The 57,419-nt window shown below is 57.9% G+C and carries 50 protein-coding genes, 1 tRNA gene, 1 other RNA gene and 1 CRISPR repeat array (1 of these 53 only partly in view); of the genes, 35 read left to right on the top strand and 17 right to left on the bottom strand.

The genetic code is table 11. From position 1 onward, the window contains the following. A complete protein-coding gene (istB, locus tag RWS31_RS05220) occupies nt 1-627 on the bottom strand; it encodes an IS21-like element helper ATPase IstB (protein WP_314596533.1) in 627 nt (208 codons plus the stop codon). A gap of 736 nt (nt 628-1,363) precedes the next feature. On the opposite strand from istB, the gene RWS31_RS05215 reads away from it, so the two are divergent. Next, nucleotides 1,364-1,753 carry a hypothetical protein gene (locus RWS31_RS05215; RefSeq protein ID WP_314596532.1) on the top strand — a complete coding sequence of 130 codons (390 nt, stop codon included), beginning with the start codon at nt 1,364-1,366 and terminating at the stop codon, nt 1,751-1,753. 45 nt (nt 1,754-1,798) lie between these two features. Here RWS31_RS05215 and RWS31_RS11040 read toward each other — a convergent pair whose 3' ends face one another. Continuing rightward, a complete protein-coding gene (locus RWS31_RS11040; protein ID WP_399553736.1) occupies nt 1,799-1,990 on the bottom strand; it encodes a transposase in 192 nt (63 codons plus the stop codon). Nucleotides 1,991-2,190: 200 nt separating this feature from the next. Between RWS31_RS11040 and RWS31_RS05210 the strand changes: the two genes are divergently transcribed. From RWS31_RS05210 to RWS31_RS05195, 4 genes are all read left to right on the top strand, one after another. Then, nucleotides 2,191-2,931, top strand: coding sequence for a transposase (locus RWS31_RS05210; RefSeq protein ID WP_314596531.1), 741 nt, complete (start codon nt 2,191-2,193; stop codon nt 2,929-2,931). Between the two features lie 140 nt (nt 2,932-3,071). Next, the gene (locus RWS31_RS05205) at nt 3,072-4,052 is read left to right on the top strand and encodes a hypothetical protein (protein ID WP_314596530.1); all 981 of its coding nucleotides are present in this window, start codon (nt 3,072-3,074) and stop codon (nt 4,050-4,052) included. Between the two features lie 13 nt (nt 4,053-4,065). Beyond that, nucleotides 4,066-4,722 carry a CRISPR-associated endonuclease Cas3'' gene (locus RWS31_RS05200; protein ID WP_314596529.1) on the top strand — a complete coding sequence of 219 codons (657 nt, stop codon included), beginning with the start codon at nt 4,066-4,068 and terminating at the stop codon, nt 4,720-4,722. Between the two features lie 74 nt (nt 4,723-4,796). Beyond that, a complete protein-coding gene (locus RWS31_RS05195; protein WP_314596528.1) occupies nt 4,797-5,198 on the top strand; it encodes a DEAD/DEAH box helicase family protein in 402 nt (133 codons plus the stop codon). A gap of 351 nt (nt 5,199-5,549) precedes the next feature. Here the strand turns inward: RWS31_RS05195 and RWS31_RS05190 are convergent, their stop codons facing one another. Next, nucleotides 5,550-5,810, bottom strand: coding sequence for a hypothetical protein (locus RWS31_RS05190; protein ID WP_314596527.1), 261 nt, complete (start codon nt 5,808-5,810; stop codon nt 5,550-5,552). A gap of 531 nt (nt 5,811-6,341) precedes the next feature. Here RWS31_RS05190 and RWS31_RS05185 point away from each other — a divergent pair. The 6 genes from RWS31_RS05185 (at nt 6,342) to RWS31_RS05160 (ending at nt 12,177) form a co-directional block, all read left to right on the top strand. After that, the gene (locus RWS31_RS05185) at nt 6,342-6,785 is read left to right on the top strand and encodes a hypothetical protein (RefSeq protein ID WP_314596526.1); all 444 of its coding nucleotides are present in this window, start codon (nt 6,342-6,344) and stop codon (nt 6,783-6,785) included. 33 nt (nt 6,786-6,818) lie between these two features. Further along, entirely contained in the window at nt 6,819-8,120 is a 1,302-nt protein-coding gene (locus tag RWS31_RS05180; RefSeq protein ID WP_314596525.1) for a metallophosphoesterase family protein, read from the top strand. Between the two features lie 249 nt (nt 8,121-8,369). Further along, the gene (locus RWS31_RS05175; RefSeq protein ID WP_314596524.1) at nt 8,370-10,199 is read left to right on the top strand and encodes a phosphoethanolamine transferase; all 1,830 of its coding nucleotides are present in this window, start codon (nt 8,370-8,372) and stop codon (nt 10,197-10,199) included. Then, nucleotides 10,196-10,954 carry a sulfite exporter TauE/SafE family protein gene (locus RWS31_RS05170; protein WP_314596523.1) on the top strand — a complete coding sequence of 253 codons (759 nt, stop codon included), beginning with the start codon at nt 10,196-10,198 and terminating at the stop codon, nt 10,952-10,954. The genes RWS31_RS05175 and RWS31_RS05170 overlap by 4 nt, the downstream gene beginning before the upstream one ends. 113 nt (nt 10,955-11,067) lie before the next feature. Further along, on the top strand, nt 11,068-11,484 hold the full coding sequence (locus tag RWS31_RS05165; protein ID WP_314596522.1) for a hypothetical protein: 417 nt from the start codon (nt 11,068-11,070) through the stop codon (nt 11,482-11,484). A gap of 267 nt (nt 11,485-11,751) precedes the next feature. After that, entirely contained in the window at nt 11,752-12,177 is a 426-nt protein-coding gene (locus tag RWS31_RS05160) for a Fur family transcriptional regulator (RefSeq protein ID WP_009645384.1), read from the top strand. A 117-nt stretch (nt 12,178-12,294) separates the two neighbouring features. Here RWS31_RS05160 and RWS31_RS05155 read toward each other — a convergent pair whose 3' ends face one another. Then, nucleotides 12,295-13,296 (bottom strand): isocitrate/isopropylmalate family dehydrogenase, encoded by a 1,002-nt coding sequence (locus RWS31_RS05155; RefSeq protein ID WP_314596521.1) that lies wholly within the window; start codon nt 13,294-13,296, stop codon nt 12,295-12,297. Continuing rightward, entirely contained in the window at nt 13,297-14,637 is a 1,341-nt protein-coding gene (locus RWS31_RS05150) for a citrate synthase (protein ID WP_314596520.1), read from the bottom strand. Nucleotides 14,638-14,932: 295 nt separating this feature from the next. Here RWS31_RS05150 and RWS31_RS05145 point away from each other — a divergent pair, with 295 nt between their 5' ends. Further along, nucleotides 14,933-16,861 carry an aconitate hydratase gene (locus RWS31_RS05145; RefSeq protein WP_314596519.1) on the top strand — a complete coding sequence of 643 codons (1,929 nt, stop codon included), beginning with the start codon at nt 14,933-14,935 and terminating at the stop codon, nt 16,859-16,861. 53 nt (nt 16,862-16,914) lie between these two features. Here the strand turns inward: RWS31_RS05145 and RWS31_RS05140 are convergent, their stop codons facing one another. Continuing rightward, complete coding sequence (locus RWS31_RS05140; RefSeq protein WP_314596518.1) at nt 16,915-17,844, bottom strand: Rpn family recombination-promoting nuclease/putative transposase; 930 nt, start codon at nt 17,842-17,844, stop codon at nt 16,915-16,917. Between the two features lie 218 nt (nt 17,845-18,062). Between RWS31_RS05140 and RWS31_RS05135 the strand changes: the two genes are divergently transcribed. After that, entirely contained in the window at nt 18,063-18,416 is a 354-nt protein-coding gene (locus RWS31_RS05135) for a PTS glucitol/sorbitol transporter subunit IIA (RefSeq protein WP_009645371.1), read from the top strand. 72 nt (nt 18,417-18,488) lie between these two features. Beyond that, nucleotides 18,489-18,667, top strand: a non-coding RNA gene (gene ssrS, locus RWS31_RS05130) — 6S RNA. 222 nt (nt 18,668-18,889) lie between these two features. Here the strand turns inward: ssrS and RWS31_RS05125 are convergent. Both RWS31_RS05125 and RWS31_RS05120 read right to left on the bottom strand, forming a co-directional pair. Then, nucleotides 18,890-20,050, bottom strand: coding sequence for a DNA polymerase IV (locus RWS31_RS05125; protein WP_314596517.1), 1,161 nt, complete (start codon nt 20,048-20,050; stop codon nt 18,890-18,892). 71 nt (nt 20,051-20,121) lie between these two features. Next, on the bottom strand, nt 20,122-23,397 hold the full coding sequence (locus RWS31_RS05120) for a DEAD/DEAH box helicase (RefSeq protein ID WP_314596516.1): 3,276 nt from the start codon (nt 23,395-23,397) through the stop codon (nt 20,122-20,124). A gap of 410 nt (nt 23,398-23,807) precedes the next feature. Here RWS31_RS05120 and RWS31_RS05115 point away from each other — a divergent pair, with 410 nt between their 5' ends. From RWS31_RS05115 to RWS31_RS05050, 14 genes are all read left to right on the top strand, one after another. Continuing rightward, complete coding sequence (locus tag RWS31_RS05115; protein WP_314596515.1) at nt 23,808-24,887, top strand: glycosyltransferase family 9 protein; 1,080 nt, start codon at nt 23,808-23,810, stop codon at nt 24,885-24,887. 96 nt (nt 24,888-24,983) lie between these two features. Beyond that, nucleotides 24,984-25,268: a hypothetical protein gene (locus tag RWS31_RS05110; protein ID WP_294175942.1), complete on the top strand. Its 285-nt coding sequence runs from the start codon at nt 24,984-24,986 to the stop codon at nt 25,266-25,268. Continuing rightward, nucleotides 25,249-25,521 carry a DUF4160 domain-containing protein gene (locus RWS31_RS05105; protein ID WP_314596514.1) on the top strand — a complete coding sequence of 91 codons (273 nt, stop codon included), beginning with the start codon at nt 25,249-25,251 and terminating at the stop codon, nt 25,519-25,521. Before RWS31_RS05110 ends, RWS31_RS05105 begins: the two co-directional genes overlap by 20 nt. 367 nt (nt 25,522-25,888) lie before the next feature. Beyond that, nucleotides 25,889-26,242, top strand: a complete 354-nt coding sequence (locus RWS31_RS05100) for an NADH-quinone oxidoreductase subunit A (protein ID WP_009645273.1) — start codon at nt 25,889-25,891, stop codon at nt 26,240-26,242. Further along, nucleotides 26,233-26,742: an NADH-quinone oxidoreductase subunit B gene (locus tag RWS31_RS05095; RefSeq protein ID WP_265070707.1), complete on the top strand. Its 510-nt coding sequence runs from the start codon at nt 26,233-26,235 to the stop codon at nt 26,740-26,742. Before RWS31_RS05100 ends, RWS31_RS05095 begins: the two co-directional genes overlap by 10 nt. Continuing rightward, nucleotides 26,739-27,236: an NADH-quinone oxidoreductase subunit C gene (locus RWS31_RS05090; RefSeq protein ID WP_314596513.1), complete on the top strand. Its 498-nt coding sequence runs from the start codon at nt 26,739-26,741 to the stop codon at nt 27,234-27,236. Before RWS31_RS05095 ends, RWS31_RS05090 begins: the two co-directional genes overlap by 4 nt. Next, the gene (locus RWS31_RS05085; RefSeq protein WP_314596512.1) at nt 27,209-28,306 is read left to right on the top strand and encodes an NADH-quinone oxidoreductase subunit D; all 1,098 of its coding nucleotides are present in this window, start codon (nt 27,209-27,211) and stop codon (nt 28,304-28,306) included. The genes RWS31_RS05090 and RWS31_RS05085 overlap by 28 nt, the downstream gene beginning before the upstream one ends. Before the next feature lie 11 nt (nt 28,307-28,317). Next, a complete protein-coding gene (gene nuoH / locus RWS31_RS05080; RefSeq protein ID WP_009645390.1) occupies nt 28,318-29,355 on the top strand; it encodes an NADH-quinone oxidoreductase subunit NuoH in 1,038 nt (345 codons plus the stop codon). Nucleotides 29,356-29,385: 30 nt separating this feature from the next. Then, nucleotides 29,386-29,805 (top strand): 4Fe-4S dicluster domain-containing protein, encoded by a 420-nt coding sequence (locus RWS31_RS05075; protein WP_314596511.1) that lies wholly within the window; start codon nt 29,386-29,388, stop codon nt 29,803-29,805. Further along, nucleotides 29,798-30,301: an NADH-quinone oxidoreductase subunit J gene (locus tag RWS31_RS05070; RefSeq protein WP_314596510.1), complete on the top strand. Its 504-nt coding sequence runs from the start codon at nt 29,798-29,800 to the stop codon at nt 30,299-30,301. Before RWS31_RS05075 ends, RWS31_RS05070 begins: the two co-directional genes overlap by 8 nt. Then, a complete protein-coding gene (nuoK, locus tag RWS31_RS05065; RefSeq protein WP_314596509.1) occupies nt 30,298-30,609 on the top strand; it encodes an NADH-quinone oxidoreductase subunit NuoK in 312 nt (103 codons plus the stop codon). Before RWS31_RS05070 ends, nuoK begins: the two co-directional genes overlap by 4 nt. A gap of 11 nt (nt 30,610-30,620) precedes the next feature. Beyond that, the gene (gene nuoL / locus RWS31_RS05060) at nt 30,621-32,522 is read left to right on the top strand and encodes an NADH-quinone oxidoreductase subunit L (RefSeq protein ID WP_314596595.1); all 1,902 of its coding nucleotides are present in this window, start codon (nt 30,621-30,623) and stop codon (nt 32,520-32,522) included. After that, complete coding sequence (locus RWS31_RS05055) at nt 32,522-34,048, top strand: NADH-quinone oxidoreductase subunit M (RefSeq protein ID WP_314596508.1); 1,527 nt, start codon at nt 32,522-32,524, stop codon at nt 34,046-34,048. The genes nuoL and RWS31_RS05055 overlap by 1 nt, the downstream gene beginning before the upstream one ends. Before the next feature lie 2 nt (nt 34,049-34,050). Continuing rightward, entirely contained in the window at nt 34,051-35,472 is a 1,422-nt protein-coding gene (locus RWS31_RS05050; RefSeq protein ID WP_314596507.1) for an NADH-quinone oxidoreductase subunit N, read from the top strand. An 890-nt stretch (nt 35,473-36,362) separates the two neighbouring features. Further along, nucleotides 36,363-36,696: direct repeats of the CRISPR family, unit length 37 nt; unit sequence GTTTCAATACCGCAAGCGGTATGAGGTCACATGTGAC. A gap of 1,014 nt (nt 36,697-37,710) precedes the next feature. Here RWS31_RS05050 and RWS31_RS05045 read toward each other — a convergent pair. The 5 genes from RWS31_RS05045 to RWS31_RS05025 are packed head-to-tail and all read right to left on the bottom strand — an operon-like array spanning nt 37,711 to nt 44,095. Beyond that, nucleotides 37,711-38,658 (bottom strand): WYL domain-containing protein, encoded by a 948-nt coding sequence (locus RWS31_RS05045; protein WP_314596506.1) that lies wholly within the window; start codon nt 38,656-38,658, stop codon nt 37,711-37,713. Then, a complete protein-coding gene (locus RWS31_RS05040) occupies nt 38,633-39,919 on the bottom strand; it encodes a WYL domain-containing protein (protein WP_314596505.1) in 1,287 nt (428 codons plus the stop codon). Before RWS31_RS05040 ends, RWS31_RS05045 begins: the two co-directional genes overlap by 26 nt. 12 nt (nt 39,920-39,931) lie before the next feature. After that, entirely contained in the window at nt 39,932-41,809 is a 1,878-nt protein-coding gene (locus RWS31_RS05035) for a TM1812 family CRISPR-associated protein (protein WP_314596504.1), read from the bottom strand. A gap of 52 nt (nt 41,810-41,861) precedes the next feature. Next, the gene (locus RWS31_RS05030) at nt 41,862-42,224 is read right to left on the bottom strand and encodes a CRISPR-associated protein (protein WP_314596503.1); all 363 of its coding nucleotides are present in this window, start codon (nt 42,222-42,224) and stop codon (nt 41,862-41,864) included. A gap of 11 nt (nt 42,225-42,235) precedes the next feature. Next, complete coding sequence (locus RWS31_RS05025; RefSeq protein ID WP_314596502.1) at nt 42,236-44,095, bottom strand: TM1812 family CRISPR-associated protein; 1,860 nt, start codon at nt 44,093-44,095, stop codon at nt 42,236-42,238. An 832-nt stretch (nt 44,096-44,927) separates the two neighbouring features. Here RWS31_RS05025 and RWS31_RS05020 point away from each other — a divergent pair. From RWS31_RS05020 to RWS31_RS04995, 6 genes are read left to right on the top strand one after another with little or no spacing between them, the layout of a single operon-like run. Then, a complete protein-coding gene (locus RWS31_RS05020; RefSeq protein WP_314596501.1) occupies nt 44,928-46,556 on the top strand; it encodes a Cas10/Cmr2 second palm domain-containing protein in 1,629 nt (542 codons plus the stop codon). Further along, nucleotides 46,556-47,209, top strand: coding sequence for an RAMP superfamily CRISPR-associated protein (locus RWS31_RS05015; RefSeq protein ID WP_314596500.1), 654 nt, complete (start codon nt 46,556-46,558; stop codon nt 47,207-47,209). The genes RWS31_RS05020 and RWS31_RS05015 overlap by 1 nt, the downstream gene beginning before the upstream one ends. Nucleotides 47,210-47,218: 9 nt before the next feature. Then, complete coding sequence (locus tag RWS31_RS05010; protein ID WP_314596594.1) at nt 47,219-48,796, top strand: hypothetical protein; 1,578 nt, start codon at nt 47,219-47,221, stop codon at nt 48,794-48,796. Further along, nucleotides 48,796-50,163, top strand: a complete 1,368-nt coding sequence (locus RWS31_RS05005; protein ID WP_314596499.1) for an RAMP superfamily CRISPR-associated protein — start codon at nt 48,796-48,798, stop codon at nt 50,161-50,163. Before RWS31_RS05010 ends, RWS31_RS05005 begins: the two co-directional genes overlap by 1 nt. Next, nucleotides 50,160-50,723 carry a CRISPR-associated protein Csx19 gene (csx19, locus tag RWS31_RS05000; RefSeq protein WP_314596498.1) on the top strand — a complete coding sequence of 188 codons (564 nt, stop codon included), beginning with the start codon at nt 50,160-50,162 and terminating at the stop codon, nt 50,721-50,723. The genes RWS31_RS05005 and csx19 overlap by 4 nt, the downstream gene beginning before the upstream one ends. A gap of 2 nt (nt 50,724-50,725) precedes the next feature. Continuing rightward, a complete protein-coding gene (locus tag RWS31_RS04995; protein WP_314596497.1) occupies nt 50,726-52,777 on the top strand; it encodes a TIGR03986 family CRISPR-associated RAMP protein in 2,052 nt (683 codons plus the stop codon). A 404-nt stretch (nt 52,778-53,181) separates the two neighbouring features. Here the strand turns inward: RWS31_RS04995 and RWS31_RS04990 are convergent, their stop codons facing one another. From RWS31_RS04990 to RWS31_RS04975, 4 genes are all read right to left on the bottom strand, one after another. Next, nucleotides 53,182-53,400, bottom strand: coding sequence for a hypothetical protein (locus RWS31_RS04990; protein WP_314596496.1), 219 nt, complete (start codon nt 53,398-53,400; stop codon nt 53,182-53,184). A gap of 90 nt (nt 53,401-53,490) precedes the next feature. Next, nucleotides 53,491-55,323 (bottom strand): M48 family metalloprotease, encoded by a 1,833-nt coding sequence (locus RWS31_RS04985; protein ID WP_314596495.1) that lies wholly within the window; start codon nt 55,321-55,323, stop codon nt 53,491-53,493. A 176-nt stretch (nt 55,324-55,499) separates the two neighbouring features. Then, nucleotides 55,500-55,576, bottom strand: a tRNA-Val gene (locus RWS31_RS04980). Between the two features lie 115 nt (nt 55,577-55,691). Beyond that, complete coding sequence (locus tag RWS31_RS04975; protein ID WP_314596494.1) at nt 55,692-56,207, bottom strand: isochorismatase family cysteine hydrolase; 516 nt, start codon at nt 56,205-56,207, stop codon at nt 55,692-55,694. A 222-nt stretch (nt 56,208-56,429) separates the two neighbouring features. Between RWS31_RS04975 and RWS31_RS04970 the strand changes: the two genes are divergently transcribed. Beyond that, nucleotides 56,430-57,419: the 5' portion of a D-alanyl-D-alanine carboxypeptidase family protein gene (locus tag RWS31_RS04970; RefSeq protein WP_314596493.1), read on the top strand. The gene runs 141 nt beyond the window's last position; 990 of the gene's 1,131 nt are visible here — the first part of the coding sequence; it begins with the start codon at nt 56,430-56,432; the stop codon falls past the right edge of the window.

The raw sequence follows: 57,419 nt of genomic DNA, 5'->3' as shown, positions 1-57,419 counted from the left end.
TCATTGAGCCATCAGAGAACTATTCTGATGGTTCTGCCCGCTCGACAAACGGTAAGATTCACCATTCGTGTTGAGTATATGTGAACGGTAGGTCAACCGATCTACCAATGCCGCCACAAGCGTATCGCTTGCAAACATCTCCGTCCATTTGGAAAACACAAGATTCGTCGTGATGATCGTGCTCGCTCTCTCCGAGCGTTCGGAGATCACCTTGAAGAGAAGCTCGGATTCTTCTTGGTTGAACCGCGCATAGCTGAGCTCGTCTATAAGCAGCAAATCGTTCGCCGCAATGCCTTTTTCCAAGCGGCGCAGCTGGTAGCCGTCACGAGCCTCTTTCAACTCGCTTGCCAACGTCGCTGCATTGGCGAACTGCACCTTGTAGCCGAGCAGGCAGGCCTTTATGCCGAGCGCTGTCATCAGGTGAGTCTTGCCGGTGCCGGGATTGCCCATCAGCACGAGGTTCTCGTGCCGGTCAATGTAGGTGCAGCTGGCCAGCTGCTTGACAAATTCCGGTTGGATGTGCTGCAGCCGCGCGAGATCGAATTCTTCCAGCGTCTTGTGCAAGGGAAAGTGTGCCCTCTTCAAACGGCGTTGCCGTGTCTTTTCTTGTCTTGTCTTGTCTGGCATCATATTCCCTCTTCATCAGCGCGAGGACGAAGGATTCGAGACTGTCGCCTGTGCGGAACTTTCCAGCGGTTTCCTCCAGGTGGGCAAAGGTTGGCAGCTTCAGTTGTTTCACATAGAAGCGGACGGCTTCCTTCACGCTTACTTCAGGCATGGTTCTTCACATCCATATTGTGCTTTGTTCAAAATCATGAAAATGTAAAAACATGACGTGCATAAAATTCTATGGTATGGTATGATATAGATAATAATAAGTAAAAGTTATAATCGAAAGTAGGCGAAGATGCATATGCGGCGTCCCGCCCAGACAAAGAAAAGAGGGCAGGAAGATCACAAAAAGAACTTTCTCGCTTTGTCACACATTGGTGGAAGATTTATCTATACCGTTGTTGCATGGTTTGTGCTTGCACTGGATGTTTCTCCCACATCCTTTTTTGTTTCACTGTTCTTGTTTATCCTTCCCATTCTAATGGATTGTATAAGTTTTGGATATAAAGGTTGGTCTAAAGAGAAGATTATACGAATAGAAACAGCAATCTGCATGTTTTGGGCCACTTTTGCTATCCTAGGTCTTTTTGGAATCTTTGTAGTCGTACCGAATCATGGAGCTCTTTGTATCGTAACGTCGAAGAGCTTTATCGGTTTTTCGACTCCGATGATTCCCGTTTCTTATATCTGGAACTGCTTGGGAAGTGTCGTTCTTATTACGGCCGTAGATCTTGTATGTAGAGATAGGTGAATGGAGCTGATTATAATGCCAGACTTGTTTTTTATAGCAGCGGTTGTCTACACAGGAGCATGTATTGGCATCTATATGAACCTAAGGGAATATAAAATTCCTACACCAAAACTCTTGCTTCTTGCAATTCTTTCTCCTGTTCCTATTGCCGTAGTTCTCATATCTGCGGCAATAATTACATCGCGAGATAAGCGTTTTGCAAAGAATACCAAAGATAAATTTTTCCTTTGCTTCCTTTGCCTTCTTATGTACGCTGACGCGGTAGGGGCGTTGGGAGAAGTGCTTGTCGAAAAAGATATTTACGAAAAAAAGAATCGACGATATGCACCTGTTCGTGCGTATCCAATTCAAGTCAGGCAAAAAATTTCTCGCGCCATGATAGCCATATAAGGGCTCCTCGCTGTTTGATATGGGTAGTCGAAAAACAAATGTTCTTTATACTCGTATGGTATAGGGATGCTCGAAGTAATGCAGGATTTCATCCCAATGATTTCGGATTGTGCCGCAAAGTCTCTTCATGGGTTCGAGCCTTGCGTGCATCATCCAGCTGCAGAGCTTTTTCAAACGCTCCTCCGCCTCGTCTCGATGGGTAGACTGTTCGTAGATTTCCTGTAATTCTATGCGCATAGCACAGGCTCACGCTGTCTTCAAGTGCTGCTTCTGGAGCGTTTCCTTTTTCTGTCGTTGTTTTTCCGAAATTGGGGTGTGTCAAGTAGTTTGTGTAAACCACCACGCCTAGGGGGCACCGCAATGAACGAAAACGTCCTTCGTGGTGAAATGAGCCATAAACAAGGAGCCCTCGTTGTACGAAAGGGAGGGGAATCTTCATGGAGATCATGTACGAGCGTTGCTGTGGGATTGATGTGCACAAACGAACTATTGTTGCTTGTCTCAAATGTGGCAATACGTATGAAGTTCGTTCGTGTGGCACGACGAGCGAGGAGATTCGTACGTTGGTGAGATGGCTCTTGGAGGCAGAATGCCAGATGGCTGCCGTGGAGGGTGCGAGTGCTTATTCGAACGCCATTTACAACGCTTGCGAGGTCTCGCATTTGCCGATCATACTCGTCGATTCTCGGCACATGAAGTATGTTCCCGGAAGAAATCCGGGCTTGAAGGATGCTGAGTGGATGGCGGATTTGCTGCAGTATGGCGTGTTGAAGGTGAAGTATGTTCAGAAGCGTGAGCAGCGCGACTTGGGAGGAGTTTTTCGATATCGGAGAATCTTGTTCGGCGAACGTGCGCGTGAGCTTAATTATCTGCAAGAGATGCTGGAAGGCGGCAATATTAAGCTGATCAGTGTCGTGTTCGGCAACGATGGAAAAAGTTCGTATGACCTCTTACTGAAGATGTTGGACAGGGATATGCCCGTACCGGTGGATGAAATGGAAAGTTATTTCCCGAAGGTGCTTCGCGACAGAGTAGAGGATGCCATGCCGGCGGCTGAGGGATTTCTCACGGTTTTACAAAAGCAGTTGATTTTGCAAGTCGCAGATCATATCGATGACATAACGAAGCGGATCGGTCAGATGGATGAGTTCCTCAAGCAGCACCGCGGAGATAGATAGTCATGCGTAAGAAATTTTGAATTTTCTATCAGTTATAAGGAAATCGCCTTGGTTATGTCGAAATAGTCGTAAAAGGTATCATTATGATGAAAACATAAAGTGGGGAGAAAATATAGTGAAGAGTAATAGCGAGAAATTCTATGAGGGATTCCAGCGTTTTTTTAGCGGAGCAGGGGCATGAGGAACCGAGTGAGGCGGAGATGGATGCTTTGCTGCAGCAGTATGTGACGATGCTCAATGCTGGAGATGTGAGTCTTGAGCCGATGCAGGATGAGGAGTCGGCGGATGCGTTTTTGGAGCGTGCGCAGGAGGCAGGAAGCCGGCGGGAGATGTTGAAGTGGATTCGGAAGGCGCGGGAGGTTGAGCCGGATCATGTGGATGCAGCGTTGATGGAAATTGAGGAGACATCGAAAAATCCCTATGAGCAGGAAATGCGTCTCTTCGAACTGCAGCAAAAGGCTGAGAAGCAGCTGCGGGAACAGGGGTATTTTCGCAAGGCATCGATCGGCGACTTTTGGGGGCTGATTGAAACGCGTCCGTACATGCGGGTCTGCCAGACTTATGTAGGGACGTTGCTGATGAATCGTAAGATGCGGCTGGCGGCGAAGGCATGTGAGTCGATGCTTCGCCTTTGTAAGAACGATCGGTATACGCTCATTCACCTTTATGGGTATCTCGAAGAAGAGCAAGCGGCGCACAAGCTTTTTGACGCCTACAACGGAGACTGGGGGACGCGCTTCCCGCTTGCTATGGCGGTGCTTTCGTATAAGCAGGGCAAGGAGGAGATGGCGAAAAAGTATTTGCAGGTGTTGTTGAATAATAACAAGGATACAAAGAAGTTTTTCTCTGCCTATGGTACGAAGAAGATGGGAGCGTATGCGTCGAAGATGCAGCTGTATGCTTATTTCCCGGACAGCATAGAGGAGCTTCTGCTGATTCTTGCTGAACATGACTATGTTTACGATTCTGCGCATGCTTTTTTTCTGTTGGGCAAAGGGTGCGCTTCGCGGCATGAAGAAGGAAAAGGTCACCGGCTGAGAAAGGTTGCATATGTTCCGGCGGCGGAAGTCTATGTCGCATTGGACGGGACTGGATTTCCATGCGCGGCAGCCTGTATGTGAAGGGTGGGGAGCGATGATGGGGGACTATCTTGCGCATATACGGCGAGACGATTCGGCGGAGCAGACGGTGTCGGAGCATCTTCGGCGCGTGGGCGATCTCATGGCGGAGTTTGCCGCAGGCATCGGGCTTTCGGCAACAGCGCGCCTGATTGGTCTGCTGCACGATCTCGGCAAGTGCACGCAGGAGTTTGCGGAGTATCTTGCTTATTGCCGCCAGAATCCGGACGACCATAGCCGTCGAGGCACAGTTGATCATGCTACGGCGGGCGGGCAGCTGCTGCTGCGGCGGTATGGTGCGCACTCGGAAGAGGGGCAGCTTGCGGCGGATATGGCAGCGCTTGTGATTTTTTCGCATCATTCGGGGCTGATGAATTATGTCGACAAGAAAGGCTACGCCGATTTCCTGCGGCGCGTGGAGAAAGATGATTTGCTGGAGCGTGTTGATCTCGCCTATTATTACCGCGAGGTCATCGGAGAAGAGGCGCTCGATCGCCTTTTTGCGGAAGCGGTCGGCGAGTTTTCCGCACTCGATGCGAGGATTCAGTCCTGCGCATCGGAGGAGACGGAGAATTATCACTTTGCCTGGGGCATGGTGCACAAGCTTCTGTTCAGATGTTGGTCGATGCCGATCGCCTGGACAGCGCCGAGTTCGAGCTGGATGTACGATTGACGCAAGAGTGGCATACGGAGATACTGTGGGATGAATTTTCTGTAAAATTAGAAAAGAGGCTCAAGAGTTTTCCTATGCCGCAGAAGGAAACGGCGAAGAAGATTGCCGGGCTTCGCCAGAAGATCAGCGACGATTGTCTGCGGGCAGCGCAAAACGCTCCGGGAATCTACAAGCTTTCCGTGCCGACGGGCGGTGGCAAGACGCTTGCCGGCATGCGGTTCGCGCTGCGCCATGTACAGTTGTATGGAAAGAAAAGAATCATTTTCGTGATTCCCTATACTTCGATCGTTGAGCAGAATGCCAAGGAGATTCGCGATATATTTGGGCGCGATGAAGCCATCTTGGAGAATCATTCCAATGCGCTGCCGGAAGGTATTGCAGGGGAAGACTATGTGCTCGATGACAGTGCCCTCTATGCAATCGCGGGGATTCATATTGAAAAGTATGTGGACGGCGCCTTGGTGGAAGAGGAATAGAATCTGTATCTTGCTGGCAGGATGGTTCAGCTGTGCTTCGCTTCTATCATCACGTCCGCCGCAGATATGAAGCAGTTCAAGACCGATTTTGCCAAATTGCTGACGGCTGTGCAGTAGAATAGAAAAGCACTGTGCGTGTTTTCACAGTGCTTTTTTGATGTCCTCTAGTATGCTTTATTTTTCCAGTGGTTCTGTGAATGTTTTTTCGAGAAGGGCGGATAGAACTAAACGATTTTGCGGCACCTCATTGAAAGCGAGATACGTCGTTTCAAAGGTACCGGCTTTTTCGTCGACGACGAACTGGATTCTGGCCTTGACAGGAACATCTTGGTACGTGCAGTCGCCAGTGAATTAGACGACGTTCTGCTGGTCATCGCTTTTAAAATATTTCCATTGTGGCTGGGCGAAGAAATTGGAAAAGGCTTGCTCGTAAGTCCGGTTGGGATATTCATTTGGATGGCCGTTTTTGACCATTTGAACATAGCGGTTTTTCGCATGCTGGGTATTGCTCAGAGTGTCCTCAACATCTTTTCCGATGCTGTCAGCAACGCTGCTGGAACAACCGGCACAAAAGAGCGCGGCAAGTGTGAAGAGCAGGCACAATAGCTTCATCAAAATCCCTCTTTCTAAAATGTAGGTGTGTGGAGGGATGATTGCCGTGAGGAAAATATGTCCGTAATGTCAGTAAATTGAGCATGCGGTTCTTATTCGACATAATAGGAAGAAAAACCTGCAAAGAGGGTTGTATTATTGCATTTTGTTTAAGAATCTTTGTAGAGCGAATCCCATACCGAGATTTATGAAACTCTGCTCACATCAGAAGCCAATCACGGGCATTGATGCGCCGTATTCCGTCATATTGCGCTTCTGGAACTTCAACCATGGTCAATCACCCTGGAGAATTCGTATTGTTATGACATAAAGTTTCAAAAACGGACAGTTTTAAGATTACGATACGAAAACTATCTGTTTTTCGTTGACTGGTAAATGTGTTTTCCAGTGGAGTGACGATGACGGAATGCTTCTATGGATATTGAATATAAATCCCTCTCGTTGTAGAATGAGAACTATGGCGAGAGGGATTTGCTACGTTCAGCAATGTACGAAGGCGGCGTATTGTTACGATGAAAGGATAGGGTTAGCGTGAAAAACTTTAAACTGTATATCCTAGGATTCTTTATGCTTTTCGTTGCATGCTTTGTAGCTGTTTTGGAAGCGGATGCTGCTCCGAAGTATTGGCATGACGATCCCGTGTATCCATTTGTGGGTTCTACTCAGTTTGCTCACGTGTATCTCAATGGAAGATCGATCAAGGTTCTTCGAGTGCCGGAAGAAGGTCATCAGCCTTTTGTCATGAAGGAACAGTTAATTAGCGTAGATAAGAATGACGCTAATGCTGTTTTTGAGAAACCGCAGGTCGAGTTGAGATTTTATCCCTATAATGAACATGCGCAAGATCGGTTCTATTACGATACCGATGGATCTGGCTATAAGGAAGTGTATTTCGAGAGAGCGGATGAGTTTGATATGCTCATGTGGAATGCGTTGATAACAGGATTGCAGTTTTTGAAAGATCATGAATGCTGAAAATAAAAACGGAGATATTATAAGGGGCAGGGCATGAAGAATCAATATAAGATAAATCGCCGCACATTCCTCAAGTTTGTGGGCGGGGCGGCGGTCATCGTGGGTGGTGGCTTTTTGGCGCAGAGATTCGATGTCCTCGGACGAGCGGCAAAGCGGCTCGTCAGGATTGCGAATCCTCGAAAGATCGAGGCGGAGTTCGTCCGTCAGATCATCACGCGCGATCCTTCCGTTTCGCGCACGATCATGTGGCAGTCGGAGGCGGCGGAGAGCGCGGCGGCTGTTGAGTGGCGCGAGGCGGGGGCGCAGGAGGTGCAACGCGCGGCGGCGACGAACGAGAATTTTACGGACGACGGGCGCGCGGCGGTGCTGCATGCGGCGGAGCTTGAGGGGATGATGCCGGGACGGCGTTACGAGTATCGGCTAGTGAACGGCGAGGAGGCGAGCGAGTGGCGGCCTTTGACGACGCCGGCGGAGCGCGGTGGCTTCAAGGCGCTGATCTTCCCCGACTCGCAGTCGAGCGATTATTCAGTCTGGCGAGACGTCGCGCAAGGAGCATGGAAACGCAACCCCGATGCAGGCTTCTTCGTCAACATGGGCGATCTCGTCGATAACGGCGAAGATCATACACAGTGGGATGCATGGCTCTCGGCAGTCGCGCCCATGATCGAGCAGATTCCTTTTGCGCCCGTCATGGGCAATCATGAGACGTACGACAGGAATTGGCAAGTACGTTTGCCAAAAGCATATTTGCGGGAGTTCGCCGTGCCGGACAACGGCAGCGAGGCGTTCTCACGCTATTACTATTCGTTTGACTATGGGATGTGCCATTTCGCTGTGCTCAATACGCAGATGGACGAGACGGCGGATTTCAAGCAGGGGCTTTTGGAGGAGCAGCTCGCGTGGCTGCCCGAGGATATGGAAAAGAGCCGCAAGCGGTGGAAGATCGCGCTCCTGCACAAGGATGTGCTGCAGTACCGCATTCATCAGCGCCCCGAACGCACGGAGGGATTTTCCGACATAGGCGAAGCGTTCATGCCCGTTTTCGATACGCTCGGCATCGATCTCGTGCTGACGGCGCATTTGCACACCTACCGCAATCGCGGTCATATCGAGGCGTTTCGACGCTCGGCGAAAGGCCCCGTCTACATCCTGACGGGCGTCGCGGGCGATGTGCGCTACCCGAATCTCTGGATCGACCATGCACTTGATGAGGTAGTCGCGCCGCAGCCCGAGACGGACAACTATCTCGTCTTGGAAGCGAAAGATGCAGCGCTCACCGTCGAGTGCTTCCTGCCCGACGGCACGAGGATCGACCGCGTGGAAATGGCGAAATAATTGACGAGAGCATGTTGCCTGAAAAAGCGGCTAGGAAAGCGGTTTATTTGCCGAATAAATCGGCATGTGTTCCTGTGGCGGTTGCTGAAAGGCGGACATCTCTTTTCATGCGAAGGAAAAATCCTCTTGACGAAAGCGGGGGCTTTCCCTATACTTAGAAGAACATGGGGGAGTCCGTTTCGACTTTTGACAATGCGGTGCGGCGACTCTTTTCCCAAATTATAACATAGGCAAAGGATGCGGTTTTCCATGCGGTTTTCCATAGAGGAGAAGAACGAGGGCATGCGGTATGTCGTAGCGGCTTTCGTTTTTTATTTTGCGCTCGTTTCTTTCTACATCAATATCGGCGAGGACATGACGCCGGCCAATTATCTGCCGTGGCTTCTGCCTGTGATCGGCGCGCTCGTGCTCTTTCAGTACGGCGCACGAAAGCGGCTGTTTTCGCTGAACCACGCGCCGCATCTCTTCGCAGGCGTCTTGTGGTGCGTGACCTTCCCTCTCCTTTACTCGTGGTCGTACGCTACGCCGTGGTACGTCTCGCTCATACGGCTCGACTTTCTGTGCGGCACGGGAATCTTCCTCTTGCTCGCATCCTGGCAGTCGCTGGCATTTTCCTACGGAAAGCTCTCGCGCCCCGTCGCCGCGCTCTTTGCCGCGCTTGACTTCGTGTGCCTCGCGATTCCCTTCGTGCAGATCGTCTACTTCTCGATTTACCAGCACTGCTTGACGCCCGCATCGCTCATGGCGCTCTATCTGACGAATCCCGATGAGAGCGTCGATTTCCTTGAGGCGATGCTTGGCATCCCCGCACTGATTGGTATCGTCATCGCTTTTCTCGCATTCCTGTGGCTCTGCTATCGAGGCAACATGCGCCAAGCGCGTCATCTGGCGGCGCATCCGCTGACGGCGGGCAAACGGGCGGCGCTCTTCCTGCTCGGCTGCGTCCTCGGCGTCTACATCCCGTTCTTCGTCTTGCCGGAGACGTCGATCGCGCTGAGTTGGAAGGAGGTTTCCGACTACGTCGCCGAGACGCAGGAGTACAGCGCCTACTATGACGAGCGCTTCGCCGGACTCAAGCTCGATACGCCCGAGGACACGCTTGCCGCCAAGGCGCCGGGCACGGTGATCGTCGTCATTGGCGAATCGGCGTCGCGCACGTTCATGAAGGCGTACACGCCGACGTTCCCCTACGATGATACGCCGTGGCTCGCCGCACGCATGGAAGATCCCGATTTCGTCGTCTTCCGCCACGCCTATTCGTGCTGGTCGCAGACGGTGCCTGTCTTGCAGCGCGCGCTGACGGAGCAGAGCCAGTACAACGACAAGGAATTCTACAACTCGACATCGCTCATCGATGTGGCGAAGAAGGCGGGCTACAATACGTACTGGTTCAGCAACCAGGGGCGCTACGGGCAGTACGACAGCGCCATCACGCTCGTTGCGAAGACGGCGGATCGCGCGGAGTGGGTCGACGATTCGTATCTCTTCACGGAGAAATACGACGAGAATCTTCTGCAGTATCTGACCGAGATCGACGGTTCGAAGAACAACTTCATCGTGCTGCACATCATGGGCAGCCACATCTACTACAACAACCGCTATCCCGCCTCGTTCGAGCGCTGGGTCAATGCGGCGGGCGGCGCAGGAACGAATGCCGAGTCGTATGCGAACAGCATCCTCTACACGGACGACAATTTGCGGCGCATCTTCGAGTACGCGCGGGACAATCTGAACCTGCAGGCGATGGTATACTTCTCCGATCACGGTGAGGACTTGGTGATTTCGCACAATCCCGACGTATTCAACTTCCACATGGTGCGCATCCCGATGTTCGTATACATGTCGCCTGCCTGCCAGGCGGCGGAGCCAGCGGTTGCGGCAGCCTTGAGGAGTCACGAGAGCCAGTACTTCACGAACGACATGATCTACGACACGGTCGCCGGCATCTTGCATGCGCAGTCGAACCATTACGATGCGACACAGGACTTCTCTTCGAGCGCCTATCGCTTCACGCGCGACAATCTGACGACGATGCTCGGTCAGCATGCGCTGACGGAGGATGTGGAGGAAGAAAAATGATTTTCTTCTCGATGCTGATCTTGGGGGCGCTCATTGGCTTCGTTGGCGCGGGCGGCGCGGGCGTCGTCATCACGCTCCTGACCGTTGGATTCGGCGTGCCGATCCATACGGCGCTCGGCGTCGCGCTCGCGTCTATGTTCTTCACGATGCTCTCGGGTGCCATCAGCCACTTCCGCGAGGGCGAGGTCGTTGTCAAGACGGGCGCGGTACTCGGTGCGGGCGGCGTCCTCGGCGCACTCTTGGGCGCGGAGGCGTCGAACGTGATGCCGTCCGAGGAGCTTGGCTTTCTGACGGCGCTGATGCTGCTCCTGTCGGCATTTACGCTCTACATGAAGGTCTATCGTGCCGAGTTCCTCGACCGCATCTTCCATGTGCGCGGTGAGCTTCTTGCAGGCAGGAAGCTCGTCGTCTACGGACTGACGCTCGGCTTTGTCAACGGCTTTCTGTCGGGCGCATTCGGCATCGGGGCGGCGGCCTTCATCCAGCTCACGCTGCTCTGCGTCTTCGGCGTGCCGCTCCTGCAGTCGATCGGCACGTGCATGATGGTCATTCTGCCGATTTCGGCGGCGGGCGGACTCGGCTATATGATGAACGGGCGGCTCGATCTCGACATCTTCGTGCAGACGCTCTTCGGGCTGATGATTGGGGCTTTCGTCGGAGCAAAATGCACGCACCTCGCGCCGCGCCCCTTATTAAAAGCTGCTATCGTTGGAATGCCGACGATCGGCGGTTTCGTCATGCTGTTCTTCCGTTGAAATACCGCTGTTTTTCCATCGCGCAGGGAAAATAGCGGCTTTTTATTATTTCATCCCCAAACATTCTGGACTAGGGAGAAAAGTCGTGGTATAATAACATCGGAGGGAAAGCAATGAAAGATAGCACAAATTTGCGCGAATGGACGCGTCACGATATAGAAAATTTGGATGAAAATGTCCGTCGTGTGAGCGAGCGCCTGGCGAGCGGCGAGGCGAAGCTGGCAGAGATCGACGAGAGGCTCGCGGAGTTCGATACGCGTTTTGCGGCGCTCGACCGCCGCTTTGCTGAGCTCAATGCACGCTTCGAGGCATTCAATGCGCGTTACGAGGCGGCGAGCGGGCAGATTTCGGAACTCGAAAAGGAGACGCAGGAAGCGTGCCGCGTGACGCAGGAGGTGCGCCGCAGCACGGCCTACATCAACGCGCGTCTGGAAGCCTTGGAAATGGCGGCGATGGCGGTAGACCTCGCGCCACGTCGTGAGGTGCTCAAGGTACTGCAGGTGACGGGCGGCAAGGAAACGATGAATTGATTTCCTTGTGAGTGTTCATACGACAGGAAGAGAGAAGGAGACTGTGCATAAGTCGGCTTGTGTACAGTCTTCTTATTTGCAAGAAGCATGAAATTATTGACAAAAGCACTTTCTTGCGCTAAAATGAACTTAGTGAGATTGCTTTTTAACGACGATTCATTGTTAGAAAAAAGAATCTAAGAAAGCAGTCTTTGAGGAACGAGGCTTTTCCGCGGGCGGCTCTTGCGTTCGCACTCGGATGTGCCTGTGTGCAAGGAGGAGAACATCATGGTGATGCAGGAAGTGACGACGCTGCTGCGCGAGAAGGGATTCAAGGTGACGCCGCAGAGGCTTGCTGTTTACGACGTGCTCTGTCATACGAAGGCGCACCCGACGGCGGACATGATTTACGGCGAATTGCAGCCGACGTATCCGACGATGAGCTTGGCGACGGTCTACAAGACGCTCGACATTCTGAGCAAGGTCGGTCTGGTGCAGGTCTTGAACGTCGGCGAGGAGAGCTTCCGCTACGATGCGAACACGACGAGCCATCCGCATATCTGCTGCGTGAGCTGCGGTCGTGTGGATGACGTCTACAAGGCGGATACGGGCGATCTCGTCGAGCAGGTGGAGAACGAGACGGGCTATGCCGTTTCGGGCAAACAGCTGTATTTCTACGGCATGTGTCCTGCCTGCCGCAAGGCAGCGCATTGAGCATAGGGCAGACAGAAAGAAAACCGCAGTCACCCTTCCGGGTTGGCTGCGGTTTTTCTGTATGAGGGGTCGTTTCATGCGCCGGCTTTGACGCATGGGACGGCTTCTCTTTTTTCTTCAGAGCTTCTCAACAATCGCCTTCGTGTATTCGTGCGTCGTCGCCGTGCCGCCGAGGTCGGGGGTCAGGCTCTTCGCTTCCTTGAGCGTCTTGTCGACGGCGCGGCGGATGCGGGCGGCTGTCTCGTTGTCGCCGAGGTGTTCGAGCATCATGCAGGCGGACCACAGGAACGCCGTGGGGTTCGCGATGCCTTTGCCCGCGATGTCGGGCGCACTGCCGTGCACGGCTTCGAACATCGCCAAACGATCGCCGATGTTGCTCGACGGCAGGAGCCCGAGGCCGCCGATGAGTCCGCTCGTGAGATCGGACACGATGTCGCCGTAGAGGTTCGGCATGACCATGATGTCGAAGTTTTCGGGGTGCATGACGAGCATCATGCAGACGGCGTCGACCATCTTGTCGTCGGCTTCGATGGCGGGAAATTCCTTGGCGACTTCGTAGAAGACGGAGCGGAACAGTCCGTCCGAGAGTTTCATGATGTTTGCCTTGTGGACGCACGTGACTTTCTTTCGTCCATGTGCTTCGGCGTAGCGGAAGGCGGCGCGGCAGATTCGCTCGCTCTTCTCGCGCGTGATGATCTTCGTCGCGTGTATGGTGTTTTCGTCGATTTCTTCCTCGACGCCGACATAGAGGTCTTCCGTGTTCTCGCGGAAGGTGATGAGATCGACCTTGGGGAAGGGCGTACGGACGGCTTCGTTCGACTTCGCGGGGCGGATGTTCGCATAGAGGTCGTACTTCGTGCGAAGCGTGACGTTGAGCGAACGGAAGCCCTTGCCGACGGGCGTCGTGATGGGGGATTTCAAAAGGACGTGCGTCTTTTCAAAGGAGGCGAGTCCGGCTTCCGGAATCAGTGCGCCGTTTCGCTCGTACTCGGCTTCGCCGACGTTAAAGATTTCGTATGCGAGGTTTGCGCCCGCCTTTTCGAGGATTTCGAGGACGGCATCCGTGATTTCAGGGCCGATGCCGTCGCCTTTGAATACGGTGATCGTGTTCTTCGTCATTCAGCGTTCCTCCCTCGGCACATAGTCTTCCATCGTGCCGACGTACTTGGCGGCGGGGCGCACGATGCGGTTGTCGTAGAGCTTGTGCTCGACGTTGTGCGCGATCCAGCCCGCCGTGCGCGAAAGCACGAAGAGCGGCGTGAAGAGGTCGCGCGGAATGCCGAGGATCTCGTAGGCGAGGCCGCTGTAGAAGTCGATGTTGCTCGACATGCTCACGCCTTTCTTCTCGCTCAGATAGCGTTTGGCGACGCGCTCGAAGCGCACGAAGAAGTCGAATTTCCTTTCGACGCCCTTTTTCGCCGCGAGCCTGCCGATATGGTCGCGGATGACTTCGGCACGCGGGTCGGACAGCGTGTAGACGGCATGGCCGATGCCGTAGACGAGCCCCGAGGGATTGTCCAGTTCCTTGTTCAGCAATCGCTCGATGACGCGCTCGATGGCGGCATCGTCGGCATCGAGTCCGACGGCCTCGATGACCTTGTCCATCATGTTGGCGACGCGCACGTTGGCGCCGCCGTGGCGCGGCCCTTTCAACGAGCCGATGGAGCTGGCGATCGCTGAGTAGAGGTCGGTGTCGGTCGAGGAGACGACGACGTTCGTAAAGGTCGAGTTCGTGCCGCCGCCGTGGTCGGCGTGCAAAAGGAGCAGGATGTCCAAGAGACGCGCTTCGTCCGGCGTGAACTTGCCGTCGAGGCGCAGCATGGAGAGGATGTTTTCGGCGGTCGAGAAGCCCTGCTGCGGGTAGTGCAGCACGAGGCTTTCGCGGCCGAAGTAGTGCGTCTTGGCGTTGTAGGTGTAGCACGCGATGGACGGCAGCTTCGCCATGAGGTTCACGCCCTTGATGAGCGTCTGGTAGACGTCGGTCGCGTCCGGGTCGGGGTCGTAGTTGTAGAGCGCGAGGATCGACTGCTGGAGCTGGTTCATGAGGTTCTTGCCCGGATGGTGCAGCAGGTGCGTTTCGAGGAAGCCTTCGGGCAGTTCATAGCCTTCCTTGAGGCTCTGACAGTAGCGCCGAAGGTCGTCTTCCGACGGCAGGTAGCCGAAGAGCAGCAGGAAGCACGCTTCTTCATAGAGATAGGAAGAGCGGTCAGCGGAATTGACGAGATCCATGACGTTGATGCCGCGATAGAAGAGCTCGCCGTCGGCGTCGATCTTGTGGCCGTCGTCGTCGACCTTGTAGCCGACGACGTCAGCGACGCGCGTCAGGCCGATCAAGACGCCCGTCTTGTCCTCGTTTCTGAGGCCGCGTTTGACGTTGTATTTCTTGAAGAGATCTTTGGCGATTGTCGTGTAGTTCTGCGACTTGCCGTAAAATTGCGCGAGATGGATTGCCTTGTCCATGGCAATGTCCCCTTTCAGCTGAACAGCTTGTATTGACCATGCTCACGGAAATGGTCTTTCCGAAAAGCACAAATGCATTATAGCACGCAGTTCAAATATATAAAATGGGTTATTGCTCCTATAATAAAATTTGCATAGAAGTGTTGACGCTTGCGCCGCTTTGTGATAACTTAACGAAAGGAAAGGGCGGGTACATTCGTCGTTTCCGATGAAAGGAAAAGCAAAGGCGGCTTTGCCGAGGTCTGCGCAATGGCTGCGCATCCTGCGGCGGGGCGGCGGCAAAGGGAGTGTCTTTATGACGGCAAAAGCGTTGACATTGACGGAAAAGATCCTGCACGAGCATCTCGTGACGGGCGAGATGAAAAAGGGAGCGCCGATCGGCATACGCATCGACCAGACGCTGACGCAGGATGCGACGGGCACGATGGCGTACCTGCAGCTTGAGGCGATGGGCGTCGATCAGGTGAAGACGGAGCTTTCCGTCAGCTATGTCGACCACAACACCTTGCAGAGCGGCTTCGAGAACGCTGACGATCACAAGTATCTGCAGACGGTCGCGAAGAAGCACGGCGTATTCTTCTCGCGTCCCGGCAACGGCATCTGTCATCAGGTGCACCTTGAGCGCTTCGGAAGGCCGGGCGCGACGCTCCTCGGCAGCGATTCGCACACGCCGACGGGCGGCGGCATCGGCATGCTCGCGATCGGCGCGGGCGGCCTCGATGTCGCGTGCGCGATGGCGGGCGAGCCGTTCATGCTGAACATGCCGCGCGTCATCGAGGTGCGTCTGACGGGCGCTCTTTCAAAGGGCGTGAGCGCCAAGGACATCATCTTGAAGGTGCTTTCCATGCTCACGGTCAAGGGCGGCGTCGGCAAGGTCATCGAGTATACGGGCGACGGCGTCAAGACGCTTTCTGTGCCCGAGCGCGCGACGATCACGAACATGGGCGCGGAGCTTGGCGCGACGACGTCAGTCTTTCCGAGTGACGAGGTGACGCGCGAATTTTTGCGCCGCGAAGGGCGCGAAGATGTGTTCCGCGCACTCGCTGCCGATGCGGGTGCGGTCTACGATGAGCGCTATGACATCGACCTTGCGGCGCTCGAACCGTTGATTGCGCTGCCGCACATGCCCGACGTCGTCAAGACGGTGCGCGAGGTCGCGGGGCAGCCGATCGACCAGGTCGCCATCGGCAGCTGTACGAATTCGTCGTACCGCGACATCATGACGGTGGCGTCCATCTTGGACGGCAAGCGCGTCGCGCCGAACGTCTCGCTCGTCTTGTCGCCCGGCTCGCGCCAGGTGCTCTCCATGGTTGCGGAAGCGGGCGGCCTCGCCAAGATCCTCGCGGCGGGTGCGCGCCTCTTGGAGTGCACGTGCGGCCCTTGCATCGGCATGGGGCAGTCGCCCGTGACGAATGCGTGGTCGCTGCGCACGTTCAATCGCAATTTCAAGGGCAGGAGCGGCACTCTTTCGGCGAACGTCTGTCTTGTCTCGCCTGAGACGGCGGCGGCAAGCGCCATCCGCGGCGTCATCACCGATCCGCGCGAGGCCGACTTTGGGCTGCCCGCTGAGCCGCACGCGTTCCTCGTCGATGACTCGATGATCTATGCGCCCGAGCGCGAGCATCCCGAGAGCGTCGAGGTCGTGCAGGGGCCGAACATCCGCCCGCTGCCCGAGAACACGCCGCTCGCCGCTGCGATCGAGAAGGAAGTCGTCATCAAGGTCGGCGACAACATCACGACCGACCACATCATGCCGGCGGGTGCGAAGGTTCTGCCGTACCGTTCGAACATCGAGAAGATCTCCGAGTTCGTCTTTCGCGACGTGCAGGCGGGATTCAAGGCGCATTGCCAGAAGGCGGGCGGCGGCGTCATCGTCGCGGGCGAGAACTACGGGCAGGGTTCGAGCCGTGAGCACGCGGCGCTCGCGCCGATGTATTTGGGCATCAAGGCGGTTCTGGCCAAGAGTTTTGCGCGCATCCACGCGGCGAACCTCGTGAATTTCGGCATCGTGCCACTGCTCTTCGACGAGGCAGCGGACTACGAGTCGATCGCCGAGGGCGACGTGCTCTTCCTCGACTTCTCCGCGCTCGCGCCGGATGCGCCCGTCCGCGTGGAGAATCGCACGAAGAAGACGAGCTTCAGCACGCACCACGCGCTCTCAGCGCTCGACATCGAGATGCTGAAGGCGGGCGGCAAGCTCAACTATATCAAGAACAAGCAGTAACGCAGAAAAACGTCCAAGAGGCATGAACCTCTTGGACGTTTTTGCGTTTAGCATTATTCAATGCGGTATTTTTCAAAAAGGCGTTTTCTTACCGCTTCGTTGTTGGACGCTTCGCGCGCTTCTTCGATTTTCCCTGCTTCAAGGAGCAGGGACATGAGACGCGTGACACGGCTTTCGCCCCGTGCTTCGCCCCGCGCTTCACCCCGCGCTTCGCCTCGTGCCTCACCTTCCTCGGCGGCAGCCTGCAGACTGGAACGATAGTCCATGATTGCCATTTGCCGATTGACGTAACGAAGATACTCGTCCGGATTGCACAGGAAAAGCTTCTCGGCTTCCATCGCTTCTTTGATTGCAGGTTCGCTCATGGCCAATTCCTCCCTTTCCAGATCTGTGAGTTTGTTTGCAAAGTACGCAAGCCAACGCTCCATTTTTGATAATTCGCCGATCTTTTTTGGCGGTGCCTTCATATACTTTGGAATTTCTATAAAATGCAGTTCCATGTCCTTGTTCAGCCGGTCGCCTGTTTTGGGATTGTAGATACTGTACATCGCTACGGGTTCCGACTGCGGCAACAGCTCAAATGCAAGGAGGTTGATCGTAATAGCAGGGCGCAGGACGCGATAATCTTCACCGCGCGAAAGAGAAAGAAGGTACAGGCGTGCCCAGTAGAACAACGTGCGGCGCTGCATATCGTTATAATTAATGACCTGTACTTCTACATCGACCAGTTCGCCCGTATCAAGCTCGCAGGCAATGTCCAGACGCGACAGTTTTCCGCCATCGGCGTCAGGCGGCATCTCCGTTTGCCGAAAGGTAATATCACGGATCGCATGCCCTAGCGATTCTTGCAGCACGGCATTCAGAAAATCAATGGTGATCTGCTTGCGTTCCTCTTTGCCGAAGATAAATTTGAAAGCAACATCGTTCATCGGATCGAAGCGCTGTTGCTCGAATGCTTGGAAAATCTGTGCTTTCTTTGACATTTTTCCTCCTTTCGTTCAGGTGGAGAGCCAGTTGACCTTTTTTATATTATAGCATATCTTTTCGGGGCAAGGCAGGGAATTATTTAGCACAGAATATGGTTTGCTTTATCCGGCGCAGCCGAAGAACGAATGACGAGCAGCAGTCCTAGTCAGTCCCGGCATTTTGTGATATACTGGAAATACGATAGAGAGTCGTGTTGCTGGGAGGAGACTGAGACATGAAATACGACGTCACGATCACGAATATCGGCAGCCTTGCGCCGAATTTCTTGGAGAACAGTTCGAGCATCATCCTGCTTGACGAGGGTGTGCGCCCGAACCTCACGGAGATGGTCGTCGAGCATACGGCGGGGGAACTGACGGACGATGTCAAGGTCGGCGACACGCTGACGATGGGGGCGAAGAGGAAGTACAAGGTCGTCTCCGTCGGCGAGGCGGTCAACGAGAACCTTCGAAAGGACGGTCACTGCACGATCGTCATCAACGCCGAAGGCTCGATGCCCGGACAACTCATCGTCAAGGGCAGCCTGCCGCCGCGCCTCAACTTGGGTGACAAGATCACGATCGAGTGAGAAATGAAAGGAAATTCCTTTGTCAAGGCTTGCGCCGAGAAAAAGGTTATGCTATGATATGTTCAAAGCAGAAGTTGCCTGAGGTGCACGTGAGCTTTTCATTATGTCTAACCTACAGTTTTCTAAGGGAATCCGGCTAGGCTTGCGGATGCTGGATCGCCTTCGAGCGAATAGCAGAAACAAGACTCAAGATGCCCACCTGCGAGTCGCAGGTTTTAGACATATAAAGCAAACGACATTTTGGACATCTGCTTTGAAAAGGGGTCGCTAGAAGATTTATGGCTGGTGGTCTCTTTTCGCCTTGTGTGGAGTCTGTAAAGCAGCCTTTCCAGTCGGATGCTTTACAGGCTCTATGCTTTTTCATGCGGGTTAGCGTGAAGCCTCAAGAGGTCGAGCCGAAGGCGTAGGATGATTTGCGAGGTTTTGCTAAGGACGATGCACAATGGCCGCGAAGCGGATGTTGGTGCGGGCATCTATTCTTTCTTCGGATTTTTGTCGATGAGCGGCGCTTTGGTGATGATGCTTTCACCGAAGCGCTTTTTCAGTGCGTCGATTGCGCCGTAGAGGCGCTCTTTTTTTTCGTCGCGAAAGAGCGACGGCAGGGCGCTCGGCTCGAAGTTCTCGCCCGTGACGCCGAGGAGGCGGATGCCGCTCTTGATGCCGAGCTCGCGGAAGAGGTCGCGTGCCGTCTGGAAGATCGGCCCGTCGTGCGCACTCGCTTCAAAGAGCGTGCGGCTGCGCGTGAAGGTCGTGAAGTCGGCGCGGCGCACCTTGATCTGGATCGTGCGTGCAGTGACGCCTGCGAGGCGCAGCCGCCAGCCGACCTTCTCGGCGAGCGCCAAAAGCTCGCGCTCGGCTTCTTCAGCGCTTTCGAGGTCGCGCTCGAAGGTCACTTCCTTGCCGATGGATTTCGCCTCGCGCTCAGGCTCGACGCGCCGCTCGTCGCGTCCGAAGGAAAGTTCCTTCAAGGCGTGCGCCGCGCGTGTGCCGAGGCTGCGTGCGAGCTTCTTCTCGTCGGCTTGCTGCATCGCGCCGATGGTTTTGATGCCCAAAGCGGCGAGCTTTTCCTCCGTGCGTTTGCCGACGCCCCAGAGGCGGCGCACGGGAAGCGGTGCGATGCGCCGGACGGCATCTTCTGCGCGAATCTCGACGAGTCCGTCGGGCTTTTCGAGGTCGCTCGCGAGCTTGGCGAGAAACTTGTTCGGCGCGATGCCGACGGAGGCGACGAGCGCGGTTTTTTCGCGGATTTCCGCCTTGAGCTTTTGGGCGAGGACGCGCGGGCTGGGCGCGAGAAGCCCCATGCCCGTGACGTCGAGAAAGGCTTCGTCGATGGAAAGCGGCTCGACGAGCGGCGAGTAACGCGAGAAAATAGCGAAGATTTCGGCGGAGACGGCGCGATAGAGCGCGTAGTTTCCCTGTACGAAGATGCCGTCGGGGCAGCGACGGCGCGCCGTCTCCATGGGCATGGCCGAGTGCACGCCGCTTCGGCGCGCCTCGTAGGAGGCGGTCGCGACGACGCCGCGCGAAGAAAGCCCGCCGACGATGACGGGCTTTCCTCTGTATTCGGGGTGCTCGCGCTGCTCGATAGCGGCGAAGAAGGCGTCCATATCGACGTGAAGAATCGTGCGCTGCATTTTATTCGCCTCCCTGTGCGTTGTGCGGGAAAAGGGAAATCGGAGAGGCTTTTCGGCTTCCCCGATTCATTTTACTCGAACAGCGCCGTGATTTCTTCCTCCGACAGCTTTGAGAGGAAGTTCTCGCCAGGCTGGATCATCTGGTCGATCAGCGCTTTTTTCTTTTCCTGCAGTTCGTAGATCTTTTCTTCAATCGTGTCCTTCGTGATGAATTTCAGCACCTGCACGTTGTTCTTCTGGCCGATGCGGTAGGCACGGTCGGTCGCCTGATCTTCGACGGCGGGATTCCACCACGGGTCGTAGTGGATGACCATGTCAGCGCCCGTGAGGTTCAGCCCCGTGCCGCCCGCTTTGAGCGAGATGAGGAAGAGCGGCTCCGCGCCCGCGTTGAAGTCGCGCACGCGGCGCATGCGCTCAAGGGCGGGCGTCGAGCCGTCGAGGTAGGCATAGCTGAGATTCATGGCGTCGAGGCGCGCGGCGATGTGGCTGAGCATCGTCGTGAACTGCGAGAAGATGAGGATGCGGTGTCCGGCAGCGACGGCATCGGCGACGACTTCTTCGAGCATGTCGAGCTTGCCTGAGCCGCCCGTGTAATCTTCGAGGAAGAGCGCAGGATCGCAGGCGATCTGGCGAAGGCGCGTAAGGATCGCCAGGATCTTGATGCGCGATTCGCCGAAGCCGTGCGCCTTGAGCTCGGCGGCGAATTCCTTCTTCGCCTGCACGAACCATGCGTGGTAGACCTTCCGCTGCTCGTCGGTCATCTCGTTCGTCATCTTGCGCTCGACCTTGTCGGGCAGTTCTTCGAGCACGTCCTTCTTGAGGCGGCGCAGGATGAAAGGCGAGATGTAGCGCAGGAGGTCGGCGCTCGCGTGCGGATCTTTGGCGCGTACGATGGGCGTTTCGAACTGCGATTGGAAGTGCTTGCGGCTCTTGAGGTAGCCAGGCATGAGGAAGTCGAAGATCGACCAGAGTTCGGTCAGGCTGTTCTCGATCGGCGTGCCCGTGAGAGCGAAGGCGGCATCCGCCCGGAGCTTTTTTACCGCCTTTGCCGCCTGCGTCGCGGGGTTTTTGATCTGCTGCGCCTCGTCGAGGAAGATATGGCTGAAATGCTCCTTTTCGTAGAGGTCGATGTCGCGGCGCAGCATGTGGTACGTCGTGATGATGACGTCGGCGTCCTTGAGAGCGGGCGAAAGAGCCGCCTCGCGTTCCGCTTTTGTGCCGGCGACGATGGAAGCTTTGAGCTCGGGCGCGAACTTTTCAATCTCTTCGAGCCAGTTGTACATCAAAGACGTCGGCGCGACGACGAGGGCGGGCGGCTTTCCCTCCTCGCGGTGCGCGAGCAAAAAGGCGATGACCTGCAGGGTCTTGCCGAGTCCCATGTCGTCGGCGAGGATGCCGCCGAGCCGATAGGCGGCGAGCGTCGAGAGCCACGAGAAGCCCGTCTGCTGGTAGTCGCGCAGCACGCCCTTGAGCGTTTCGGGCGGCTCGATGTCGGCGTCGACGGGGTTCTTGATGTCGCGCACGATGCTCTTGAAACGCTTGCTTCGCGCGAGGCGGATGCTCTTGTCCTCCTTGGCGAGCGCGTCGAGGTAGAGCGCCTGGCGAAGCGGCAGGCGGATGTTCTGCGCGTCGGTCGCCTTCTTGATGCCGGTGCTCTCGATGAAGTCGGCGAGACCTGCGAGCTGCTGGTCGCCGAGCGTCACGAAGGTGCCGTCCTTGAGCCTGTGGTAGACTCTCTTCTCGCGGTACGAGCGCAGCACGCCGATGAGCTCGGCAAAGTCGAGCTGCGCCGCGTCAAAGGTCACGTCGAGGAGGTTTTCGTCGTTGACCGAGACGCCGATCGTCACGGGAGGCATGCGGCGCACGGGCTTTTCGTGGAAGGCGTCGGCGTAGTAGACGTCGGTGATCTTGGAAAGCTCGGGCAGGGCTTCGTCGAGGAAGAGGAAGCTCTGCGCCTCGTCACTCTGCACGAAGCGGCCGTCTTCGGGCAGGAAGTCATAGGTGTCGAAGAAGGCGAAGATCGCCGCCTCGCCCGCCGCGTCGCGGATGAGGCGGCGGCCGCTCGGCGCTTCCTGCGGCGCTTTGCCCGCGAGCGGGTTGAACTTCATTTCATCGTAGTGAAATTCGAGACGCGCGGCGATGCCGTCCCCGTAGTAGTCGAGGTAGACGGCGGCGGAAAGCGGCATGATTTCGTAGCGTTCGGCGAAGGCGGGCGCGATCTGCACCTCGGCGACCTTCTCGATTTCGGGCAGGATCGTGCTGAAGAAGGCGGGTATGTCCTGCGCGGCGATGGGGAGCGAGCGCGAGGAGCCGAAGGCTTCGAGCAGCGGGTGCAGGGCGGCGGAGAAGGAGGGCGGCACATGGTAGATCGTATCTTCGACGAGCAGGAAGTGCGCGTCGTCGTCCAGATAGCAGACTTCGTCCGTCAGCATCATGAGGCGGCCGCTGCCCGACCTCTCGGCAAGCCCCAATTCGAGGGCGGGCGTTCCCTCGACGATCTCGACGGTGCGCTCTTCGTGCATGCCTGTCTTTGCTTGAAAGGGAGCATCGGCTTCCTGCATGAGCGAGAGGAAGCGCACGAGTGCGCTCGGCGTGAGCTTGACCGCCTTGCCTTCGAAGAGGGTTCCGCTCAGGCGAGCACCGTATGCGCCGCCGTAGTAGAGGCTGCTCACTTCATCCTTCCAGAGGTCGAGCAGGAAGCGCCAGAGCATCGTCGAGACGCCGGGTGCGAAGGTCGCTGTCTGCGGGTCGATAGTCAGCTTTTTGCCAAATTCGATGGGCGTGCCGGCGAGGAAGGAGCGCATGAATTCCTGCATGCTGCGCATGACGTAGAGCCGCTCGCGCCCGATGCGGAACTCCAGCCAGCAGTTGGAGCGGCCGTAGTGGCGCTCGAAGAAGAAGTGTGGCTCAAGGAAGATGGGCGCCTCGCGAAGAGCGGCAGGCAGAAGCTTCTTCGGTGCGTTCAAGTGCGCGTGTTTCTTGGCGCGTGCGAAGCAGTCAAAGATGCGTCCCGTGGGTTTTCGGTACGGCCCGGGTGTGGCGGCGCTCTCGCCTTCTTCTTCGAGCTGGCCTGCCTGTATGACTTTCAAGAGTGCAACGACATGCTTGCAGGCGCCGTCGTAGAGGGCGGCAGCGGGGCATGTGCAGTCGTAGGCCTCGATTTTCTCGCCCGTCTTGTCGAGGCGCACGCGCACCTCGTAGTCCTCCGAGCCTTCGACGGTCGCGACGTAGATGGAGGTGCCGGGGCGGCGCAGGAGCTTCGCCACGCGCCCGTCCTTGAAGTAGCGACAGCCCTTGCGGTATGACATATCGTTGGACAACTCATGTATGGCAGAGTCTTTGAGCAAGACGATCTCTCCTTTGCGCACGGCGCACGTCTATGGTAAGCTACGCGCCAAACGTCCACTTTGTGGACATTGTGCGCCGCCCTTACAGAAGCCTAACCAATCGGTCTGCGCCTTCGGCTTGACCTCTTGGGGCTTCATGGTAACCTACACGCACAAACGTCCACTTTGTGGACAAAAGTGCGCCGCCCTTACAGAAGCCTGGCCAATCGGTCTGCGCCCTTTGGGCTTGACCTCTTGGGGTTTCATGGTAATATAGAAAACGAGAATGGTTTATTAAAGAATGTAAGGAAGCCGCCGTACATCCGCTGCAGCGGCTTATCATATCTTTTCATTATAGCAGACGCAATCGCCGCCGTAAACTTTGTCGCAGACTTCTTTGAACGTATGTTCAGCGAGGCAGGAGGAACATTATGGATCTATCCCGCGCACGCATCCTCATCATCCGCTTGAGCGCCATCGGCGACGTGCTTCATGCGACGCCCGTCGCGCGGGCGCTTCGCCGTGCGCTGCCTGCGGCGCATATCGCGTGGCTCGCGAGCCCGCCCGCCGACGAACTTCTCGCCGCATGCCCCGAGATCGACGAATTGCTCGTCTGGGATAGAAGGCCCTTCGACCGCGCCGTGGCGCACGGGCGCTTTCTGGAGGCTTTTCGCCTGCTCCGTGAGGCTCGCGCGCTTCTCGCGCCGCGCCGCTTTGATGTCGCGCTCGACGTGCAGGATCTCCTCTTGACGGGCATTCTCGCGCGTCTTTCGGGTGCGCCGCGCCGCATCGGCGTGCGCGAGCGTCACGAGGGCGCGGGCTTCTTCATGACAGAGAAGGCGCCGAAGCTGGCGGAGCCGCACAAGGTGCGCCGCTACCTCGCTTCCCTTGCGCCGCTCGGCATCGCGCATGAGGACACGCGCATCGCGCTGCAGCTTCCCGCTGCGCTCACGGGCTTCGCCGCGCCCTTTTTCGCCGCACGCTCCATCGCGCCCGATCGCCCGATCGTGCTCGTGAGCCTCTGCACGACGTGGCAGAGCAAGGAGTGGCCGCCCGAGCGCTTCTGCGCCGCGCTCGCTGCTCTTCCGGAAGATGTGCAGATCGTCTTTTTGGGAAGCGGCACCGATCGCCCCATCATTGGTGAAGCGATGAAGACGCTCGAAGCATCATGGCGCGGCAAAGCCGTCTCCGTCGCAGGCGAGACGAGCCTCCTTGAAACGGCGGCGCTGATGCAGGAAGCGACGCTCCTCCTGTGCCCCGACACCGGTCCCCTGCACATTGCCGCCGCCGTCGGCCTGCCGACGCTGAGCCTCTGGGGGCCGACGCGTCCGACGATCTATGGCCCTCTGCACGGACGCAACTTCTTCATCGAGTCGCCGTACCCATGCGCTCCGTGCTGCAAGACGCGTTGTCCCTCGGGCACGAACGCCTGCATGAAGGCGATCGAGGTGCAGGATGTAGCGAGAAGGCTCGGCGAGGTGTTGGAGATGATGCGGCGGGATAAGGTGTGAAGGCGCAAGGCGTTGATTGCCGTTCCCTTGCATGCGAGGTGGATTTTTTATATAATTTTGGAAGAGATTTGGCGTGATGCGGAAAGGAGAATCCTCATGTTGTACAGCCGACTCTATAAAAATGAAGTGCCATGGTCGTTTTATATAACGAAACAATATGATGATCGTGACGGGGGGGACAATCTTGCGATTCGTGTTGAGCGGGGGGACGATGACAACGCTTTTTCCGAGTGGCGGCTTCCCGATGTCGCCTGTGAGAAATCCTTTGGCTTTTCGGAAGATGATTTGCTCGTCATAGAGAAATTTCTTCAGGACAATGAATCCATTATATGGGATGACTGGCGCAAGGAGATGAGGGAACATGCCAAAAGCCCTGCTTGAATATATGGGGTACTGCATCTATTTTTGGATTGGAGACGGAGAAGAGCCAGTTCATGTCCACGTCAGTAAAAAAAGACAGCGGCAAGACGCCACGAAGTTTTGGGTCACGTCTGATTCCGTTGAACTTGCAAGGGATACGGGAAGCGTGGACGCGTGTGATATGAGAGATATGTTGCGTTATCTGAGGAAAAATCGCGAAACGATTCTTTCTGCATGGTTGCGGGTATTCAAGCGAGCGGAAGTCAAACGATAAGCAATGGGAATAGATCCGCATGCCGTGTGAGGCATCTTGCGCATGGCGGTGCGAATATGCTGTCTATACGTAGCAAATGTAAGTCGTGTCATCATCGATACACGAAAAGCCCCCGAGTTGGAGTCGGGGGCTTTTCTTTTCTCATAAGACAGGGGCTAGCGCCCAGGCTCGTTGCTGTCGTTCCTCTCATCGAGCCGTTTTCTTATGTAATTGGCTATGCCAGCCAGGAGGGAGAGGATAAAGAGACGGCGAAGGAAGAATCGCCGTAATGCTTCTCTTGACAATATTCCTCATAAATCCTATACTAATAGTTATCACGAGCCATTATGACATAACCAATATTTATCAATAAAAAGGGGGAGTTTCTATGGGAGAATTTGGCGGACTCGGACTCTTTTTCGTCGTGGTGCTTATTTTTCCCTTCCTAGTTCTCGCGCCCGCGCGCATCTTGCAGCCGCGCCAGCCGACGCCGGAGAAGCAGAAGCCGTATGAGTGCGGCGTCGATACGGTTGGGTCGAGCGATGTGCAGTACCACGTCGGCTACTTCCGCTACGCGCTCGCGTTCCTCCTCTTCGACGTCGAGGCGGTGTTTCTCTATCCGTGGGCGGTGTCGTTCAATCGGCTCGGACTTTTCGCATTTTTGGAAATGTTTGTCTTCCTTGGAATCTTGGCACTTGGCCTTTGGTATGCATGGAGGAAGGGGGATCTCGCATGGAAGTAGTGGACGTCGTTCCTGCCGCGCTCCGGGAGAATGTGATCGTGACCTCGGTCGATGCGATTTTCAAGTGGGCGCGCTCGCGCTCGATCTGGCCGCTGGCCTCGGGGCTTGCGTGCTGCGGCATCGAGATGATGGCGACGGCGGCGGCGCGCTTCGACCTCGCGCGCTTCGGCTACGAGGTCTTCCGCGCCTGTCCGCGCCAGGCCGATCTCCTGATCGTCGCGGGCACGCTGTCGTGGAAGATGGCACCGGCTCTCATCCGTCTCTACGAGGAGATGCCCGAGCCGAAGTACGTCATCGCGATGGGCAACTGCAACCTTAACGGCGGGCCTTTCACGGACACCTACTCGACGGTCAAGTGCCTCGACGAGGTGCTTCCTGTAGACATCTATCTGCCGGGCTGCCCGCCGCGTCCCGAGGCTCTGATCGACGCGATGATGAAGCTGCGCGACAAGATTCAGCATCCTGATCTTGCGAAGCGGGCGGGAGGTGAAGCGCGATGAGGACGCGGTATTTTTCCAAGGAGCGGCTGGCAAAGCTCGTCGAGATCTTCCCCAAAGCGACGTTCGACGCAGAAGCGCAAGAGCCCGCGCTCATCGTCATGGCGACAGATTTTCCCGCCGTATTGCGCGCCCTCAAGGAGAAGGAGGGCTTCGACCGCCTCGGCAATCTCACGGCGGTCGACTGGAAAGATCATATCGAGATGGTCTATCATCTCTACAATATGGAAGAGAATGTAAAACTTGAGGTCAAGGCTGCGCTCGACGCTGCCGCGCCCGTCATCGAGTCGGCGACATCGCTGTACCCGGGGGCGGAGTTCGAGGAGCGCGAGGTCTACGACCTCATGGGCGTGGAGTTCTTGGGTCATCCCGATCTTCGAAGGATTCTCATGCCAGACAACTATCCCGCGCATCCTCTGCGCAAGGATTTCGTCGCGCCTGTGCCGAAATTGGAGGGAGGAAAGCTCGTATGGCTGGAAAAAGCACCTACATCCTGAACATGGGGCCGCAGCATCCGAGCACGCACGGCGTGCTGCAAGTCGAACTCGAGCTTTCGGGCGAGCGCATCGAGCGCGCGAAGCCGATTGTCGGCTACATCCATCGCGGCATCGAAAAGCTCATGGAGTCGCGCACGTATGCGCAGAGCCTGCCCTATACGGACAAGCTCGACTACGTTTCGGCGATGAACAACAACCTCGCATGGTGTACGGCGGTGGAGAAGCTCGCGGGCATCCGCGTGCCGCTTCGCGCCGAGTATCTGCGCGTCATCGCGGCGGAATTGAACCGCATCGCGAGTCATCTCGTCTTCATCGGCACGCTTCTCAATGATCTCGGCGCGGCGACGGCCTTCATCTACGCCTTCCGCGACCGCGAGAAGGTGCTCGACCTCTTCGATCTCCTCTGCGGTGCACGCATGTCGACGAGCTACATCCGCTTGGGCGGCGTCTCCTATGATGCGACGGACGAATTCATCAAGAAGACGTTGGAATTTCTCGACTATGTGCCCGTAATGCTCGAAGAATACGACAATCTCATCACGGGCAACGAGATCTTCTATGCGCGCATGAAGGGCGTCTCGCCGATGACGGCGGAGGAGGCGAAGTCCTTGTCGCTGTCGGGTGCGAACCTGCGTGCGACGGGCGTCGCCTACGACATCCGACGCGTCGAACCGTACTGTGTCTATGACCATCTCGACTTCGAGGTGCCCGTCGGCACGATCGGCGACGATTGGGATCGCTATGAGGTGCGTCTCAAGGAGATGGGCGAGAGCGCGAAGATCATCCGCCAAGCCTTGAAGGATATGCCTGCAGGGGATTTCAAGAAGAAAGTGTCGCCGCAGCTTCGCCCGCCGAAAGGATCGGTTTACCACCGCGTCGAGAACACGCGCGGCGAGCTGGGCTTCTACATCGTGAGCGACGGCACGGCGAAGCCCTACCGCGTACACATCCGCCGGCCGTCCTTCGTGAACCTGCAGGCGCTCGATTCCCTGTGCCGCGGCACGCTGATCGCCGACTCCGTTGTCGTCTATTCGACGCTCGACCCGCTGATGGGCGAGGTCGACTGCTAGGGGGTGCAATGATGGAAACGGGCATCGTCTATTCCTATATCAACGAACTGCGGCTCTTCCTGACGGGGGCGCTCGGCGACGCTTTCCTCGCTGAGGTCGTCATGACGCTTCTCGGCATCGCCGTCCTTCTTGCAATCGTCATGACAGCGGCTCTCGTATTCACCTTCGGCGAGCGCAAGGTCTGCGCCTTCATCCAGGTGCGCTTTGGGCCGAACCGCGTGGGGCCGGGAGGACTTTTGCAGCCCGTGGCGGACGCCATGAAGCTCCTCAGCAAGGAGGACATCATGCCGGACGGCGCTGACCGCATCGTCTGGAGTCTGTCGCCGATCCTCGTCTTCGTGCCGGCGGCCTTGATTTACGCCTTTTATCCGTTCGATGCGGGTGTCGTCTTCGCCGATGTGAACATCGGGCTGTTCCTCCTGCTCGCCATCTCGGCGCAGGCGGTTCTGCCGTTCTTCATGGGCGGCTTCGCGTCGAACAGCAAGTATGGACTCATCGGCTCGATGCGTGCCGTCGCGCAGCTTCTGACGTATGAACTGCCGCTCGGCTTCGCTCTCATGGGCGTCGTCATGCTCACGGGCTCCTTGGATATGAGCCGCATCGTCGAGGCGCAGGCGGACTGCTGGTACATCTTCAAACAGCCGCTCGCGTTCCTCATCGTCTTCATCTGCATGATCGCCGAGAGCAATCGTCCGCCGTTCAACATCCTTGAGGGTGAGTCGGAGATCATCGCCGGCCCCTTCACAGAGTACAGCGGCATGCGTTGGGCTCTCTTCTTTCTCGCGGAGTTCGCGAACCTCCTTTCCATCGCGATTCTCGTGACGACGCTCTTCTTGGGCGGCTGGCAGGGGCCGGCTTTTCTGCCGGGCATCTTCTGGTTCTTCCTCAAGGCGGTTCTCATGGTCGTCATCTTCCAATGGGTCGGCTGGACGTTCCCGCGCTTTCGCATCGACCATCAGATCGCTTTCGGCTGGAAGCTCCTCCTGCCTGCGGCGATGCTCAACGTCCTCTTGACGGGCGTCGGCATGATGCTTTGGCAGATGTTTTAGGAAGCGTTTCGGCGAAAGGAATGAGGAACTTTGTGGGGCAAAGGATTGATCAAGGGCCTCGACGTGACTTGGGGTCACTTCTGGGGCAAGAAGGAGACCGTTTCCTATCCCGAGGAAAAGATTCCGATGACCGAGCGCTTTCGCGGCGGACATCTGGCGATGGAGACGGAAAAGTGCATCTCGTGCCGTCTATGTGCGACGAGCTGTCCGAACAAGGCGCTCGACCTTCATATCGTGACGGACGAGGCGAAGAAGCGCCACATGGCGGAGTACTGGCACGACATCGGACGCTGCATCTATTGCGGTATATGCGTCGAGGTCTGCCCGACGCAGGCGATTACTTGGGACAAGAATTTTACGATTGCGACGTACTTCAAGGAGGATTTGAAGTACGATGCGGTGGCGGAAGAAAGGGAGAAAAAGAAGGAGGGGGGCGAGCCGCATGAGTGATTTCCTGAATGCAGGCGTCTTTTATCTCTTGGCGGCCGTCACGCTCGCGGGCGCACTCGGCGTGGTGCTCGCGAAGAAGCTCGTCCATGCGGCGCTCCTCCTGACCGTCACGTTCATCGGCGTCGCGTGCCTCTACTTCCAGCTCGGCGCGGACTTTCTCGGTGCGGCGCAGCTCATGATCTACGCGGGCGGCGTCGCCGTGCTCATCGTCTTGGGCGTCATGCTCACGCGCCATGCGCCGGGCGAGGAGACGAGTCCCGACAACGCGCGATGGTTCGCCGCGCCCGTCGCTGCCGCTCTCTTCTTCGCCGTCGTATTCTCGGCGGTCTATGTGACGCCGTTCGCGGAGGTCATGGAAGCGCCTGTCGGCAACTCGATTGAAAAGCTTGCCGACCTCATGCTCGGCGAGTATGTGATGACGTTCGAGCTGGCGGCGACGCTCCTTCTGGCGGCTCTCGTCGGCGCGATTGTTTTGGCAAAGGAGGAAGGACAATGAGCGTAGGACTTCTGCATTATCTCATGTTGGCGGCGATCCTCTTTTCCATCGGTCTCTTCGGCCTCATCCAAAAGAGAAATCTCATCGTCGTGCTCATGAGCATCGAGCTGATGCTGAATGCGGCGAATCTCAATCTCGTCGCGTTTAACCGCTTTCTGCCGGTCGATGCGCTCGAAGGTCAGCTCTTGGCCGTCTTCTCTCTGATGGTCGGCGCAGCGGAGATCGCCGTGGGGCTTGCGCTCGCGTTCCGCATCTACCATGACAGTCATACGATTTCACTTGATGCGCTGCAGCGCATGAAAGGCTAGGGGGTGGCATGATGTTTTCCTCTTTCGCCCTGCACCATGCGTGGCTCATACCGCTCCTGCCGGGAATCGCCTTCGTCCTCGCGGGCTTTCTGCGCGCCCTGCCACGCCTTGCGACGGCGCTCGTCGTTGCCGCAATCGCCGCGAGCTTCGCGCTCTCGGGCGGCGTCATCGCCGAGGTTTTACGGACGCCGATCACGGTAGAAGCGCCGTACGTCGCGAAGACCGCTTGGATGACGGTAGGCAGCCTCGTCCTGGAGATGGGCGTCCTCGTCGATCCCATCACGGCGATGATGCTCTTCGTCGTCACGACGGTATCGCTTTGCGTCGCCATCTATTCCGTTGGCTACATGAAGGACGATCCCGGTATGGGGCGCTTCTTCTCGTTCATCTCGCTCTTTGTCGCGTCGATGCTCGGGCTCGTGCTCGCGTCGAACTTCCTGCAGCTCTACGTCTTCTGGGAGGGCGTCGGACTCTGTTCGTACCTTCTGATCGGTTTTTACTATCAGCGCGTATCGGCGCGGGAGGCCGCGAAGAAGGCGTTCATCACGACGCGCGTCGGCGACTTCGGCCTGCTCCTCGGCATCCTGCTCTTGCAGATTCACTTCGGCACGCTCGACTTTCTGAACCTGCGCATGCTCGTGCCGCTTGAGGTCTTGACGCTCGGCACGGTATTCTTGACCGTCGCGGGCTTCCTCCTCTTCATCGGACCGATTGGAAAATCGGGCCAATTCCCGCTGCACGTCTGGCTGCCCGACGCGATGGAAGGCCCGACGCCCGTCTCCGCGCTCATTCATGCGGCGACGATGGTCGTCGCGGGCGTCTACCTCGTCGCGCGCGCCTACTTCATCTTCGCGGCTTCGCCCTTCCTCATGGATTTGATCGCATGGGTCGGCGGTTTCACGGCGATCTTCGCCGCGAGCATCGCCTTGACACAGCGCGAGATCAAGCGCATCCTCGCCTATTCGACGGTCAGCCAGCTCGGCTACATGATGCTCGCGCTCGGCGTCGGCTCGCTGACGGCCTCGATGTTCCATCTCATGACGCACGCCTTCTTCAAGGCGCTTCTGTTCCTCTCGGCGGGCGCCGTCATGCACGCGCTCGCCGACGAGGCGGACATCTTCCGCATGGGCGGGCTTTGGAAGAAGATGCCGTGGACGTTCGCCGTGATGACGATCGGCGTTCTCGCGATCGCGGGTCTGCCGCCTTTCGCGGGATTCTTCTCGAAGGACGAGATCCTCTTTGCGGCGGCGGAAGTCTCGACGCCGCTTTACGTCCTCGCGACCGTTACAGCTTTCATGACGGCGCTCTACATGGCGCGGCTGCTCTTCGTCGCCTTCCTCGGCGACTGCCGCACGGGCACGGCGTACCACGCGCACGAAGCGGGCTGGTGGATGCGCTTGCCGCTCCTCATCCTCGCGGCGCTCGCCGTCGTCAGCGGCTTTTTGGGTCATGCGTGGGGCTTCGGCTCTTGGGTCTACTTCGGGCACGCGCACGAGGGCGCGATCGATCCGACGGTCGCCGGCGTATCGACCGCTTTGACGCTCCTCGCGCTCGCCATCGCCTACCTCGTCTATGTGAAGAAGGCCGTTTCTGCCGATGCAATCGCAGAACGGCTCGGCATTTTCTACACACTCAGCTATCACAAATACTACATCGACGAGATTTATGCGGGGCTTCGCAAGGTCTTCGTCGACGGCTGCGGCAGGGTCTTCTACTGGATCGACATCTACATCGTCGACGGCATCGTGAACCTTCTCGCGCTTTTTGTACGCCTCTTGAGCGGCGTTCTCTCCTTCTTTGAGACGGGGCAGACGCAGTTCTATGCGACGGTCGTCATCGTCGGCGCTGTCCTGCTCGCGCTTCTGGGTGTTTACTGTGCGGGCGGCACAGCTTTCGTGGGAGGTGGCTTCTGATGGACTTTCCCGTTTTGTCGGTCATCCTGCTCACGCCTTTGGCGGCGGCGCTTTTCCTTTGCTTCTTGAACCGCGAGTCGCGCTCCGCCATCCGCATCGTGGCAGCTGCCGCCATGGCCTTTTCGTTCGCGCTTTCCGTTTGGGCGTACTTCGGCTATGACCTCGCGGCGGGCGGCATGCAGTATACGGAGCGCGTGCCGTGGATTACCGATCTCGGCGTTTCCTACGCGCTCGGCGTCGACGGCATCTCCTTGCCGCTGCTCCTCTTGACGGAGCTGATCGGCGTGTCGGCGGTCTTTTCCTCGTGGCATGTCGAGGAGCGCTCGAAGGAGTTCTTCATCCTGCTGCTCATCTTGATCGCAGGCGTCACGGGCACCTTCGTCGCCAACGATCTCTTCATCTTCCTCTTGTGCTACGAGGTCGTCGTCATCCCGATCTACATTCTCGTCATTCTCTTCGGCTCGACGAAGCGCGTGACGAAGGAATACGCGGGCATGAAGCTCACGATCTACCTGCTGCTCGGCTCGGCATTCCTGCTCGTCGGTGTCGTCTGGCTCTACCTCACGGCGTTCCCCGCAGGAAGCCGCACGTTCGACATGCAGATGCTCGCGCTCGCGGCGCAAGGAGGACACTTCAGCCCGGGCTTCCAGATCGGCGCGTTCTTACTGCTCCTCATCGGCTTCGGCTCGCTGCTTTCTATGTTCCCGTTCCACAGTTGGTCGCCCGACGGCTACGCGGGCGCGCCGACGGCGGTGTCGATGATTCATGCGGGCGTTCTGAAGAAGATCGGCGGCTACGGCCTCATCCGCATCGGGCTTCTCGTGCTGCCTTTGGGCGCGAAGTTCTGGGCGCCCTTGATCGCGTTCCTCGCGATGTGCAACGTGCTCTATGCCGCTTACATCGCGCTCGTGCAGAAGGATTTGAAGTACGTCGTCGGCTATTCGTCGGTGTCGCACATGGGCTATGTGCTCTTGGGCTTCGCGGCACTGAATGTCGTCAGCGTCTCGGGCGCGGTTGCCAACATGGTGGCGCACGGCGTGATGAGCGCACTCTTCTTCGCGATGATCGGCTTCATCTACGAAAAGACGCATCTTCGCACGGTTGACGATCTCAAGGGGCTTGCCTACCAGATGCCGCGCCTTGCGACGGGCTTCATGCTCGCGGGCATGGCGTCCTTGGGACTGCCGGGACTCATCGGCTTTGTGCCGGAGTTCACGATCTTCGTCGGCGTATTCGCCGAGTTCCCGATTCTCGCGGTGCTCGCCATCGCCGGCATCATCTTCACGGCGCTCTATGTGCTGCGGCTTCTCGCCAAGGTGCTCTTCGGTCCGGCGGACAAGAAGTTCGACGCGTACCGCGACATGCGCGGCGCGGAGCTTGTGCCGCTCGTGCTCCTGGGCGTCGCTCTCGTGGGCTTCGGCGTGTTTCCGCATCTCCTACTGGGGCTGATTTCGACGGGGACGGGGCCTTTGCAGCCAATGCTTGACCAGTTGAGCCGGATCGGCTTCTTTTTAGGGGGGGACTGAGCATGGATTTTTCAGCAATCGGCATGGAGCTTGGTCTTCTTGCGCTCGCCCTGCTCCTCTTGGCGATGGGCGTGCTGCTGCCGAAGAAGGAATCGCGCACGAGTCTCGCGGCGATTTCGGTCGTCGCGCTTCTCGCGCTCTTCGCCTACGGCTTTTCCTTTTATCGGGGCGGCGAGGCGGCGTCCTTCTACGCGGGGCTTTACGTCGTGGACAATTACGCCGTCTTCTTCAAGCAGCTCTTCCTCTTGAGCGCGGCGCTCGTCGTGCTATTTTCGAGCGACTATGTCGAAAGGCTTCTGCGCTCTCGTGCGGAGTTCTACGCGATCCTCGTCTTCGCCGTGCTCGGCATGTGCGTCATGGCTTCGGCAAACGACTTCCTCACGTTCTACATCGGGCTGGAGCTTATGACGATCTCCTTCTATGTGTTCGTCGGACTCCGCCAGCGCGATGCGCTTTCGAGCGAGGCGGCGATCAAGTACCTCGTCTTGGGCGCGGCGGCGTCGGCGATCCTCTTCTTCGGCGTCAGCTTCATCTACGGCGCGGCGGGCAGCCTGCGCTTTGCGGCGGTCGTGAGCAGCCCGCAGCTCTTCACGCCGCTCGGCATCGTCGGCATGGCGCTCGTCTTTGCCGGCATCTTCTTCAAGCTGTCGATGATACCGTTCCACATGTGGGCGCCCGACGTCTACGAGGGAGCGCCCGCGCCTGTCGCCGCGCTCCTCGCCATGGGGTCGAAGGCGGCGGCTTTCGCCGTTCTCCTGCGCCTTGTCTTGGCGGTATTCCCGCCGTTGGGCGGCATGTGGCTCTCGCTGCTGGCCATTCTCGCCGCCGTCTCGATGGTCGGTGGCAATGTCATGGCGATCGTGCAGGACGACGTGAAGCGCATGCTCGCATATTCTTCCATCGCGCAGGTCGGCTACATGCTCGTCGGCGTCGTCGCGGCGGATGCGGCGGGCATGAAGGCGCTGCTCTTCTACCTCGCGCTCTACGCCTTTGCGAACATCGGCGCTTTCGCCGTGCTGACCGCCGTCGAGGCGCAGCGCGGCAAGCCCGACATGGCGAACGTCGCGGGACTCGCGAGAACTGCGCCCGTCCTCGCCGCCGTCATGACGATCTCGCTGCTCTCGATGGCGGGCATCCCGCCGACGGCGGGATTTGCCGGGAAGCTCTACCTCTTCACGGCGGTCGTCGATCAGGGCGGCCTGTGGCTCGCCTTCGTCGGCTTCATCATGTCGATGATCTCTGTCTACTACTACTTGCTCGTCGTCAAGGCGATGTACCTCGGCGAAGGCCCGAAAGAACCCGTAAAGGTTTCCGGCGCACTTCGCGCCTGCGTCCTCGTGAGCGTCGCCCTGACGCTCGCCCTCGGCGTCTATCCCGAGCCTTTGGCGAACCTCACGAACTTCGTGGCGGCGACGTTCTTTTGACGGACGGGGAGAAAACAGCCCTGCGGCTTGTGCCGCAGGGCTGTTTTGCTTGGGGAGGATGCGAAAGGATGGCGATGGATGGATAGGGGCAGACGGACTTACAGCAGATGATGCGCCTTTGCCGTCCGCTCTTTCCCTTACGTATCGTATATTATTTCACAGCAAGAAATACAGCCAGCTTCATCTGCAACAAAAAAAGCCGCCCTGCACGGTGCAGGACGGGGAAGGGCATCAGTCATCGAAAAGGTCACAGATCTGCCTGCCGGCAGCGACGCCGGCGATGAAGGCTTGCACGACGACCGGAACAGGGAACATAGGGAACACCTCCTTTCAGGGAATATGGAACAGAACTTCCAAGGCTAGAAAACGACGCACGAGGGGTAACGATGCGGGAACGGCGGCCTCATGCACATATTTGTCACCTCCTTTGCGGGTTTGTGTCATAGGTCAGCTGCTGCGGGCGATACGGTAAATAATGTACGAGCCGAGCCCTGCTGCAAATGCGAGCGGCATAGGGAACACCTCCTTTCACATGAATCGCGGTCATATCATCAGCATCGGACAAAAGACTTCGGGGAATCGAACTTCGCTCATCATACACACCTCCCAGATAACATATCAGACCATCTCATTTCGCACATGGCGGACATACATAAGAATCTCCGGCGGGGATTATAGAACTTCGTTTCACTTGAGTTGTGAGGCCGTGTTTCCCGAGGGCGACCTCTTGAGCTAATTATACGAAAGATCGGGTCATCATGCGTGTCAAAAAAAGTGCGAATATGGAACGTCGGACAAAGTTTCGCCACCGCCCTTTCGCATGGAGAGGAAAGGGGAAACAACGCTTCAAGGCAGCCAAAAAAGAGAGCCGTTCGGCTCTCTTTTTTGTGTATGGCAAACCGCAAGCGGTATGAGGTCACATGTGACCCGATTGGCAGGTTCTTCGCGGGGCTTTTCTCCTACTTCGTTTCAATACCGCAAGCGGTATGAGGTCACATGTGACGTATCATTTACGAGGAGGAATAAGTAATGAAAGTAAAGGTTTCAATACCGCAAGCGGTATGAGGTCACATGTGACCAGAAACAAATAATCCAAATAATAAAACCAAAGTCGTTTCAATACCGCAAGCGGTATGAGGTCACATGTGACTAACATGTAAAGGCCTCGACGTACATCCCCATTGTCTGTTTCAATACCGCAAGCGGTATGAGGTCACATGTGACTCTGTGTCTGGGAGGCCGCAGAAACAGAAGGCTCAAATCATGGTTTTGGAAAACCTCCTCGAATCCGAACATGTGCTCGCACTTTTTCGGCTGTCATCACATACCTATCGAGTATGTGATGGCCCAGCCAAGCCTTATATAGCAAGGCTTGCGGCGATTCGAGGAAAATTGGAAAACCCGCCCCGTTTTTTCGCCTCTAGGAGGTTTTCCATTTTTTATACTCTAGCATGGTTTTTCACATTTGTCAAACATATCTAAGAAGCAAAATCGCAATGGGAAGATAATCGGACGAGCACATATAGCCGCACCATCGCGACAAGAAATGCCAACGGCTTCGGCTGCAAAAAAAAGCCCTGCACGGATGCAGGACGAAGAGAAGCGTCAGTCATCGAAGAGATCACAAATCTGCCTGCCAGCAGCAGCACCGGCGATAAAGGCTTGCACAACGACCGGAATAGGGAACATACGGATCACCTCCTTTATGAATCAACATCGTATATCAGAAATGGAGAAACTAATCAAGAAGCGTGGGGCTTTCCGGCAGAGGTCGACCAAACATGACAGCACCTCCTTTCAGTGGCAGATATGGAACAGAACCTCTAAAAGCTAAAACACGACGAACGGGGGATACCGATGCGGAAACGGTGGCCTTACGCACATATTTATCACCTCCTCAAACCTTGCAAACGGGTCAGCTGCTCCTGGCGATGCGGTAGACGATGTACGAGCCGAGTCCTGCGGCGAATGCGATTGGCATAGGGAACACCTCCTTTCACATGAATCACTGACCCATCATCGGCATGGGGCAAAACACTTCGGGAAAATGAACTTCGCTCATCATACTGCAACACCTCCCATACAACATACCGTACTCTCTCATTCCGCACATGGCGTTCATACATAGGAATCTTCGACATCCATTACGGGAAATTCGCTTTGTTCAATTCGTGAGGCTCATATTCCCGTAGGCGAGCTCACAAGTCAATTATAGTCGAAAGCAGGCGATCGTATGTGTCAAAAAAAGTGCGAGCATTCATCGCGCAGGACGGCGATGATCTCTTGGCGCATCTTTTTAGGCGCGAGGACGACAGCGGCGGAGCCGAGCGAGAGAATCTGCTCGATCATTTCCTGCTTATCGAAGTCGTAGTAGAAAACCGTGAGCGTGTAGACGCCGCTCTCCTCGTCGAAAGCCGCTTCCTTGTCGTAGGGCGCGAAGAGGCAGAATGCGCGCTCGACGGCGTTGTTCTTCGGCGCGAGGCGCAAGGTCACGGAGCGCCGCCTCGCCGCGAGGAAGGCGCAGAACTTCTCTTCCACATCGCGCGGCACAGGCTCTTCCAAGGCGCGAATCTCCTCGATGCGCGAGAAGTTCATCTTGACGGCTCGTCCCTCGTCCACGAGCCAGACGATGGCGCGGCAGCGGTTCTCCTCGGCGTCGTATTCGAGGCGGCACGGCGCGGCTTTGCTCTCATGGCACATGCCCCGTGCATCGACGTTGCGGCAGAAGATCATGCGCCCCCCTGCAAGCGCGCGCCAAAATTCGCCGAGAGGCTCTTCCGCGAGGCGCACGTCATCGCCCCTGCCGCGCAGGACGCGCCAGACCTCCTGCGGATAGGCGCGAATCTCAGCAAGGCGTGAGAGCAGTTTCCCGCGCAGTTCGTTCGCCAAGAGGAAGGCGGCACTTTCGTCTTCGAGCATGGTCTTGAGCCAGCGAAGTTCGGCCTTTGTCGGCGGCAGACGCACAGGCTTTTCCAGAAAAAGCTCCGCTTCGCCGTTCGGCGAGAAGGAGAACATCGTCTCGATGAGTTCCTCATGTCGCGAAGTGTCCACGGGATCGAGCGGCTGCAGGCGGCGCAAGACATCCTTGCGTGTCAGCTTCGCCCCCGCGTGAATCTCATTGATGACACCGACGAGCGAATGAAAGAGCGCCGAATGAAGCTCATGAAAGAGTGGGGTATTCGCCATAATTTTCCAGCGCCTCCTCCAAATCCTCTTTGAGTCTCTCCGCAAGGTGCGGCGACTGCGGCAGCGAGACGTGCGCGAGCGGCCAGAAGGTGCGCAGCCACGGCAGGAGACTTCGTGCATCCGCGATCTTGAGCCGCACGCTGAGCCGCCCGTCCGCCTCTTCGAGCACCGCTTCGGAAAATCGCGCGAGGATGCGTCCCTTCACCGCTGCGCCCGCCGTCTCCCCCTTCGGGAAGAAGTCGATGCAAAGTTCAGGCTCCTTCACGGCGATCTTCGGCAGAGCGCCCGCCCACACCCTGCCCGTGCGCACCTTCTGCATGAGGTCGAGACGAAACATCTGACTGCCCTGCGCGCGCCTGCCGCCTTTCGCGGGCAGACGAGCCGCGAGCACATAGCGGCGTCCCGCATACATATCGCTGACGAGCCGAAGCGGCACGACGCGCAGCTTGCGTCTTTCCCTGCCGTAAACGAACGTCATCTCGCGCCGCTCCTCCAAGCATGTCAGACATTGAAAGACCACCTCGTCGTCGAGAAGGTGCGCCGTCGCCCTATGCTTGAACTGAGCAAGCGGTTTTGTCTCTTTTTCCTGCCCGCCGCGCTGCAAAGCGTCCTCAAGGAAGCAGCCAGGCAGGGAAAACTGCGTCATGGCGCGATAGAACGAAGCGGCGCGGCAGAGCGAAGCCGCCTCTTCGGGCGAGAGCCGCGCCAGAGGCTCGTCCGCCAGGCGATAGAGGAAACGCCCGTTTTCCTCCGTCTTGCAGACGACGCCCTGCTCTTCGAGATCCTGCAGATAGCGCTGCACCGTCCTGCGGCTGAGATCCTCCAGGCCCGCTGGAATCGCCTTTCCCGACATCAGCTCGTACTCGAAGATCGTCGTCACATCGAGCGCCTCTTTCGCCGCGCCGAGAATCTGCAGCAAGCCGATGAGGCAGAAGGCGGTCGTATTCTTCAACGCCTTGATGCGGTAGGTGTAGGCGAGAAAATCATCGGTGATGCGGTAGGAATCGCCTTCGAAGCGGAAGATCTCGCGCCGCCCTTGGCGCGAGGATTGGAGGCTTCCTTCGGGCAGGAAGAAGCGCAGACGCGCCATGTTCTCCTCATAGGCGCGCGCACTCTGCCCCAGACGCTCGACGAGGAACGACTTGTGATAGCAGCCGTAGGAGATGTAGCGCAGGAGCGGCCGCACGGTGTCGTAGTCGCCGATGAAGCGGTTGGCGGCGGTGCTTTCCCGGCGGTTTTTCGTTTCAGTCCCTGTACGCATGACGGCCCCCTGTCAAAGCTTTTCGAGCAACGGCAGCGCTTCTTTGAAAAGCTTCATCAGTTCGCTCGCCCCGTCCGGCGCACTGTCCTCGCTCGCATGGTTGCTCTGATTGCGCTCCTCTTTGAGCTTGTAGTAGATGGCAAGAAGGTCATAAAGCTCCTGTGAGAGATGGCAGATGATCTTGCCCTGCTCAGCCCAATTACGAACGGAAAATATGCCCTTCGTCCCGGGGAGAAGGGAAACATTGGAAAAAACAGACTCTGTGACATCCGATCCCATATTGTTACGAATGAAGCCTGTGAGCATCTTGAGTTTCTGCCCGCCATATTTCTGGGTACGGAACTTCTCCCGCCACTCCTTCTTCAAGGAGTTTCGCTCAGCCTCATTCGCTCCCTTCGGCACACCGATCTGCTTATCGCATAGGGCATCGACCAGCTTCTCCCACACGGGATCTGCAGGATCTTTTCCGCTGAAATCTTGCGGCTTCTTGCGCCATGTAAGGAACTTCTCGTAAACCTCATGCACGCCTGCTTCATTTTCCAGAAGAAGACTCCCGTATGCTCTCTCCCGCCAGAAGCCTACCGCAGGCTCTTTGGCGATACGTTTGTGCAGCTGTGTTTCCCAGCCGTTTTCCCCGAAAAACGCAGTCTCCTTTCCTTCCAGAGCGTCCGCTATGATCATTTGCATGATCTTCGGATATGCTTTCTTCGCACTGTCCAGGAAAGCGTCAACTTGCCCCATGCCTTTCTTTTCCGCATACTCCGCCAGAAGATAGAAAATCGTGCTGCGCTTGTCACCCTTCTTCTGCGTCGTCTGCACCTCCGCGGCAAATTCGGGCGAAAGCTGCAGGACGTCGCGCTCCTTCAAGATCTCAGGCACACGCTCGGTGAAGAGCGTCAGCGCCTGCTGCAAATAGCCGTGCTTCACGCACCAGCGCAGGAGTTTCACGTCGTCGATCTTGTCGCCGAGAATGTCCCTGTATTCCTCCTCGACACGGAAGCGGAGCTGTGCGATCATGCTCTCGTTGATGTCCGCGCCGTCTGCTTCACTGCCTTCGCGGAACTCCTTCAGAGCCTTGGAAAGCTCCTCGACGGCATGAGCGAACGCGCCGTAGTGGCAGACCTTGATCTCCTCCGCGAAGCCGTGCATAGCGAGAAGAAGTCGGTGCAGACGCTCGGAAATATGCGGTGGCCTTGCGAGAATCTTCTTGTCGTAGCCGAAGTAGCGCAGGATGGCGGAAACGCTGCCGAACTGCGCGAACTCGTCCGCGCCCGCGATAAGGTCGAAGATGCCGTAGACGTCGTTCACCTCTTCCACGATTTTCAAGCCCATGTTTGAGTACAGAACCTTGCCGATCTCAATACCGTTGTACTGCAAAAGGCGCATGACGGCAAACATCAGCATGACGGCATGGCGCGGTCCGCCCGTGAGGTCGGCATGAAGCACGACCGTATCGCCCTGTGCCTTCTTCACCTCCGCATAGTCCATGATGCGCTCTGCCATTTCCAATACGAAGCGTCTCGTTTCGGAAATCGGCATTCTCGCATCATAGGGAACAACTTCGATAAATCCCGATTCCTCAACGCAAGGCAGAACATCCGTCAGACGCTTCTTGAAATAGCCGAAATGCGTGACGCCTGCATCGACATCCGGCGAAGGCTGTTCAATCTCGATGGGTTCTTGAACCTTTTTCGTTGCAAAAAGGAACATCTTATCCAGCGAGATGTTCCTGTCACCATCCTTTGAAAGCAGGAGATGACGCACCGCTGACTCGTTCGTCACGCCGCAGTCGCCAATATCGCCCGCATATTTCACCATCGACACCCGCTCCGGGTGGCTGCGATCCGTCTTTACGTCGCTCAACATAAGAAGCATGATATGATGCCGCATATTTCTTCCTCCCCCATGATGTTCCCCTACGGACAAAGACTCTCCCGGCAGCTTACCGATACTCGCGAAAACGCGTGAAGACGAAGCGGCTGATCTTTCGCACCGATCCGTCCTCTGCCTGCTCCTCGACCGCTTCTCTCCGGCTTGCCGCCGCGAGGACGGTCACGCCCGCCGCACGCAGGAGGTTCACGAGATGATAGACGTAGGTGAACTCGCCCTGACACAATACGGCGCTAGGCGTCTTCTCAATGATTCTCGCGGCACTCTCCTCAGCGAGCTTCGCGACGCGCTCCTCGTCCCAATCCGCTCCGATGTCGGGAAACGGCAGATCCTCGATCTCACCCCAGGCGTGCGCAGCCTCTTTTTGTGCCGCCGGCCACTTCGCCGAAGCGTGGTTTGTATGGTTGATGAACATGCTGCTTCCCCCTATGCTTTCCTGAGTTTTTCGATGTAGGAGGCGATCTCTTCTTCCAGCCGATCATTTTCCAACGCGCCTTGATTTCTGCGAGCCGTAGGTGCGTTTTCAGCAGCGTGGTTCGTATCGTTGCGGCCTTGACGGATGAAAAAGAAGCCGCGCAAAAACGCGACGGCTTCCTCCGTCGTCTTCTGCGTATACATCAAAAGTTTCCCATGGCCCGACAGCATCCTGCGATAGCAAGCTTCCCGGCGCAGCCATTTCTCTTCGGGAGATTCCTGCTTCTTCGCGGTGCGTCTCTTTTTAGACGGCGGCTCTTTTCCGGCGCATGCCTCTTCACACTTCCTGCCGTCTATGCCCAGCGCCGTGAAAATATCCTCATTCGATCTGACTGCCAGACGCGTCAGAATGTCCTCGTAAACAAAGCGTTTATTCTTCGATGGACGCAAAATGGCGATGGCGCGATCAATGACCGAATTGCGCGTGCGGAATCCCATCTGCCGCAAGTCATAGTTCCGCCATTTGGAGGCGATTTCATCGTAAGCGGCAAAAAAACTTTGCACGCCTTGTTTCATCTCCGGCGGCAAGTCCTCGACCCTTGTGCGAACTCCGCTGCTCAGTATCGTGCGAAGGAGGTTCGTCATTTCCTTGAAGGAAGCGTTGCGGAAATCTCCTTCTGGAACAGGTATCGTCGGCGGTTTCACTTCTTTGCTCTCCGTCACCTGGCCATACGAATTGATGAACTCCTGCTGCCAGCTCCGCATTCCCGCGCCGGAATCGCCGCGCTCTTGGCATTGCTCGATGACTTCTTCATCCTCCGTATAGCAGATCTTCTTCTCCACCAAGATCGCCGGAATCCACTCCGTGCAGAGCGTCATTGCCTGCTGCAGGAATTTCTTCTGCACACACCATGCGATGATGTCGAGGCGGCGATCCGATTTCTCACCCGATGCATTCTTGATGACAGAGCCGTATTCCCCCTCGATGACGCCGAGGATGTGCGAGAACATCTCCTCCTCGATGGAAACGGGCTTCGCCTGCCGAAAGGCGCGGATCTTCTCGGCGAGATCGGCCATCTCGTCTTCAATGACGCTCGTGCGGCAGATGCGTATGGCGTCAGAAAAGCGCCGCATGGCGGCAAAAAGTGCGGAAAAATCCTCGCTGTGGCGCGAACTGCGGCTGAAATACTCCTCCAGCGCTTGCACGCTGCCGTACTTCTGGAACTCGTCCGCACCCGCGACGAGGTCGAACATGCTTCGAATGTCGTCCGTCAGATGAACGCGGCTCTCTCCGCCTCGAACGAAGTCCGAATATACGACATGCCCCATGCGGATGCCCATGTACTTCGACAACTGCATGACGACGAGCAGCATCAGCGCCGCATAGCGAAAGCCGCCCGTCATATCGGCATGAAGGACGACCTCTGCCTCAGGCTTTTCTTCGCGCACGCGCTCGGCAAAGGCGCGGACACGCTCCGCGATGCCCGCAATGCTGCGCATCGAGTCCTCGATGCCCATCTTCGAATATTCGATGTCTTCGAATACCTGTGAAAGCTCCGAATATTTGCACACGCTCTGCGCCTTCAAAAGCTCGACGGCGGACATCGACTCAGAACGGTATTTCTCCATCAGCGCCAGCCAGTCCGCCGTATCCCGCTGCACTCTCTCTCGAGCTTGATCCGTCTCGATCAGAATGATCTTCGCAAGGCCGCCTTCCTCCTGCAGCAGAGACTGCAGCTGGCAAACGGCAGCCTCGTTCGTCTGCATGCATGAAAATATCTCTTTTGCATCGACGCTCCGATATTCGACGTTCGAGGGCTTCTGCGTCAACTGGCTCACGAAGGCCACCATTACATGAACATTTTTCGTCATCGAATCCCTCCCTCTCAAAAATCTCGTCCGCAAGTGTATTTCCGTCAGTCTGTCTGCATTGTTGAAGATGTTGCGGAAAACAGAGTCCCGTATGCACGCTGCGGTTTCCTCATAGAACTGCACCTTTGTCACATTATACTATAAGCCGCGCCACCCGAACAAGGAATGCCGGCGGCTTCGGCTGCAATAAAAAATGCCCTGCACGGATGCAGGACGAGGCGCGTACTCCCGCGAGCGGCCTCTTTGAGTCTATTCTAGTCGAGAGGAGACGCTTCTGCGTGTCAAAAAAAGTGCGACCATTGGAAGCGATGGGGCTGCTTCGAAGCAGGCATACAAAAAGAGAGCCGAACGGCTCTCTTTTTGTATGGCAAACCGCAAGCGGTATGAGGTCACATGTGACGGAAAGCCATTTGGGAGGAGGTTCGTCGTTTCGGCTTGTTTCAATACCGCAAGCGGTATGAGGTCGCATGTGACGAAGCAGCCAACCCCGTCCGCCCCCTCCACCCACCAGTTTCAATACCGCAAGCGGTATGAGTTCATATGTGACGAGACCTACACGCCATCTCGATGTTCTACGGCATACTCGTTTCAATACTGCAAGCAGTATGCGATCACATGTGAACATGTGTCCGGGAAGCCGCAGAAACAAAAGGCTCAAATGCGATTTCTCATTTTCCGTAATGTAGCATGACTCTGGCTCTTTGTCAAATCCGAATCTTCATTTCTCTCGCGCTTTCTATCACTGGAGAAATATTTCTTCTCATTTAGGCAGGAATTTTCCTCAATCGCACGAATATTAAAAGTGAATAAATTCCGTAAAGGAGGCTTTTTGATGGAGCTGAAAGCACTGCTTTTCGACACACGCTCGATTCAGAAGTACATCTTTTCCAGCAGCCGTCTCAAGACGCAGATCGGCGCTTCCTATCTCGTCGACCGCGTCTTTGACGATGTGCTGCTTCCCGTCATCCGCGAGGTCTGCGGCGCGGCAGAGCTTGACGATGCGACTTGGCGCGAGGTCGCCTCGCCCGACTGGACGGCTATGCCGCAGAAGGCGCGTGTCGCCTACATCGGCGGCGGCAACGCGATGATTCTGCTGCGAGCCGATGCAGGCGAGGCTGCGGCGGAGATCGTGCGCCGCTTCTCGAAGGAACTTCTCGTGCGCTGCCCGGGGCTGCAGACGGGAGCCGCCATCGGTACGGTCGATCTCGCACCCGACGGCAGCTGGCTGTCCAAGACGGCGAACCGCACCGCGCTCGTCTTGAAGCTCAAAGAGCAGCAGAACACCGCATTTCCTCGGACGACGATTCCCTACACGGGTCTGACGCTCGCCGCCGACGGCACGGACGAGACGGCGACCTCCTACGATGCGAACCGCAAGCGCTATATTGCAGAGAGCGAGGCGGCGAAGCTGCGCGTCGCGACGCCGCGTCCTGAGGGCGGCGCATTGCGGCCGGCCAGAGCGGAGCAGGCTCTTTTGGAGAAGCTCACGGGCGTCCTCACGGACGAGGAGAAATCGCGCTTCATGGAAAACGCGGTGTTTCCGAGCGAATTGGACAAGCTCGGGCAGAAGGAGACAGAAAATTACATCGCCGTCGTTCATATCGACGGCAACAACATGGGCAAGAAATTCGCCGATCTTGCGACGCTTTCCGACTACAAGAATAAGTCGCAGGAGATCTGCACGGCGACAACCCGCGCCTTTGCCGAGCTTGTCCTCTCCATGAAAGAGGACAGCTTCCCCTTCCTCGCGCAGAGGAAGGATGACGAAAAGCGCCGCTATCTGCCCGTGCGCCCGCTGATCCTCGGCGGCGACGACATGACCTTCGTCTGCGCGGCGAAGGTCGCCTTCGACTGCACGGCGTTCATCATGAAGTCGCTGCTGGAAAAGGGCGTCGATACATGCGCGGGCGTCGCGATCCTGCCGACCGCCTATCCCTTCTTCCGCGGCTACGAGATCGCCGAGCAGCTTTGCGACTCGGCAAAAGGGCGCATGAGAAAGCTTGCGAACGAGCGCGAGGGTCGGCGTGAGGAAGCGAGCTGCTGGCTCGACTTCCTGCGTCTGCACGGCGAGCAGGCGCCGACACTCGCCGAGATCCGCCGCCAAGAGTACCGCGCGGCGCTCGGCAGCCTGCATTTCGGCCCGTACCGCATCGACGGCGAATCCCACTACGCTTTCGCCCGGCTGCGCGACCTCGCCGAAGGCCTCGCGAAGAGCCTGCCGAGCGGCAAGCTCAAGGACCTGCGCGCCGTCCTGCAGCACGGGGAGCACGAGGCAGAAAAGTACCTCGAGCAGATCCGCCACGATGGCTACGCTCTGCCGCAGCCTGCGGGCTGGGAGGCCTACGCCGCGCATCTTTGGCAGGAACACGGCGGCCGTATGCGAACGCCGTTTGTCGAGGCGATCGAGCTGCTGGAATTTTTGCCGCCGAGGAACGCACACGAAGGAAAGGAGGCGTCATGATGGCTCGCTACACCCTGCGCATCGAAGCGCTCTCGCCGCTCGCACTGACCTCGGGCAAGGCGGACGTGACGCTCGACTCCGCCATCGTGCACGACAAGTACGGCATTCCGCTCTTCCCGGCCAAGCGGCTTCGCGGGCTTCTCTATGAGAGCGCCGTCGAGGTCGCGGAGATGGCGGAGCTTTCGGGACGCGGTTTTCTCACGCGCCGGACGGTCGCGGAGCTTTTCCGCCACGTCGAAGGTCAAGACTCTCTCGTGCGCCTCTCGCTGCACGACCTTCATCCCGAGGGCTACGAGGAACTGAGCGCGGATCTCGCCTATTTGATGGCACGCTACGAGGCGGCGCTCTCGCCGCTCGACGTCCTCGAAGAGTACACTGCCGTGCGCTTCCAGACGGAGATCGACAAGGAGAGCGGCACGGCTCGCGACAATTCGCTGCACAACATGCAGGCCGCGCTCGCCGACGATCTCGTCTTCTGCGGCGAGATCACGCTGACGGGCGGCGAGACGCGCCACGCCGAAGCGCTCGCGCTCGCCTGCGCCAACCTGCGCACGGCGGGACTCAAGCGCAACCGCGGCTTCGGCAAGATCCGCTGCACGCTTTCGGGCGGCGAGGAGCTTCTCTTGGCGGCGCTCGGAAAGGATGTGGGCTAATTGAAAGAGATGCGGAAAATCCCCTTGACGATCGAGGCGCTTTCGCCGCTCGTCCTCACGGCGGGCAGCCAGGGCGCGATCCTGACGGAATCGGGCGATGCCATCAGCGGCTCGATCGTGCGCGGCATGATCGCCGCACGCTTCATTGAGGCGCAGAACCTCGGCAGAGGCGCCCACGAGTCCGAAGGCTTTCGCCGCCTTTTCACGGGGGCGCTGAAGTTCGCCGCCGCCTATCCGTCGAAGGACGGCGAAAGCGCCATGCGTCTGCCGTTTTCGCTGCAGAAGGACAAGCTCTCCTCTGACCTCATCGACCTCTCGGCATCGGAGGGCAAGTCGCCCCCGGGCTACAAGCCGCTCAAGGGCTGCGGCGTCGTGCGCGGCGCGGCGATCGAGCGCGTGGAGACGAAGAAGAACATCTCGCTCCACATGAGCCGCAACGAGGATGGCGAACGCCTCGCAGGCAAGAGCACGGAGGGCGGCATCTACAGCTACGAGTCGCTGCTTCCGGGGCAGGCGTTCTGCGGCGAAATCATCGGCGAAGCGGCGGACATTCAAGAGCTCTTGACGAGCATCGACTGCGAGGACGGCGCTTTCCTCAGCCAGATCGGCAAATCGCGCTCCACGCAGTACGGGCTGTGCCGCGTCACGCTCGCCGCGCCTGCAGTACTCGAACCCCCTGCCCAATCGCTCCTTTCGAGCACTCTGCGCCTGCGCCTCGCGGCGCCGCTCCTCTCGGATGCTGCACTGTCCAGGAACGCACGCGAGACGCTCGAAGCGGAATTTCTTGCGCCGCTCAAAGAGAGCGCCGAATCCGACGACTTCTCCCTCGGGCGCATCTTCGCGGCTGCCGCCTCGGCGTCGAACTTCATCGGCGTATGGAACATGCGCCGTCCCACGCAGTTCGGCCTTGCCGCAGGCTCCATCTTCGAGCTAAAGAAGGCTTCGCCGTGGACGAGCCGCGATGCGGCGGCTCTCGCCGCGCTCCTCGCCGAGGGCGCAGGCTCTCGCACGGAGGAGGGCTTCGGCAGGCTCGCCCTGTGGACGGTCGATGCGCCGACGCTCTTTGAAGCGACGCAGGAAAGGCCCGCGCGGCGCACCGTCCGGAGCGAACGCGCGCGCGCCATCGTCCGCGCCGTCCTGCGCCGGCGCATCGCCCAAAGCGTTCGCCTCGCGGCGTACAAGGACGCCGCTTCCCTCACGGGAAGGCTCGCGGGCATGACCCACGCTTTCGCGCGCCTTGAGACAATGCTCGGGCCGCGCGAAGACCTCGAAGGCGCGCCGGCACGCTTTCGCGCGAAGTTCGCCGCCGAGGTCGGCGCAAAGCGCACGCCGCTCGCTCGCCATCTCGAAGGCGTGAAGCTCGGCGCGGCGGAGCTGCGCGACATCCTCCGAGGCGAGCGTCCTGAACTTTCGCCCTACGCTTCGCTCGACCTTTCGGCGGAAGTGCCGCAAGAGCTTGCCGAAGATGCAGGCTTTTCGCGTCCCGCGCTGAAAGACGACGGGGAAATCTTCTACGATTACTGGCTCTGGTTCTTCCGCCACGCGCGAAAGAGAGCCGTGCAGCAGCGAAAGGAGGCGGCTGACTGATGGCAGAGGCAAGCGTTTCAACAAACGGTCAGATGGCGTGCGTCACGAAGAAGATCCTCCTCGAAGGCACGCTCTTGCTCGACTCCCCGCTGCTCATCGGCACGGGGCTGACGGCTCGCGAGGCCCGGCAGGAAACCGATATGCAGGTTTTGAAAGATAAAAAGGAACGCCCCTTCATTCCCGGCACATCGCTCGCGGGCGTGCTGCGCACGCTGCTCGCAGATGAGGATGCGGCGCTCCTCTTCGGCTCGGCAGAGCGCGGCGAGAAGGCAGGCGGCGCACAGAGCGCCATCGACGTCGAGGATGTGCTCCTCGAAGACGCCGCCATCGTCGTGCGCGACGGCGTGGGAATCGCGGACTTCGCACGCACGAGTGTTGCAGGGCGCAAGTACAACTACGAAGCCGTCGAGCGCGGCGCGAAAGGCCGGCTGCGCATGACCGTCACAGTGCGCCGCGCCCATGCGGAAAAGGGGCTGGAAGAAGCGGTGCAGACGCTCGCCGACCGCCTCGCTGCAGGCGTGCGCCTCGGTGCGCTGACCGCCAAGGGATTCGGCAAGGTCTCGGCGGCGGACGTCCGCATTTCCACCTACGATTTCAGCGACTTCGACGACGTGCGCCGCTGGCTCTTCCGCAAGGACGCCAAATGCATCACTCACGGCAGCAAGGCGGCGGGAAAAAAGCGTGCGGGCATATTCTCCGTCGACGCCGCCTTCGCCATCCGCCGCTCGCTCATCGTGCGCGAGAACGACGTCGATGAAAAAGCGGCAGACCGCAAGATCAAGTCGCAGCAGAAGAAGAGCGGCGCGGATTTCCTCATTCCGGGCACGAGCATCAAGGGCGCTCTTCGCCACCGCGCCCTCGAAATCCTGACGATTCTCAAGAAACCCGCAGCCGCGCTCGACAGCCTCATGGGCTGCAGCACGGACGCGCGGCGGCAGAAGAGCCGCTTCCTCGTCGACGAGGCCTACTTCCGAAAGGGCGTCAAGCCTCAAGCGCACGCGCGAAACCGCCTCGACTGCTTCACGGGCGGCACGGTCGACAGCGTCCTCTTCACCGATGAACCTGTCTGGCAGGAGAAGCCGGGCGAGGCGACGCTCCGTCTGCACTACGAAATCGAGAACTATGCGCCGTGGGAGGCGGGACTCGCCCTCTACCTGCTGCGCGACCTCTGGCAGGGCGCGATCCCCCTCGGCGGCGAAAGCTCCGTCGGGCGCGGACTCTTGGAAGGCGTAGCAGCGACCGTCTCGTTCGATGATGAAGTCCTTGAAATCGGCGCGGCGGGCGCGGTGGAAAAAGCAGCTGCAGAAAAGCTCGAAGCCTTCGCCAAAGCTCTGCGCGACATGGAAGAGGAGGCGAAAGAAGCATGAAGAACACGGATTTCAGCGCTCCGCTCAAGATCGTCGGCCTCTCCTCCGAAAAGACGGCGGGACTTTGCGTCGACCTTTCCGAGCAGGCGCTCGAAGAAGCGCTCAGAACGCACATGAAGGAAGACGCGCTTCTCATCGTCTGGCAATTTCACCGCATCGTCTGGGGGCGTTGGCAGGCGGACGCGATCCATCTCGCCGACGACGGCGCACTCGACGCCTCGCTCATCGGGGAAATGCGCGCCTTCAACGAGACGGAGGAACTGCATCTTGTGAAAAAGCGCGGCAAGTTCCGCGGCCGCTACATCTTTGACAAGGACGGCGAAGGCACGGAAGCCGTCGACAGCGCCGCGCCGCTCTGGGGCGAGCGCACGGCGTGCGCGGGCGGCTATGTGACGCTCGCCGATGCGGGGCGCGGCCTCTCTCTGACCGTTCCCGCCGAAGAAGAGGCCAAGCGCTTCGCTCTCGTCACGCGCTGCTATATCGGCTACGACCCCGAGACGCAGCAGGCGGGCTACGAGGATATGCGCTACAAGGCGGTCGTGCCGCTGGAGGAGGGATAACGATGGCCAATGACAATCCGTGGGCAGAAGCTGCGAAAAGATACAAATTGGAATTGCCCGAGGAAAAAGAGAAACCGAAGGACTGGGACGCCGCCTATGAGAAGTATGCGAAGGCGGAAAGCCGCCGCCCGAGACGCGGCGGCGAAAGAAGCGGCGGCTATGGCGGCGGACGCGGAAACCGGAGCGGCGGCTCTCGCGGACAGGGCAACTATGGCCAGCAGGGCGGCTATGGCGGGCGCAGCGGCTATGGCGGCTATGGCGGACAGAGCGGCAGTGTTTCGCCGCGCCCCAAGACGACGGAGCCTGCGAGCGCACCCTACAACTTCGTGTCGCTGCCCGAAGCCATCGTGCCCGCGCCGCTCGACCAGGGACTCGACTGGCACAAGATGGAGGAGAAGGAGCGCCTTCGCCTCTACCGCAAATATGTATGCGAGGACGGCGCGAAGAGCGGACGCATCGAACTTTCCCTTGAGACGCTGACCCCGCTCTTCATCGGCAGCGGCAGCAGCGGCGATACGAATGAATTCTTCTCGCCGACGGGCGAGCCGATCGTGCCGGGCAGCACGCTGCGCGGCTTCATCAAACACATGGTGCGCATGGTATCGGGCGGCGCGATGCGTCCGGGTGCGGAATTCACCGAGCGTCACCTGTACTTCCGTGCCATTGTCGAGCAAGGAAGCAACCTTGCCGATTACTACGAGGAGCGCATGGTGGAGAATATCACCGTCAAGAAGAAGACCGAAGATGGCGGCGAAGAGGAAGTCACCCGTCCCGTCTCCAAGGCGAATGCGGGCTTCCTCATCCGAGTGCGCGGCAAATACTACGTGTGCCCCGCCGACAAGAAAGGAATGTCGATACCGTCCGATGATCCGCGGGTAAAGGCTCGGATTGATTGGGATGAAAAGGAACACAGTGCCGATGTCATCACGGGGAAGTCCCCGAAGATAAAAAGGGTTTATTATCGCATCCAAAATGCTGATTGGAAGCCAGAACACCGTCTGCCCGTACCCGAAAACGTCCTCAAAGGATACCGCGAAGACAAGAGTCGCGGACGTTTCAATTTGCTGCAAACAGCGCGTTCCAACGAAAAACCACGAGCACTCACGGGTGGACGCGCTCAAAGATTTGCAAACAGCAAAGACGTCGACTTCTGCGCCCCGTGCTTCTACATGGCGGAAGACGGCGTCGTGCAGCACTTCGGTCACGGACGCTACTACCGCATCCCTTATGAGAAGTCCATCGCCGACCATGTGCCTGCTGCGCTTCAAAAGGATACGATCGACTTCGCCGACGCCATCTTCGGCTGCAAGGCTCTTTGGGCGGGGCGCGTCATCTTCGAAGACGCCGTGCTCCAAGGCACGGCCAAGCAGCTCGCGCCGTCGCGTTCCCATTCGCTGATGACGCCGAATCCCACCTCCTTCCAGCTCTACTTGAAGCAGACGGGAAAAGAACCGCAGCACTGGGACAGTGCGGCGCCGATCCGCGGCTACAAGCTCTACTGGCATCAGAAGGCGAGCGCCGACTCGTGGCGTCTCGACCCCGAGCGTGACAAGGTCGTCAAGGGCACGCAGGAAATCCGCCCCATCGCCGCCGGCGCACATTTTTCCAGCTCTATCCGCTTCAAGAACCTGCGCCCCGAAGAACTCGGCGCTCTGCTCGAAGTCTTCTCCCTCGGCGAATCGGGCGAGGATATATGCTTCAAGCTCGGGCAGGGAAAATCCCTCGGCCTCGGCTCGGTGCGCCTCAAGGCGCGGCTCCTGCTCGAAGACACGGAGAAACAGTTCGCGGGACTCTTCGAGGACGGCACATGGCGCGAAAGCCTCGAAGAGAGCACGGGCGAAGAATGCCTCGCCGCCTTCCGCCGGTGGCGCGAAGAGCACCTGGGAGAGGGAAAAACCGCCTTCGAGAAAGGTCTGAAGGAGCTTCGCTGCCTGCTCGACTGGAACAAGACGAATCTTCCCAAGTGGCAGGAGAAGACCGCGATGATGCCCCTCGGCGACACGCGCTTCAAGGAGCGTGTGATCTTGAAGAGCGCACGCGACTTCGCACGCTGAACAAGAAAAGGGCTGCCGCACATTGAATCGTGTGCGGTAGCTTTTTCTATGCAATATATACAAAAAAAGCCGCGCAAGCCTTGGATGACGCCTGCGCGGCTTTCTGTATTTCGTTGACGATGTTTCCGTCCCCGTAAATCAAATAAACACGGGGAGAGAATCAGTGGCTGGCCTACCTCCCCCGTGTTTGGTGAAACACGGCAGAATAGGCGTGTAGATCTTGATTGTCTACTTGCCGCAAACATAGTATACCACATTGTCGACAGAATTGCACGAAATAAATCGAAAATCGGAAAAAAGAATCTTCTAATCTTCAAGAATGCGCTGTTTCAAGAACTGCTCCTGCCAAAGGAAAGCCCTGCCGGATGCGGCGGATCCGGCAGGGCTTCGAGAACAAGGTCGATCTATTTGCGCATTTGCAGGGCTACGGCGCGGTAGCGGTAGAGCAGTCCCAAGAGCATGAGGATGCCGAAGGTCGTGAAGGCGGCCAAAACGGCAGAATCCGTCAGTTGATACGTCACGGCGAGAGGAATGGCGATGATGAGCGATACCGCCGTCAATTCCATGTCGTCGAGAAAGAGGATGGCAAGTAAGATAACGAGAACAGCGGCCAATATGCCCATTTTCTACATCTCCTTTCCGATAGAGAAGAATGGATGAATACAGTGCTTGCACGCTTCTTTTCTTCTTTATCGAAAAATTCAAGGAGAAAATTAAGTCTTTTCGCCCACTTTATTCTCAGAAGCGTCTTTTTTTGCTGCTTCCTTCTCTTTTTTCTCCTGTTCCTTCTTCTCGCGCTCCTTGACGATCTTGTCGTAGGCTGCGGCATCGACTTCCTGCATGTACTCATCGGGAATGTCGCTTGCATTCGGTGCTTGCTTCCAGTATTCCTTGTAGGCGGCGAGCGCTGCTTCCTTCTCGCCCATCTCGCTATAAATTTCGCCGCGCATCTTGTAGATGTAGGGATTCTTTGCGTCGATCTCCTGCGATTTTTCGAGGTCAGCGAGGGCTTTTTCACGCTCGCCCATCATGCGATAGACATCGGCGCGGTTGAGGAAGTTGTAGATGTTCGTCGCGTCAAGTTCTATGGCATGATTGGAGTCGGCGAGCGCGGCTTCGTAGTCGCCGGCGACGGCCTTGGCTCTGCCGCGGATCGCGTAGTTCTCCGCGACGTTGTCGGGATTTTTCGCGGCGAAGGCGCGCTCCATGAGGAAGAGCGCTTCCTTCGCCATGCCGTTGTCGCTGTAGCGGTCGGCGTTGTAGCGCAGCTGCTTGACGTAGTCGCCCTTGGCGTTGAGCGCATTCTCGCGAATCTTCTGCCACGCGTCCGTGCGCTTCTTTTCCTCGGCGGCGACCTTTTCACGCATTTCCTTGTCCTTGCTGCTTGCATAGGCATTGCGCACGAGTTCTTCGAGGCGCTCTTCCGCATGATTGCGCATGACGAATTTTTTGAGCTTTTCGTAGACGCGGCTGTCGTCGAGGTAGGAGATGCGTGCGCCGGGCGCGGCGGAAAAGTGCCAGCCGTCGAAGGAAGCGTGGTCGTGGAAGGCCTTGGCGATGCCGCCCGCGATGAGATAGGCGTTCTCCGTCGTGTTGTTGTAGTCGGCATCCCAGTCGGCTGAGAGGAGTTTTTCGCCGTCGATGAGGACGTCCGTGCCGTTTTCGACGGTTACATGCCCCATGCCGTAATTCGTCATCATGGCGGCGAGGCGCTCGACGCGCTCTTGCATGGCGGGATGGTCGTTGTAGTTCGGTGCATTGGGATTCTCGAAGGGGTCTTGGTACTCGCTGATGTCCTGCGTCTCGTATGTCAGGTAGTAGGCCATGCGTGCCATGGCAGCCGCGCCGCCGCCGGGGTTGAAGCCCGCCGTCGTCATGAGGTGGAAGCCTCCCTCGTCCGCCTCAAGCTCGCTCGGCAGCGTCACGTCCTTGGCGATGGCGTAGCCGACGACGGCATTAAGCTTCTGCCAGTCGAGGTTGTCCGCCGCCGAGCCGATGGCGATTCCCGCATACGATTCGGCGACGGCCTTGGCGTAGTTCTTCGCGCTGTGCTGGCGAAGGCCGTGCGTCATCTCGTGGCCGAGGACAGCGGCGAGCTCGTCCTCGTCGTGATGCAGCGCACGCACGAGGCCGCGGTTCACCGTGATGTAGTCGGTCGGATAGCAGGCGGCATTGAAGGCGTCGCCCGCGGTCACGCGCCACAGGAAGGGCAGGGAGTTGATAGAGAGCGCGTATTCGCCGTGCTCTGTGATCTGGCCGAGCACGCGGTCGACGACCTCGCGGTCAAGCGCGTCCTTGTCCTCGCCGTTTTCCTCCATGTCCTGCTTGAGTCCGCTGATCTGGTAGTCGACGTTGTTGCCGATGGCGAGCATTTCCTTGAGCGTGCCCTGGTAGGCGAGGAAGCCGCCGATGGCGGACATGCCGATCATCACGGGGTTGAGTGCCGCCGCCTCGACCTGCACCGCAAGGGGAAGGGGCAGCGCAAGCGGCGCGGCGGCCACGAGGCTGGTGAGGATAGCGGCACAGAGCTTTTTCCCGATCTTCATGGTTGATTCCTCCTCAGAAAGTTGCTTCATTCAACATTTTCTGGATGAAGCGACGATTTTTCGCTGTCACGGGCCATCTGAGATCTGCCGGATCGGCGCTGCATTTATCAGAGATTCCTTAACTTTTCTATATAACAAAGGAGCAGCCACCCGAAGATGACTGCTTGATAAGCGAATGGTGCTCGGTACTGGATTCGAACCAGTGACCCCCACAATGTCAATGTGATACTCTAACCAACTGAGCTAACCGAGCGTATGTTGTGCAGGCGTGTGCCTGCGAACAAAATGTATTATACAGAAAGCCGAAGGAAAATGCAAGCGTTTTTTTAGGGGAATTATTTCATGGGAAGATTGCAGACAAGCCGCCTTCATTTCACGTCGACTTGGCACATCTTCATCGCACGCAGTGCGTCCTCGTGGCTCTCAACCGTCACGCCTGCACAGCAGGAGGCGTCGACCGATATGCGCTTTTCGGGATAAAAGGCCTTGAGCAGCAGGGCATTGGAAATGACGCATATATCGGTGCAAAGGCCAACAAGCTCGATCTCGTCATAGTCTGCGAGCACAGCGGGCAGTTCTGTCGAGCCGAAAGTGGGTTTCTCGACGACGGCAGCCGCTTCTTTGACGAACGGCTGCAGGGATGCGGCGATCTCCCAGCCTTTCGTGCCGCGAATGCAGTGCGGCACGGGAAGCCGCTTTCCTTCCTGCGTCGCCAGATAGTCCTCGCCGTGCGTGTCCATCGTAAAGACGAGCGCCGTTCCCGCCGCACGCGCTGCCGCCAGCTTCGCCTCCATGCGCGGCAGCATCGCCTGCGCCTCCTTTGTCCCCAATGCGCCATCGATAAAATCCTTCTGCATATCGACGACGACAATCGCTTTTTTCATGATGGTTTTGCCTCCTTCGGTTGATGGAGCATCTTTATGCGCTGTCTGATCTTTATCATAACCACAAAACGCACTCTTTGCAAGGTGCTAGGAAAATTTATACGGCGGGGTGGCCTCAAAGCAAAAGAACCGTCTCATACGTCGAATCCGATGCGTGAGACGGTCCTTTTTTTCTCGCTGTATGCTATAATAGGGAAAGCAATCACGACAGGAGGCTTTTTCTTGCATTTCCAGCGAGTCCTTTCCCTCTGCGTCCTCGTCCTCCTGCTTCTCACAGCGAAGGCGGGTGCGGCGGAAAACATACAGATCACAGCGGCCTCGGCAATTCTCATCGAGGCTTCGACAGGGCGCGTGCTCTACGAGAAAGCGGCGGATGTGCCGCGTTTTCCTGCGAGCACGACGAAGATGATGACATGCGTGCTCGCCATCGAGGAGGGCGATCTCTCGTCCATCCTCACCGTGAGCCGCACGGCGGCAGAAACGGAAGATACGGAGGTCGGCGCAGGCGATCACTTCGTTCTCGCGGAGCTTGTCGCCGAGATGATGCTGCGCTCGGACAACGGCGCTGCCGTCGCCATTGCCGAAGACCTTGCAGGTTCTGTCGGCAGCTTCGCTGCACACATGAACGAGAAGGCGAAGGCCGTCGGTGCGAAGGACACGCACTTCGTCAATCCGAACGGCCTGCCCAATCCGGCGCACGTCTCGACAGCGCACGACATCGCCCGCATCGCTGCCTACGGCATGAAGAATCCGAAGTTCCGCTCCTTCGTCGGTGCGAAGGAGCGTGAGATCACCTGGGTCACGCCCGAGAAGAAACGCGCCTTGATGGCGAACACGAACCGCCTGCTCTCGACTTACGAGGGCGCGACAGGCATCAAGACGGGCTACACGAATGCGGCGGGCGGCTGCCTCGTAGCCTCGGCGCGGCGCGGCGGCGTCGAGCTGATCGCCGTCGTCCTCGGCGCAGCGGACGAAGAGGCGCGCTTTACCGACGCGGCAAAGCTCTTGGACATGGGCTTTCGCCGCGTGAAGGCAGCGCCCGCCTATACGAAGACAGATCTCGCGCGAAGAGTCTGGGTCAAGGGCGGCAAAGAAGGCCGCCTCACTGTCTATCCAACAGAGGATCTGCACCTGCCGCTCGTCGACGGCGAGGCCGAGGAAAACTATCGTCTGACCTACGACCTACCGCGCGTCATCGCCGCCGGCGTCAAG

The organism is uncultured Selenomonas sp. (assembly GCF_963528755.1).
In the GTDB taxonomy this organism is placed as follows: domain Bacteria; phylum Bacillota; class Negativicutes; order Selenomonadales; family Selenomonadaceae; genus Selenomonas.
The sequence above is the reverse complement of the archived record's forward strand: the minus strand, read 5'-3'. Positions and strand labels throughout refer to the sequence as shown.

Coding starts and splice junctions, on each gene's coding strand:
- RWS31_RS05005 (WP_314596499.1), top strand. CDS start 48,796: ATGGCAGAGGCAAGCGTTTCAACAAACGGTCAGATGGCGTGCGTCACG.
- RWS31_RS05215 (WP_314596532.1), top strand. CDS start 1,364: ATGGAGCTGATTATAATGCCAGACTTGTTTTTTATAGCAGCGGTTGTC.
- RWS31_RS05055 (WP_314596508.1), top strand. CDS start 32,522: ATGGACTTTCCCGTTTTGTCGGTCATCCTGCTCACGCCTTTGGCGGCG.
- RWS31_RS05140 (WP_314596518.1), bottom strand. CDS start 17,844: ATGTCAAAGAAAGCACAGATTTTCCAAGCATTCGAGCAACAGCGCTTC.
- nuoH (WP_009645390.1), top strand. CDS start 28,318: ATGGAAACGGGCATCGTCTATTCCTATATCAACGAACTGCGGCTCTTC.
- RWS31_RS05090 (WP_314596513.1), top strand. CDS start 26,739: ATGAGGACGCGGTATTTTTCCAAGGAGCGGCTGGCAAAGCTCGTCGAG.
- RWS31_RS05165 (WP_314596522.1), top strand. CDS start 11,068: ATGAAAGATAGCACAAATTTGCGCGAATGGACGCGTCACGATATAGAA.
- istB (WP_314596533.1), bottom strand. CDS start 627: ATGCCAGACAAGACAAGACAAGAAAAGACACGGCAACGCCGTTTGAAG.
- RWS31_RS04975 (WP_314596494.1), bottom strand. CDS start 56,207: ATGAAAAAAGCGATTGTCGTCGTCGATATGCAGAAGGATTTTATCGAT.
- RWS31_RS05095 (WP_265070707.1), top strand. CDS start 26,233: ATGGAAGTAGTGGACGTCGTTCCTGCCGCGCTCCGGGAGAATGTGATC.
- RWS31_RS05190 (WP_314596527.1), bottom strand. CDS start 5,810: ATGAAGCTATTGTGCCTGCTCTTCACACTTGCCGCGCTCTTTTGTGCC.
- RWS31_RS11040 (WP_399553736.1), bottom strand. CDS start 1,990: ATGCGCATAGAATTACAGGAAATCTACGAACAGTCTACCCATCGAGAC.
- RWS31_RS05030 (WP_314596503.1), bottom strand. CDS start 42,224: ATGTTCATCAACCATACAAACCACGCTTCGGCGAAGTGGCCGGCGGCA.
- RWS31_RS05025 (WP_314596502.1), bottom strand. CDS start 44,095: ATGACGAAAAATGTTCATGTAATGGTGGCCTTCGTGAGCCAGTTGACG.
- RWS31_RS04990 (WP_314596496.1), bottom strand. CDS start 53,400: ATGGGCATATTGGCCGCTGTTCTCGTTATCTTACTTGCCATCCTCTTT.
- RWS31_RS05200 (WP_314596529.1), top strand. CDS start 4,066: ATGATGGGGGACTATCTTGCGCATATACGGCGAGACGATTCGGCGGAG.
- RWS31_RS05205 (WP_314596530.1), top strand. CDS start 3,072: ATGAGGGATTCCAGCGTTTTTTTAGCGGAGCAGGGGCATGAGGAACCG.
- RWS31_RS05180 (WP_314596525.1), top strand. CDS start 6,819: ATGAAGAATCAATATAAGATAAATCGCCGCACATTCCTCAAGTTTGTG.
- RWS31_RS05020 (WP_314596501.1), top strand. CDS start 44,928: ATGGAGCTGAAAGCACTGCTTTTCGACACACGCTCGATTCAGAAGTAC.
- RWS31_RS05155 (WP_314596521.1), bottom strand. CDS start 13,296: ATGACGAAGAACACGATCACCGTATTCAAAGGCGACGGCATCGGCCCT.
- RWS31_RS05145 (WP_314596519.1), top strand. CDS start 14,933: ATGACGGCAAAAGCGTTGACATTGACGGAAAAGATCCTGCACGAGCAT.
- RWS31_RS04985 (WP_314596495.1), bottom strand. CDS start 55,323: ATGAAGATCGGGAAAAAGCTCTGTGCCGCTATCCTCACCAGCCTCGTG.
- nuoK (WP_314596509.1), top strand. CDS start 30,298: ATGAGCGTAGGACTTCTGCATTATCTCATGTTGGCGGCGATCCTCTTT.
- RWS31_RS05035 (WP_314596504.1), bottom strand. CDS start 41,809: ATGCGGCATCATATCATGCTTCTTATGTTGAGCGACGTAAAGACGGAT.
- RWS31_RS05015 (WP_314596500.1), top strand. CDS start 46,556: ATGGCTCGCTACACCCTGCGCATCGAAGCGCTCTCGCCGCTCGCACTG.
- RWS31_RS05210 (WP_314596531.1), top strand. CDS start 2,191: ATGGAGATCATGTACGAGCGTTGCTGTGGGATTGATGTGCACAAACGA.
- RWS31_RS05195 (WP_314596528.1), top strand. CDS start 4,797: ATGCCGCAGAAGGAAACGGCGAAGAAGATTGCCGGGCTTCGCCAGAAG.
- csx19 (WP_314596498.1), top strand. CDS start 50,160: ATGAAGAACACGGATTTCAGCGCTCCGCTCAAGATCGTCGGCCTCTCC.
- RWS31_RS05175 (WP_314596524.1), top strand. CDS start 8,370: ATGCGGTTTTCCATAGAGGAGAAGAACGAGGGCATGCGGTATGTCGTA.
- RWS31_RS05115 (WP_314596515.1), top strand. CDS start 23,808: ATGGATCTATCCCGCGCACGCATCCTCATCATCCGCTTGAGCGCCATC.
- RWS31_RS05105 (WP_314596514.1), top strand. CDS start 25,249: ATGCCAAAAGCCCTGCTTGAATATATGGGGTACTGCATCTATTTTTGG.
- RWS31_RS05100 (WP_009645273.1), top strand. CDS start 25,889: ATGGGAGAATTTGGCGGACTCGGACTCTTTTTCGTCGTGGTGCTTATT.
- RWS31_RS05170 (WP_314596523.1), top strand. CDS start 10,196: ATGATTTTCTTCTCGATGCTGATCTTGGGGGCGCTCATTGGCTTCGTT.
- RWS31_RS05085 (WP_314596512.1), top strand. CDS start 27,209: ATGGCTGGAAAAAGCACCTACATCCTGAACATGGGGCCGCAGCATCCG.
- RWS31_RS04995 (WP_314596497.1), top strand. CDS start 50,726: ATGGCCAATGACAATCCGTGGGCAGAAGCTGCGAAAAGATACAAATTG.
- nuoL (WP_314596595.1), top strand. CDS start 30,621: ATGTTTTCCTCTTTCGCCCTGCACCATGCGTGGCTCATACCGCTCCTG.
- RWS31_RS05045 (WP_314596506.1), bottom strand. CDS start 38,658: ATGGCGAATACCCCACTCTTTCATGAGCTTCATTCGGCGCTCTTTCAT.
- RWS31_RS05135 (WP_009645371.1), top strand. CDS start 18,063: ATGAAATACGACGTCACGATCACGAATATCGGCAGCCTTGCGCCGAAT.
- RWS31_RS05070 (WP_314596510.1), top strand. CDS start 29,798: ATGAGTGATTTCCTGAATGCAGGCGTCTTTTATCTCTTGGCGGCCGTC.
- RWS31_RS05110 (WP_294175942.1), top strand. CDS start 24,984: ATGTTGTACAGCCGACTCTATAAAAATGAAGTGCCATGGTCGTTTTAT.
- RWS31_RS05050 (WP_314596507.1), top strand. CDS start 34,051: ATGGATTTTTCAGCAATCGGCATGGAGCTTGGTCTTCTTGCGCTCGCC.
- RWS31_RS05125 (WP_314596517.1), bottom strand. CDS start 20,050: ATGCAGCGCACGATTCTTCACGTCGATATGGACGCCTTCTTCGCCGCT.
- RWS31_RS05150 (WP_314596520.1), bottom strand. CDS start 14,637: ATGGACAAGGCAATCCATCTCGCGCAATTTTACGGCAAGTCGCAGAAC.
- RWS31_RS05010 (WP_314596594.1), top strand. CDS start 47,219: ATGCGGAAAATCCCCTTGACGATCGAGGCGCTTTCGCCGCTCGTCCTC.
- RWS31_RS05160 (WP_009645384.1), top strand. CDS start 11,752: ATGGTGATGCAGGAAGTGACGACGCTGCTGCGCGAGAAGGGATTCAAG.
- RWS31_RS05040 (WP_314596505.1), bottom strand. CDS start 39,919: ATGCGTACAGGGACTGAAACGAAAAACCGCCGGGAAAGCACCGCCGCC.